General features: G+C 64.8%; 41 protein-coding genes and 2 pseudogenes. 16 read left to right on the forward strand and 27 right to left on the reverse strand.

The window, feature by feature from the left end; translation table 11 throughout:
- A pseudogene (locus CSZ94_RS28815) lies at positions 1-131 on the forward strand (IS481 family transposase); the annotation flags it as partial.
- Between the two features lie 67 nt (positions 132-198).
- Here CSZ94_RS28815 and CSZ94_RS19215 read toward each other — a convergent pair.
- Positions 199-681: a MepB family protein gene (locus tag CSZ94_RS19215; RefSeq protein WP_102122990.1), complete on the reverse strand. Its 483-nt coding sequence runs from the start codon at positions 679-681 to the stop codon at positions 199-201.
- Positions 678-911, reverse strand: a complete 234-nt coding sequence (locus CSZ94_RS19220) for a hypothetical protein (RefSeq protein ID WP_102122991.1) — start codon at positions 909-911, stop codon at positions 678-680. Before CSZ94_RS19220 ends, CSZ94_RS19215 begins: the two co-directional genes overlap by 4 nt.
- Positions 912-1,086: 175 nt before the next feature.
- Here CSZ94_RS19220 and CSZ94_RS19225 point away from each other — a divergent pair, with 175 nt between their 5' ends.
- On the forward strand, positions 1,087-1,275 hold the full coding sequence (locus CSZ94_RS19225; protein WP_258001089.1) for a TfoX/Sxy family protein: 189 nt from the start codon (positions 1,087-1,089) through the stop codon (positions 1,273-1,275).
- On the opposite strand, the gene CSZ94_RS19230 is transcribed toward CSZ94_RS19225, so the two are convergent.
- From CSZ94_RS19230 to CSZ94_RS19255, 6 genes are all read right to left on the reverse strand, one after another.
- Entirely contained in the window at positions 1,264-2,268 is a 1,005-nt protein-coding gene (locus tag CSZ94_RS19230) for a 2-hydroxyacid dehydrogenase (protein WP_102122992.1), read from the reverse strand. The two genes, CSZ94_RS19225 and CSZ94_RS19230, sit on opposite strands and share 12 nt — an antisense overlap.
- A gap of 86 nt (positions 2,269-2,354) precedes the next feature.
- Positions 2,355-3,548, reverse strand: coding sequence for a hypothetical protein (locus CSZ94_RS19235; protein ID WP_102122993.1), 1,194 nt, complete (start codon positions 3,546-3,548; stop codon positions 2,355-2,357).
- A gap of 2 nt (positions 3,549-3,550) precedes the next feature.
- A complete protein-coding gene (locus CSZ94_RS19240; RefSeq protein WP_102122994.1) occupies positions 3,551-5,104 on the reverse strand; it encodes an MBOAT family O-acyltransferase in 1,554 nt (517 codons plus the stop codon).
- Positions 5,094-6,167 carry a glycosyltransferase family 4 protein gene (locus tag CSZ94_RS19245; protein ID WP_258001091.1) on the reverse strand — a complete coding sequence of 358 codons (1,074 nt, stop codon included), beginning with the start codon at positions 6,165-6,167 and terminating at the stop codon, positions 5,094-5,096. Before CSZ94_RS19245 ends, CSZ94_RS19240 begins: the two co-directional genes overlap by 11 nt.
- Before the next feature lie 2 nt (positions 6,168-6,169).
- Positions 6,170-7,651 carry a lipopolysaccharide biosynthesis protein gene (locus CSZ94_RS19250; protein ID WP_102122996.1) on the reverse strand — a complete coding sequence of 494 codons (1,482 nt, stop codon included), beginning with the start codon at positions 7,649-7,651 and terminating at the stop codon, positions 6,170-6,172.
- A 15-nt stretch (positions 7,652-7,666) separates the two neighbouring features.
- Positions 7,667-9,751: a glycosyltransferase gene (locus CSZ94_RS19255; RefSeq protein WP_258001092.1), complete on the reverse strand. Its 2,085-nt coding sequence runs from the start codon at positions 9,749-9,751 to the stop codon at positions 7,667-7,669.
- 136 nt (positions 9,752-9,887) lie between these two features.
- On the opposite strand from CSZ94_RS19255, the gene CSZ94_RS19260 reads away from it, so the two are divergent.
- A complete protein-coding gene (locus CSZ94_RS19260; protein WP_102122998.1) occupies positions 9,888-11,168 on the forward strand; it encodes a putative O-glycosylation ligase, exosortase A system-associated in 1,281 nt (426 codons plus the stop codon).
- A complete protein-coding gene (locus tag CSZ94_RS19265) occupies positions 11,165-12,100 on the forward strand; it encodes a polysaccharide deacetylase family protein (protein WP_102122999.1) in 936 nt (311 codons plus the stop codon). Before CSZ94_RS19260 ends, CSZ94_RS19265 begins: the two co-directional genes overlap by 4 nt.
- Here the strand turns inward: CSZ94_RS19265 and CSZ94_RS19270 are convergent.
- From CSZ94_RS19270 to CSZ94_RS19280, 3 genes are all read right to left on the reverse strand, one after another.
- A complete protein-coding gene (locus CSZ94_RS19270) occupies positions 12,009-13,934 on the reverse strand; it encodes an asparagine synthetase B family protein (protein ID WP_102123000.1) in 1,926 nt (641 codons plus the stop codon). The two genes, CSZ94_RS19265 and CSZ94_RS19270, sit on opposite strands and share 92 nt — an antisense overlap.
- Positions 13,931-15,109, reverse strand: a complete 1,179-nt coding sequence (locus CSZ94_RS19275; protein ID WP_102123024.1) for a pyridoxal-dependent decarboxylase, exosortase A system-associated — start codon at positions 15,107-15,109, stop codon at positions 13,931-13,933. Before CSZ94_RS19275 ends, CSZ94_RS19270 begins: the two co-directional genes overlap by 4 nt.
- Before the next feature lie 122 nt (positions 15,110-15,231).
- Positions 15,232-16,842, reverse strand: coding sequence for an acyl-CoA ligase (AMP-forming), exosortase A system-associated (locus CSZ94_RS19280; RefSeq protein ID WP_102123001.1), 1,611 nt, complete (start codon positions 16,840-16,842; stop codon positions 15,232-15,234).
- Between the two features lie 186 nt (positions 16,843-17,028).
- Between CSZ94_RS19280 and CSZ94_RS19285 the strand changes: the two genes are divergently transcribed.
- The 6 genes from CSZ94_RS19285 to CSZ94_RS19310 are packed head-to-tail and all read left to right on the forward strand — an operon-like array spanning position 17,029 to position 21,760.
- The gene (locus CSZ94_RS19285; protein WP_258001093.1) at positions 17,029-17,808 is read left to right on the forward strand and encodes a hypothetical protein; all 780 of its coding nucleotides are present in this window, start codon (positions 17,029-17,031) and stop codon (positions 17,806-17,808) included.
- Positions 17,787-18,032, forward strand: coding sequence for an acyl carrier protein (locus CSZ94_RS19290; RefSeq protein ID WP_102123002.1), 246 nt, complete (start codon positions 17,787-17,789; stop codon positions 18,030-18,032). The genes CSZ94_RS19285 and CSZ94_RS19290 overlap by 22 nt, the downstream gene beginning before the upstream one ends.
- The gene (locus CSZ94_RS19295; protein ID WP_102123003.1) at positions 18,029-18,871 is read left to right on the forward strand and encodes a hydrolase 2, exosortase A system-associated; all 843 of its coding nucleotides are present in this window, start codon (positions 18,029-18,031) and stop codon (positions 18,869-18,871) included. The genes CSZ94_RS19290 and CSZ94_RS19295 overlap by 4 nt, the downstream gene beginning before the upstream one ends.
- An 11-nt stretch (positions 18,872-18,882) precedes the next feature.
- Positions 18,883-19,782 (forward strand): hydrolase 1, exosortase A system-associated, encoded by a 900-nt coding sequence (locus CSZ94_RS19300; RefSeq protein WP_102123004.1) that lies wholly within the window; start codon positions 18,883-18,885, stop codon positions 19,780-19,782.
- Positions 19,776-21,059 carry a glycosyltransferase gene (locus CSZ94_RS19305; protein ID WP_258001094.1) on the forward strand — a complete coding sequence of 428 codons (1,284 nt, stop codon included), beginning with the start codon at positions 19,776-19,778 and terminating at the stop codon, positions 21,057-21,059. The genes CSZ94_RS19300 and CSZ94_RS19305 overlap by 7 nt, the downstream gene beginning before the upstream one ends.
- Complete coding sequence (locus CSZ94_RS19310) at positions 21,056-21,760, forward strand: ABC transporter permease (RefSeq protein ID WP_180977539.1); 705 nt, start codon at positions 21,056-21,058, stop codon at positions 21,758-21,760. Before CSZ94_RS19305 ends, CSZ94_RS19310 begins: the two co-directional genes overlap by 4 nt.
- Here CSZ94_RS19310 and CSZ94_RS19315 read toward each other — a convergent pair.
- From CSZ94_RS19315 to CSZ94_RS28095, 5 genes are all read right to left on the reverse strand, one after another.
- Positions 21,747-22,484, reverse strand: a complete 738-nt coding sequence (locus tag CSZ94_RS19315) for a hypothetical protein (protein ID WP_102123005.1) — start codon at positions 22,482-22,484, stop codon at positions 21,747-21,749. The two genes, CSZ94_RS19310 and CSZ94_RS19315, sit on opposite strands and share 14 nt — an antisense overlap.
- Before the next feature lie 4 nt (positions 22,485-22,488).
- A complete protein-coding gene (locus tag CSZ94_RS19320; RefSeq protein ID WP_102123027.1) occupies positions 22,489-22,938 on the reverse strand; it encodes a DUF6678 family protein in 450 nt (149 codons plus the stop codon).
- An 8-nt stretch (positions 22,939-22,946) separates the two neighbouring features.
- Positions 22,947-24,176 (reverse strand): formate-dependent phosphoribosylglycinamide formyltransferase, encoded by a 1,230-nt coding sequence (gene purT, locus CSZ94_RS19325; RefSeq protein WP_102123006.1) that lies wholly within the window; start codon positions 24,174-24,176, stop codon positions 22,947-22,949.
- Positions 24,177-24,311: 135 nt separating this feature from the next.
- Entirely contained in the window at positions 24,312-24,953 is a 642-nt protein-coding gene (locus CSZ94_RS19330) for a DUF6000 family protein (protein ID WP_102123007.1), read from the reverse strand.
- Positions 24,950-25,126, reverse strand: a complete 177-nt coding sequence (locus tag CSZ94_RS28095) for a hypothetical protein (protein ID WP_180977540.1) — start codon at positions 25,124-25,126, stop codon at positions 24,950-24,952. The genes CSZ94_RS19330 and CSZ94_RS28095 overlap by 4 nt, the downstream gene beginning before the upstream one ends.
- Positions 25,127-25,223: 97 nt before the next feature.
- Between CSZ94_RS28095 and CSZ94_RS19335 the strand changes: the two genes are divergently transcribed.
- Positions 25,224-25,550, forward strand: coding sequence for a hypothetical protein (locus CSZ94_RS19335; RefSeq protein ID WP_102123008.1), 327 nt, complete (start codon positions 25,224-25,226; stop codon positions 25,548-25,550).
- Here the strand turns inward: CSZ94_RS19335 and CSZ94_RS19340 are convergent.
- The 3 genes from CSZ94_RS19340 to CSZ94_RS19350 all read right to left on the reverse strand — a co-directional run bounded on the left by CSZ94_RS19340 (position 25,532) and on the right by CSZ94_RS19350 (position 28,457).
- Positions 25,532-26,068: a CPBP family glutamic-type intramembrane protease gene (locus CSZ94_RS19340; RefSeq protein ID WP_102123009.1), complete on the reverse strand. Its 537-nt coding sequence runs from the start codon at positions 26,066-26,068 to the stop codon at positions 25,532-25,534. The two genes, CSZ94_RS19335 and CSZ94_RS19340, sit on opposite strands and share 19 nt — an antisense overlap.
- 122 nt (positions 26,069-26,190) lie before the next feature.
- Positions 26,191-27,771 carry a methyl-accepting chemotaxis protein gene (locus tag CSZ94_RS19345; protein WP_102123010.1) on the reverse strand — a complete coding sequence of 527 codons (1,581 nt, stop codon included), beginning with the start codon at positions 27,769-27,771 and terminating at the stop codon, positions 26,191-26,193.
- A gap of 260 nt (positions 27,772-28,031) precedes the next feature.
- The gene (locus CSZ94_RS19350) at positions 28,032-28,457 is read right to left on the reverse strand and encodes a hotdog fold thioesterase (protein WP_102123011.1); all 426 of its coding nucleotides are present in this window, start codon (positions 28,455-28,457) and stop codon (positions 28,032-28,034) included.
- A gap of 143 nt (positions 28,458-28,600) precedes the next feature.
- Here CSZ94_RS19350 and lpxO point away from each other — a divergent pair, with 143 nt between their 5' ends.
- The 3 genes from lpxO (at position 28,601) to fdx (ending at position 30,378) form a co-directional block, all read left to right on the forward strand.
- A complete protein-coding gene (gene lpxO, locus CSZ94_RS19355; RefSeq protein ID WP_102123012.1) occupies positions 28,601-29,500 on the forward strand; it encodes a lipid A hydroxylase LpxO in 900 nt (299 codons plus the stop codon).
- Between the two features lie 85 nt (positions 29,501-29,585).
- Positions 29,586-29,984: a DUF6331 family protein gene (locus CSZ94_RS19360; protein ID WP_102123013.1), complete on the forward strand. Its 399-nt coding sequence runs from the start codon at positions 29,586-29,588 to the stop codon at positions 29,982-29,984.
- A gap of 61 nt (positions 29,985-30,045) precedes the next feature.
- A complete protein-coding gene (gene fdx / locus CSZ94_RS19365) occupies positions 30,046-30,378 on the forward strand; it encodes an ISC system 2Fe-2S type ferredoxin (protein ID WP_102123014.1) in 333 nt (110 codons plus the stop codon).
- Between the two features lie 34 nt (positions 30,379-30,412).
- Here the strand turns inward: fdx and CSZ94_RS19370 are convergent, their stop codons facing one another.
- The 7 genes from CSZ94_RS19370 to CSZ94_RS19400 all read right to left on the reverse strand — a co-directional run bounded on the left by CSZ94_RS19370 (position 30,413) and on the right by CSZ94_RS19400 (position 39,686).
- Positions 30,413-32,446, reverse strand: coding sequence for a M13 family metallopeptidase (locus CSZ94_RS19370; RefSeq protein WP_102123015.1), 2,034 nt, complete (start codon positions 32,444-32,446; stop codon positions 30,413-30,415).
- A gap of 175 nt (positions 32,447-32,621) precedes the next feature.
- Positions 32,622-33,191 (reverse strand): DUF1439 domain-containing protein, encoded by a 570-nt coding sequence (locus CSZ94_RS19375; RefSeq protein WP_102123016.1) that lies wholly within the window; start codon positions 33,189-33,191, stop codon positions 32,622-32,624.
- Positions 33,192-33,395: 204 nt separating this feature from the next.
- Positions 33,396-34,298 carry a hypothetical protein gene (locus CSZ94_RS19380; RefSeq protein ID WP_102123017.1) on the reverse strand — a complete coding sequence of 301 codons (903 nt, stop codon included), beginning with the start codon at positions 34,296-34,298 and terminating at the stop codon, positions 33,396-33,398.
- A 34-nt stretch (positions 34,299-34,332) separates the two neighbouring features.
- The gene (locus tag CSZ94_RS19385; protein ID WP_102123018.1) at positions 34,333-34,776 is read right to left on the reverse strand and encodes a hemerythrin domain-containing protein; all 444 of its coding nucleotides are present in this window, start codon (positions 34,774-34,776) and stop codon (positions 34,333-34,335) included.
- Between the two features lie 105 nt (positions 34,777-34,881).
- Positions 34,882-36,237 carry a PEP-CTERM-box response regulator transcription factor gene (gene prsR / locus CSZ94_RS19390; protein WP_102123019.1) on the reverse strand — a complete coding sequence of 452 codons (1,356 nt, stop codon included), beginning with the start codon at positions 36,235-36,237 and terminating at the stop codon, positions 34,882-34,884.
- A 12-nt stretch (positions 36,238-36,249) separates the two neighbouring features.
- Entirely contained in the window at positions 36,250-38,301 is a 2,052-nt protein-coding gene (gene prsK, locus CSZ94_RS19395; RefSeq protein WP_102123020.1) for an XrtA/PEP-CTERM system histidine kinase PrsK, read from the reverse strand.
- Positions 38,298-39,686, reverse strand: coding sequence for a TIGR03013 family XrtA/PEP-CTERM system glycosyltransferase (locus CSZ94_RS19400; RefSeq protein ID WP_102123021.1), 1,389 nt, complete (start codon positions 39,684-39,686; stop codon positions 38,298-38,300). Before CSZ94_RS19400 ends, prsK begins: the two co-directional genes overlap by 4 nt.
- A 203-nt stretch (positions 39,687-39,889) precedes the next feature.
- Here CSZ94_RS19400 and nadB point away from each other — a divergent pair, with 203 nt between their 5' ends.
- Positions 39,890-41,503, forward strand: coding sequence for an L-aspartate oxidase (gene nadB, locus CSZ94_RS19405; RefSeq protein WP_102123022.1), 1,614 nt, complete (start codon positions 39,890-39,892; stop codon positions 41,501-41,503).
- Positions 41,504-41,614: 111 nt separating this feature from the next.
- Entirely contained in the window at positions 41,615-42,472 is an 858-nt protein-coding gene (locus tag CSZ94_RS19410; RefSeq protein ID WP_102123023.1) for a hypothetical protein, read from the forward strand.
- On the opposite strand, the pseudogene CSZ94_RS28820 reads toward CSZ94_RS19410, so the two are convergent.
- A pseudogene (locus tag CSZ94_RS28820) lies at positions 42,428-42,558 on the reverse strand (IS481 family transposase); the annotation flags it as partial. The gene CSZ94_RS19410 and the pseudogene CSZ94_RS28820 overlap by 45 nt on opposite strands.

Genomic DNA, 42,558 nt, shown 5'->3' on the forward strand with positions numbered 1-42,558 from the left:
TCTACAACCACAACATTCCCCAGCGCGCCTTGGATAACGCAACACCGATTCAGGCGATGAAGAAATGGCAGGAGAAAAAGCCGGAATTATTCGTTAAACGCGTATATAACCAGGCCGGTCTTGACAGATAAGTTTATTACTAAACCGACGTGCAGTAGTGCTCTTAATATATTTCCTCTGTGCCAAAAATCGAAAAATTCAAGATTCCCCCCGAAACTGTTCGCTCCTGCATAGTTGCTCCAGCCCTTGCTGATCCCCAGCCGCCACAAAACACCGCGCCTGCCAGCGCTGCGTGCGCAGTGCCTGGGCAGATTCAGGCACACACCACGGCGGATACACGCGCAGCGCGCGCTTTCCGCCGACGCCGGCGCGCGACATCACGCCGCGTTCGATCAGTACGGCGCGGGAAAAGACAAAGAAGCCGTGCCGCGCGCCGTCGCCCACGGCGATGATGACGATATCGACGGGGTCCGCTTCGTCCAGTGGGGCGATCTCGGCATCGGGATGGGGGCGCTTCCAGACGGTAACGAACTGGCCGGTTTTCGTCGGCGTGGTTTTCGCCATGCGCAAGACCAGCCGCTTGCCGTCCAGTTCGGCACGGCAGGCGCCGTAGTCCGCGCTTTCCGCTTCCGGCACGGGCGCTTGCGGCAATCCCAGGAAGGCCCACGGACTGGCCTTCATTGCGCGCTGAACTCGGCTGCGGCCTTGGCCGCCCACAACGCCTCGGCGTGGCTGGCGAACGGGCTGTCATAGCCTTCGATCTTGCCATCTTCGTCGACAAAATATAACCACCAGCCATCGGCCTGCTCGCGGATAGCTATCTGACCCGGCGCGCAGTGGGCTACCACGTCCTGGGTCGATGCGAGGGTGGTGATGGTGATGCCGCGGTGAATAATATGCTCAGGTGTCATGGCAAAATCGCTAATGCAAAATAAATAATGGCGATAGTGTAGCCGCGCCGGCCCATCCTGGCCAGTGCGCTACCCGGTTCTTTCAAACGGAGGACAACATGGCATCGCAGCAAAGCACCGTGGATTTTTTGCTCGATCAACTGGCGGGCGCAGGCAGCGTCAATGCAAAGAAAAATTGGTTGGCGAGTACGGTTTGTATTGCGACGGCAAGATGTTTGCCATCGTCGCCGACGACCAGCTGTTCATCAAGCCGACGGACGCGGGCCGCGCCTGGATCAGCGCGCAAGGCACGCTGCAGGAAGCGCCGCCCTACCCGCAAGCCAAGCCGCCGCCCAAGCCAAAGAAACCGGCGTCAGCCAGCTAATACGCTGTTTTCACACGCCTTGTCCTGCAGGAAACATTGTAGGTTGTGATACGTGATGGCGGCGATCTCGCGCAGCGCTTCGATGGTGAAGAAGCCCTGGTGGCCCGTCACCAGCACGTTCGGGAACGTCATCAAACGCTGGAAGATGTCGTCGTCGATGATGTCGGACGAGCGGTCCTGGAAGAACAGATTGCTTTCTTGTTCGTACACATCGATGGCAAGCGAACCCAGCTGGCGCGATTTCAGCGCCTCGATGACGGCGCCCGTGTCGATCAGGCCGCCACGCGAGGTGTTCACCAGCATGGCGCCCTGCTTCATCAGCGGCAGCGTAGCTTCGCTGATCATGTGGCGCGTGCTCTCCATCAGGGGACAATGCAGGGAGACGATGTCGGATTCGGCCAGCAGCTGCGGCAGCGCCACCAGCGTGCCCAGTTCTGCGAACGCAGGCGCCGGATACCGGTCGTGGCCCAGCACCGTGCAGCCGAACCCCTTGAAAATGCGCGCCGTGGCCAGGCCGATCTTGCCCGTGCCGACGATGCCCACCGTCTTGCCATGCAAGGTGGCGCCCAGCAAGCCATCGAGAGAGAAATTGCCTTCGCGCACGCGGGCGTAGGCGCGGTGCGTGTGGCGGTTCAGGGTCTGCACCAGGGCCAAGGTGTATTCGGCCACGGCTTGCGGCGAATATGCGGGCACGCGGGCGACAAACAGGCCCAGGCGCCTGGCCGCTTCCAGGTCGAGGTTGTTGTAGCCGGCGCAGCGCAGCAGGATGGCGCGCACGCCGTAGCCGTGCAGCGATTCCAGCACTGGCGCGTCGAGCACGTCGTTGACGAAGACGCAAACGGCTTCGGCGCCTTGTGCCAGGACCACGGTTTCCTGGCTCAGCAAGGCGCTGTGGTAAACCAGTTCGATGCCGGCGGCGTCAGGCTGGGACGGCAAGCCTTCATCGAAGAAGCGGCGGTCGTAGGGCTGGCTGGCAAAGAAGGCGATTTTCATGGAAAGTCCTGGAACGTGCTGGATGACAAAACAACATCATAACGCAAGCGCCCTGCCCCACGGCGTACGCCTGCGCCCTTGGCAGCCTACTTGGGTTCGCGGGGCAAGGTCAAGACATGGCGCAGGTACGCCGTCTCGTCCGCGTGCTGCGCATGGTAGCGCTCGCGCGCGGCGCGCATCGCCGCCTGGTGGGCGACGATGCCGGTTTCCGTCAGCTCGACGCCGAAGTCCGCCGGCGGCCGTGGCGCGCCGCCGAACAGGCGCGCCAGGATGAAGTGGCCCACATTGTCGCGGTAGTGCGACGCTTCCCAGTAATAGCGCATGTCGCGCGCGCCCGACACTTGCGGGATAACCTCGCTGGTGATGCTATTGAAGCCTGAAAAGTCAATCACGCGCACGTCGCAGCCCTGGCGCCGGTAACGCCCGGCCATCTGCGCCAGGTCGCGCTGCCACTGTTGCATGGCGTCCCACTTGCCGCGCCAGTACAGGGCGGCTAGCGTCAGCGCATGCGTGGGATTGATGTACAGGCGCAAGCGCGTGCCACCCCGGCACAGGGTGCCGACGCTCGCATCGAAGGCGCGCAGCGCGGGTGCTGTCGGCCCCAGGCCGTCGCCGAATTCCTGCAGCCGCGGCGTGAACGCGCGCGCCGTGCCGGCCCAGCCATGGTTGCGGCTGGTGATACAGGACTGGTCGCGCTGGCCGTGCAGGGCCAGGCTGGACAGACAGGCGCCGTCATAGCTGCCGCTGAGGATGCGCCATGTGTCGCGCGTCATGTCCACCGTCAGGCCGCGCTTGATATTGAGCAAGGCGCGCCGCGCGAAAAACGCGGGGCCGCCGTCCGTCAGGCCAGGCTCCACGCCAGCCGAGCCCAGCTCCATGGAAAACGAGGGCGCGTGGATGCCCCACACCATGGTGTCGACATGGCTGACCCTGGCCGCGTGCTCGGCCAGCAAGATGGCGTCGCCGATCGAAGCGCCCGAGACGGCGCTGTTGAAGACGCTCTTGCCCTCGAACAAGGTGCGCATGCTGCTCGCCGGCAAGCCCATTTCCGTGCGCGAATTGCCGATGTAGACGACGGCGGGCCGGTAGCGCGCCACCGCATACGTCTTGCCCCAGACGGCCAGCTTTTCATACGTGGGACGCAGGCGCTGCACCAAGGGGCTGTCCCACTGGTGCAGCAAGTAGGGATCGACCTGGTAGTTCATGAACGAGACGGAGCCGAGCACCAGGCAGACGCAGGCGCAGAAGCAGATGAGGTAGCGGCGGGCCGGAGTGTCCATGTTCAGAATTGGAAGTAGAGAAATTCGGTGACCCGGTTCATGCCGAAGATGCAGGCGACGAACAGCGCGGCAAAGCTCACGCTCCAGCGCCGCGTGGGCCGCCAGCTGAGGGCCCAGCGTCCTATCGGTTGAAATATTCTTTCAATCGCGGGCGCGTAAAGAAAGAAAATTTCTTGCGTGTTCGGTGCCCTGAAGGCCAGCAGCATGGCGCCCAGCAGCACCGGCAAGCCCGGTCCCGCCAGTTCGATCCAGCGAATGCCGTCGAAGGCGGGATGCAGGCCCCACTGCGCCAGGCTGGCCGCATGGCTGGCCAGGCCGCGCGGCAGGCTCACGCCGTTCGCCCCCACCAGCGCGCCCGCGATATCCCAGGCCGTGGCCACGTCGGGCGCGCGGAAGAAGATCCAGGCCAGCATCACGGCAAGAAAGGTCAGGAAGGTTGACCACCAACCAGGCCACCAACGCGCCCGCGCCGCGCCAAAGAACCGCTGCCACGCCTGCTGCAGCACCAGGTACAAGCCATGCAAGCCGCCCCAGATGACAAAGGTCCAGCCGGCGCCATGCCACAGGCCGCCCAGCAGCATGGTCAGCATCAGGTTGCGGTAGCGCATGGCCTCGCCGTGGCGGCTGCCGCCCAGGGGAATATACAGATAGTCGCGCAGGAAACGCGACAAGGTCATGTGCCAGCGGCGCCAGAAGTCGGCGATATTGGCCGCCTTGTACGGCGAGTTGAAGTTCAGCGGCAATTTCACGCCAAACAAGCGCGACAGGCCGATGGCCAGGTCCGAATAACCGGAAAAGTCGAAATACAGCTGGAAAGTGTAGGCCAGCACGCCGATCCACGCTTCGATCAAAGTCGGTGTGGCGCCAGCGGCGAAGACGGGCATGGCCAGCGGCGACAGATTGTCGGCGATCAGCACCTTTTTCGCCAGGCCGATGGTGAAAATCGACAGGCCGATGGCGAAATTGGCTGCGCGCGGATGGGCGTTGGCCGGGTCGGCGAACTGCGGCATCATGTCGCGGTGGTGCAACACGGGGCCGGCGATCAGGTGCGGGAAATAGCTGACGAACAGCAGGTAATGGATGAAGCGGTATTCGCGCACCTCGCCCCGGTAGCAATCGACGAGGAAGGCGATCTGCGTGAAGGTAAAAAACGAGATGCCGATCGGCAGGATGATGGCGAGGCCAGACAGGGGCAGGCTGGCAGCGCCAGCACCGGAGGCGATGGCGTTCACGCTATCGATGAAGAAATTCGCATATTTGTAGTAGGCGAGCAGCCCCAGGTTCAGCGCCAGCGCCGCCAGCAGTGTGCGCTTGCGGGCCGCGCCCGCGCTGGCGCCAATCAGGCGCCCGGCGCCGTAATTGAGGCAAATGGATGCCAGCAACAGCGGCAAATAGCGCACATCCCACCAGGCATAGAAAAACAGCGAGGCGAGCGCCAGCCACACGGCCGGCGCCTGGCGCCAGTTGGCACTGGATCCCCAGCGGTCCAGCAGAAAATAGCCGGCCAGCACGATGGGCAGATAGCCGAACAGGAAGGCGAAGGAATTAAACAGCATGCTGCCTCCTGGCAGGCAAGGACTGGACCTGGTAGTAACAATCGGCAATCTGCGCGGCCACCCTTTCCCACGTAAAACGTTCCACCAGGGCTTGCACGCGGGAACGCTCGGGCGGCAGCGCCAGCAAGTCGAGGATGGCCTGGCGCTGCGCGGGGCCATCGTCCCAGGCCACCTTGCGCAGCGCAAACGCGGAATCGGGCAAGTCCAGCGCGCTTTGCGCCGTCATGACGACGGGCGTGCCGGCCGCCAGCGCTTCGAGCACGCTCAAGGGAAACACTTCGCCCTGGCTGGGCAAGGCCGCCACGGCCGCCGCATGGTAGGCGCTGGCCAGCAGCGGGTCGGCGTGGTCGAGCGCGCCCAGCCAGCTGACGTGCGGCAAGTCCAGCAACTGCTGCAAATACGTTTGCTGTTCGCGCGGCGCGGCGCCGATCAGCACCAGAGGCAAGCCGGCGCCCCCCAGCGCCTGCGCCAGTCCCAGCTGGTTTTTATACGCTGAAATACTGCCCGTCATCAGCACGAACGGCTCGGCGATACCCGTTTCGCGCAGGAACAGATCGCCATTGGCCGTGAAGAAATGCGGGTTGATCCCATTCGGCAAGACGCGGATGGCCTCGGCCCCCATGCCGAAACCTTGCACGATGGCATCGCGCTCGGCCTCGCCCAGGGCGATTACCATGTCGGCCAGCTGCAAGGCACGCCGCGTCTGCGCATAACTGGTTTGCACCATCCATTGCGTCAAGCATCCCGCCAGCCGGTCGGCCAGCCGCGCGCGCCAGGCGCCGGCCCGGCCCCAACCAGGCGACAGCAGCGGCGACAGCACCACGGGCACGCCTTGCTCGCTGGCCATTTCCATGATGCGATAAGTGCCATTGCTGGCCGAAAACACGGGCAGCACGTCGAAATCGGCCAGCCGCTGGTGGTTGGCGTCGACCAGTTGCACCTCCAGCGGGCGCGCCGGTAACTGGGGCAAGCGGTTCAGCGCGGCAATGGTTTCGCGTACCTGGATCTGCAAGCCGCCGTCGCGCTGGAACAGCATCGGGTAAGACAAGATACCGACACGCATGGTCATCCTTTCGTGCATTTGACTGCCAGCCAGCGGCCAGCCAGCTTGCGTTGCAACAACAAGAACTCACCGGCAAGTTCATGCTTCAACAGGAACAGACCGGCCAGCCAGCACAGCAAGGTGGCCAGCGCCGTACCCGTCAACGCCAGCAGCGCCGGTGTATCAAGCGGCAGCCACAGCAGCGCAGCGACGGGCGCCACGGCGCTGACGCCGCAGAGCAGCAGGCTTTTGCGCAAGGCCCGCGCCAGGATGCGCCAGTCGAGTGCGCTCAAGCGCCGCAGACAGCCGTAGTTCAGCCAGCTGCGCAGCACGTTGCTGAGCACCACGGCCCAGGCCACGGCCACCAGGCCGAACGGCGCCGCAGCCAGCAGCAGCGCCACTTTTATCAGGCCAGCGCAGGCATCGAGCCGCACCTGCGCATGCAGCTGGCCCGTCGCCACGAACAGGTAGCGGGCCATGCTGAACATGCTATACACGGCCGAGGACAGGCACATGATGCGTATCAAGGGCACACAGCCGATCCATTGCGCGCCGTACAACACCTTGACCAGGGGCAAGGCCATGCAGGCTAGGAAGAGGAAGAAGGGCCAGGCCAGCGCCGTCATGTAGCTGATCGTGCGCAGATACACGAGCTCAGCCCCGCCCTGCCCACCCTGTCCCCCTCCTTCGCGGGCGCGCACCGCGAACAGGGGAAACACCACGGGCGAAATGGCGCTGGTGATGGCTTGATTAAAAATATTCAGCATGCTTTGCGCCTTGCCGAACAGGGCCAGGCTTTCAATGCCGATCAGCTTGCCGATGATGAGGTCCGGCGCCGCCACGCCCGCCTCGTCGACCAGGCCGCCGCCCGTCGCATACGCGCCAAAGCGGGCGATATCGCCCATGCCGCGCCGTCCCGGCAGCCACGGCAGCGCGTCCGGCCGCACCAGCAAGCTCACCAGCAGCGAAGCGCAGGAACCGGCCAGCGCCGCCCACACCATGCTCATGTAACTGTAGCCCTGCAGCGCCAGCAGCACGGCCACCAGCAGGTTGACCACGCTATTGGCCGCGTTGATGGCGTAGATGGCACGAAAGCGCAGTTGGCGGCGCAGCATGGGTAAGGTCAATGCGCTGAATGGGATCAAGAGGAAATTGACCGACAGCAAACGCAGCACCAGGGTCAGCCGGGGCTCGCCATAGAACTGCGCCAGCGGCGCGCTGGCCAGCAGCACCATGCCTGCCAGCAGCCAGGCGACGAGCAGGCTGGTGGCCAGCGCGGCCCGCAGTTTCACGGCATCGAGCTGCTTTTCCTGGATCAGGTATTGGCCCACGCCAAAATCGCGCACCACTTGCGCCAGCGCCACCAGCACGGCGCCCAGCGAATACACGCCCACCTCGGCCGGCGTCAACAGGCGCGACAGCACCATGCTGGCGATGATGCCCAGCAGCAGCACCGTGTATTTTTCGGCGAAGGAAAAGAAAAACGAATGGCGGGTGGCGCTCATGCGGACCGCCCGCGCCTAGACCAGGCCCGCATAGAACTGCCGCAACTGGCGTTCCAGGCGCGGCATCGAATAGCGCTGCACGGTTTCCTCGCGCGCCAGCCGCCCCATGCGGGCGCGCCGGGGTTCATCGACCAGCAACTTAGCGACGGCCGCGCAGGCAGCGTGCTCGTCATCGAGCGGCAGCAGCAGTCCCCCGGCGCTATCGTGCAGGATATCGCGGGTGCCCGGCACATCCGTGCCCACGGCCGGCACGCCGCACGCCATGGCTTCGATGGTGGCGATGCCAAAGCCTTCATTTTTACTCAGCAGCACATGCAGGTCGAAGGCGGGCATCAACAGCTCGACGCGCTGCTGGAAGCCGGCAAACACCACGCGTTGCGCCAGTCCCGCCTGTTGAACCTGCAGCCGCAGCATGGCTTCCAGCGGTCCCGTGCCCACCAGCACCAAATATAGGTGGGGGAACTGCGGCGCCAGCCTGGCAAACAGGGCCAGCAGCGCCTGCGGGCGCTTTTGCGCGGACAGTCGCGCCACAGCCCCCAGCACCAGCGCGTCCGGCGGCAGCCCGAGTTGCTGCCGCGCCAGCACTTTCCGTGCGGGCGAGACAATAAAAGTATCCGTATCGACGCCATTGGGAATGACGGCCAGCCGCGTTTCTGGCGCCAGCATGTCGCGGTACAGGTCGAGGAAATGCCGCATGGCAGACGGCGACACGGCATACACGCCTTTGACGCTGCGAAACGCTTCCTGCAAGCGGGGCCGTTGCCATTCGCTGAAGGTTTCCAGGGGAAACGCATTGTGCACGCTGATCACGGCCGGCAAGCGGCACTGCCGCGCCAGCCACAGGATGGAAGCGCCATATGCCGTCCAGCAAAACGCCACATGGACCAGGTCGGGCCGCAGCCGCCGCAGCCGCCAGGCGCCCGTGACCCTGGCGCGCAGCCAATTCCAGCGCCGCCAGGCCCAGTGTTCGAGAAACAGCGGCGGTTCATACACGCGCACTTGCATCTGCCTTGCGCGCAAGTCTTGCGCCCAGGCAGTAAAACCGGGAAAGCGCCGCAGCGCCAGCACGCTGTCATAGCCGCTCGCGCCCAGCATTTTGGCCTCTTGCGCCATGCGCAGTTCCATGCCGCCCAGCTCGCCCGAATAACTGCTGATGACGATGCGCGGCAGGCGTTTGCGCCGTCCCCGCCACGCTTCATGGAAAAAACCGCGCAGCCAGGCCCGTTCCCACTGGCGCAGGAACAGCTCGGCCTGGTCGCGCCGCAACCAGGCCCGCAAGGCGCCCAGGGTATCGCGCACGTATCTGCCCAGCATCCAGCGAGGCACGCCCAGCAGCTCCACGCTGGGCGCGAGCGTGGCCAGCCGACATTGGCCCCGGCCGAACAGCATGGCGCGGCGCAGTATCCAGGCGCGCTGCACTTGCTGTGGGCGGATGATGTGCGCCACCCTCGCTTGCGGACAGAACCAGGAAGGATTGCCTGCCGCATGCATCTCCAGGTTGAGCCGGGTTTCGCTGCCCATGGCGTAATTGCTCCCTTGCGGGCCGATGCTTTCGTCATAGCGGGCGCCCGCCTCGAAGATGCGGCGGCGTATCGCCATATTGGCGCCCCACACCAGGCCCGGATAGATGGGCGCGTCGCGCAGCTCGGGGCTGGTAATGCCCCACGTCAAGCCAACGGGGGTCAGGCGCAGCAGCCAGTGCGCCGCTTGTTCCCGCCAGGCGGGCACGATGGCGCCGCCGAACAGGGCGTAGCCGGGGTGGCTGCGCGCGCTGCCCTGCAGACGGCACAACCAGTCGGGCGCGGGCATGGCGTCATCGTCGCCAAACACGAACAGCTCGTTGCCATCGCCGCCCTGGCGCAAAGCGTACTCGACGGCCCCGTTCAGGGCGGGACTGCGGCCGCGCCGCGCCACGTAGACGGAACTCAAGGGCAGTCGGCCGCGAAAGGAGGCGATCACCGTGGCCGTGGCGTCCGTGCTGCCATTGTCGGCGATGACCAGGCGCCAACCGCCCACGGGCGGGCGCAGCGCCATGTAGGCGCGCAATACCTGGGGCAAGGTGCCGGCGCCATTGTAGGTCGCCATGAGAACGGTCAACAAGGACATGCCGCCTTGGTCTTACCATGACAAAACTATGCATCCAGCAGTATTGATCCAGTGTACTGAGCCTGCCCGCCAGCCCGTTGACAGGCATCAATACCTTGCCAACCCGGCAAAAACCAGGAGCGTCCCCTTCATGCGCGACATCGTGATCAGCATCATCATCCTCGGTTCGCTGCCCTACATCCTGAAGGCGCCAGCCATTGGCGGCCTGATGTGGGTCTGGGTCAGCGTGATGAACCCGCATACGCAAGCCTGGGGCTTTGCCACCCAGATGCCGTTCGCCTTCATCATCGCCATCGTCACCATGCTCAGCCTAGCGATGACGCGCGAACCGAAAAATCTGCCACTCACGCCCGTCAGCGTACTGCTGCTGCTGTTCGTCGGCTGGATGAATGTCACGGCCCCGTTCGCGCTGCTGCCCGAAGCGTCGTGGGTGCAGTGGAACAAGGTCATGAAGATCATGCTGATGAGCTTTGTCATCATGATGGTGATACGCACGCGGCGCGACATCGTGCGCCTCGTGTGGGTGCTGGTGGGCTCGATCGGCTTTTACGGCGTGAAAGGCGGCATCTTCACCCTCCGCAGCGGCGGCACGGAGCGGGTCTGGGGGCCGGAGGAAACCTTTATCGGGGATAACAACTCGCTGGCCCTGGCGCTGATCATCACCATCCCCCTCATGTATTATTTGCAGCAAAACACGGACAAACGCTGGCTGAGCCACGGCCTGACGCTGGCAATGCTGCTGTCGGCGCTGGCCGCGCTGGGCTCGTATTCGCGCGGCGGGCTGCTGGCCATCGCCGCCATGGGCTTGTTCATGTGGCTGAAAAGCGAGCGCAAGCTGGTGCTGGGCGCGCTGCTCGGAGCGGTCGCACCGCTGCTGCTGGCCTTCATGCCCGAGCGCTGGGCAGAACGCATGGATACCATCAACACCTATCAGGACGATGTCTCTGCCATGGGCCGCCTGAATGCCTGGCGCATGGCCTGGAACCTGGCACGCGAGCGCTTTCTTGGCGGCGGCTTCGATGTGTCCGACGCCAGCATCTTCGCCCGCTACGCGCCCAACCCCATGGATGTACACGCGGCGCACAGCATCTATTTCCAGGCGCTGGGCGAACACGGCTTTGTCGGCTTGTTGATTTACCTGGCGCTGGGCATCGCCACCTGGCGCACGGCCGCCGCCATCATCCGCCGCACGCGGGGCAAGCCGGAGCTGCGCTGGGCGCACGGCCTGGCCACCATGAGCCAGGCCAGCCTGATCGGCTTTGCCGTGGGCGGCGCCTTCCTCAGCCTGCTGTATTTCGACATGCCCTACTACCTGATGGCCGCCCTGATCGCCACGCGCATCATCGTCGAGCAGCAGGCGCCCAGCCTCACCTCCCGCCAGGCCAGGGCCGCCATCGGGGAGCAGCCATGACGGCCACCTTGTCCATTTTGATTTACCACCGCGTGCTGGCGCGGCCCGACCCCTTGTTTCCCGGCGAAGTGGACGCCCGGCTGTTCGAGCGCCAGCTGCGCCTGCTGAAGCGCTTTTATGCACCGCTGTCCCTGTACGACGCCGTGCAGCGCTTGCAAGATGGCAGCTTGCCGCCGCGCGCCGCCTGCATCACCTTTGACGATGGCTATGCGGACAATGCACAAGTCGCCCTGCCGTTGCTGCAGCGCCATGGCTTGCACGCCACGTTTTTTATCGCCACGGCCTACCTGGACGGCGGACAGATGTGGAATGACACGCTGATCGAGGCCGTGCGCCAGGCATCCGGTCCCCAGCTGGACTTGCAGGAACATGGCCTGGGCTGCCTGCCCGTCGCCAGCCTGGCGCAGCGGCAAGCGGCCATCGCCACCTTGCTGGGCCAGCTCAAATACCTGCCGTTCGGCCGGCGCCAGCAGCTGGCCATGCAGATCCGCCGCCAAACGGGCGCCACGGCGGGCCAGGCGGCCATGCTGAGCACCGCGCAGCTGCGCCAGTTGCAATCGGCGGGCATGGGCCTGGGCGCGCACACGGCCAGCCACCCGATTCTGTCCACCTTGTCAGAGCGGGAGGCGCAGCTGGACATCGCCAACGGCAAGCGCCAGCTGGAAGACTTGATCCAGGCGCCCGTTTCCCTGTTTGCGTATCCGAACGGCAAGGCCGGGCGCGATTATGGCGCGCCGCATGTGGCAATGGTCCACAGCCTGGGTTTCAAGGCGGCCGTGGCCACGGACTGGGGCGTGGCGCGCCCCGGCGCGGGGCTGGACCTGTTGCAACTGCCCCGCTTTACGCCGTGGGATCGAGGACGGCTGGCATTTCTGTGGCGTTTGCGGCAAAACCGCCGGCAAGCGCACCCAGCGCGCCCGGATGCTGGCTGAGCCACTGTTCCAGCATCAGCAGCAGCCACACCATGGTGCCGTGATAGGCCGGATGTTCCACCAGCAAGCGCCCTTGCAAATCGTCGATGAAGGCGGGCCGCACGATGCCGCGCCCGCGCAACTGCGTCAGGTTGTCAAAAGCAAATTCGCGCAGCGGCGCGTGGCTGTGCAACCACTGGCCGAATGGCAAGCCGAAGCCGTGCTTTTTCTTGCGCACGATGGCCGGCGGCAGGATGTCCGCCAGCGCCCGCTTGAAGAAGGGCCGCAACTGCCTGCCATCGAGCTTGTCCCGCGGCGCCAGGCGCGCGGCAAACGCCACCATCGCATCGTGCAGCAAGGGAAAGGCCGCTTCCACGCCAGCCAGCTCGCACGCCTTGCGCACCTTGAACAGATCGTTGTCGGCCAAAGTAAAACGCATGTCCAGCGCCAGCAGTTCATTGATCTGGCTCAAACCCTGGCCTTGCCGCTCCCAATACGCGCCATTCACGCAGCCGGGCGCCATGCCCGGGGCTATGGTATCGATGAAGCCCGTTTCCAGCACCGTGCGGTAGCCATGGCGCAGCAGCAGGTTGTAGCTGTCGAGCCTAGCCGGTAGCGGCAAGCTCGCTTGCTCGATGTAGCGGCGCGCCTTGTCGCCCAGCCGCCACGACTTGCCCGTGCGTACACGGAACAGCAGCGGCTCGATGATGGCCTGGCGCAATATGCCAGGCAAGCGCGCGTACTGCGACAGCAAGGCCTGGTGCGCATAGCGCTCATTGCCGCCAAACAATTCATCGCCGCCATCGCCGCCCAGCAAACGCGTCACGCCATCCTCGCGCGCCATCTGCGCGCAGTAAAAGGCGGGAATGGCCGAGGCATTGCCGAAAGGCTGGTCGAAAATGGCCGCCATGGCGGGAATCGCGGCCAGCACGTCGTCAGGCGTCACGTAGCGTTCGTGGTGGATGCTGCCCGCGTGGCTGGCGGCCAGGCGCGCATACGCCATTTCGTCATAGCCGGGCGCATCAAAACCGATGGAATACGTGCGCGCGGGCCGGCCCGTCACCTGGCCCATGATGGCGGCCAGGGTGGAACTGTCCGTACCGCCGCTGAGAAACGCCCCCGTATCCGCCCCATCCGCCCCCAGGCTGCTTTCCACGACCTGGCGCAGCAGGCGCAGGAATTCCTGCTTGTTGCCGGCAAAGCTGGCCCGCTTGCGCGCCCCTGGCTCCTGGAAAGCCAGCTGCCAGTAACTGCCCTTGCATAGCTTGCCACCGCGCACCTCCAGGTATTCGCCAGGCAGCAAGCGCTGCTGGCCCAGGTACGCCGTGGCCGGGCCAGGCACCATGTGGAAGTACAGGTAGTGATACAGTGCTTGCGGATCGAGCGCACCCCGCACGGATGGATGGGCCAGCAAGGCGTCGTGCGAAGAGGCAAAGAACAGGCCCTGCGCATTGTTCGCATAGCTGAGCGGGTGCATGCCGGCGCGGTCCACGGCCAGCAGGGCCGAGCCGGAAAAAGCGTCGAGGATGGCCAGCGAGAATGGCCCGGACAGGCAGGCGCAGGCGGCCACGCCCCGGCTCAGCCACAGGGACGCGAGGCGGCTCGCCACGTCGTCCGCCGAATCGTCGAGCACGGGCCGGCCCCAGATGGCCACTTGCAAGCCATCTTGCTGGTGCACATGGCGACTGCCATCGAGGGCGGCCACGGCCACGCCGCCCACGTCGCTCACGCTGGCGGCCAGGAGCGCGCCATCGAAACGCGACAAGGGCGCGGCCATGCTGACCAGCGCGGCCTGCGCTGCGGTGCCAGTATCGGCCCCGTTCGCCGCCGCCAGCCAACCGCACAGGCCGCTCATACGAGCACCTCGACCGGCAAGGGGTGGCCGAGAAAGGCCGTCGGGCTGGCCGTCAAGCCATACGCGCCCGACTGGAACACCACCACCAGGTCGCCCTCCTCGGCACGCGCCATTTCCATCCGGTCGGCCAGTAAATCCAGCGGCGTACACAGCGGTCCCACGACGGACGCCACTTCGCGCGCCCCGCCCTGCAGGCGGTTGCCGATGGCGACCGGATAATTCTTGCGGATCAGCTGGCCGAAATTGCCGGAGGCCGCCAGATGGTGGTGCAAGCCGCCATCCGTGACGAGAAAGACCTGTCCATGCGACACCTTGCGTTCGAGCACCTTGCACACATAAATACCGGCCTCGGCCACCAGGTAGCGGCCCAATTCCAGGTTCAGGCGGGCGGCGGGCGCCGCCTGGGCCAGGATGTCGAGCTGCCGCTGCAAGCCGTCCGCCACGGGGGCCAGGTCGAGGGCCTGGTCGCCGGGGAAATACGGCACGCCGAAGCCGCCGCCGATATTCAGGGTGCGCAAGGGCGACGGCGCGCTGTCGGCCAGTTGCAGGGCCAGTTGCACGCTCAGCGCCTGCGCTTCGGCCAGGGCCGATGCCGACAGGTTTTGCGAGCCCGCATACAGGTGAAAGCCGTGGAAATCCAGCCCCAGCTGACCGACGCGGCTCAGCAGCGCCGGCACCTGGGCCGCATCGACGCCAAACGGCTGCGCGCCGCCGCCCATGCGCATGCCCGTGCGGCGCAAGGCGAAATCGGGATTCACGCGCACGGCCACCCTGGCCGTCACGCCCAGCCGTTCACTGGCCAGCGCCACCCTTTCCAGCTGGGCACCCGATTCCACATTGATCAGCACGCCTGCCGCCACGGCCCGCGCCAGTTCGCCATCGCTCTTGCCTGGTCCCGCAAAACTGATACGCGACGGCGCCATGGGCGTATCGAGCGCCGTCGCCAGTTCACCGCCCGAGGCCACATCGATGCCATCGACCAGGCCCGCCAGCCACTGCACCACGGCCGGCATGGGATTGGCCTTCATGGCGTAATGCACGAGCACCCCGGTGGGCAAGGCGGCGCGCAGTTCGGCCACGCGGCGCGTGATGTGCGCGCGTTCATACGCGTAGAACGGCGTGCTGCCCACCCTCTGGGCCAGCCGGCGCAAGGACATGCCGCCGATCTGCAGCATGTCGCCAGCCACGGCGAACTGGCGCAGGGGCGCGTGCGACGGCAGTTCCGGCCTATTCGGGCTTTCCGGTCCTTCCGGGCTTTCCGGGCTGTTCAAATGGCCGTCTTTGATGCCGGGACCGTTCATGCCGCATCTCCTGATTGGACCGCATACGCGCGCGCCAGTTCCCTGGCCAGCAATGGGCGGTCGATCTTGCCGTTCGGATTGCGCGGCAGCACGCCGTCGCGGATTTCCACCCACAGCGGCACCATATAGCTGGGCAGGCGCGCGCGGCAGGCGGCCAACACGCTGTCGCGCAACAATTCGGCACCTGGCGCGGGCGTGACGAGCAAGGCGATGGCCTGGCCCAACACGGCATGGGGCAGGCCCAGCGCGGCCGCCTCGCCCACCAGCCCGCTCGCATACGCGATTTCCTCGATCTCGGCCGGGCTGACCCGGTAGCCGGACGTCTTGATCATCTCGTCGCTGCGGCCCACGAAATACAGATAGCCATCCGCATCGCGGCGCACGGTGTCGCCCGACCAGACGGCCAATTCCGGCAGCACCAGGCCGCTCGCCTGCGGCGGCAGCGGCTTGAAGCGCTCGGCCGTGCGCGCTGCATCGTTCCAGTAGCCAAGCGCCACCAGCGCGCCACGGTGCACGAGCTCGCCCGGCTCGTCGGTGTCACACACGCTGCCGTCGGGGCGCAGCACCAGCACTTCCGCGTTGGGGATCGCTTGCCCGATGGAATCGGGACGCCGCTCCAGCTGTTCCGGTGCCAGATAGGTGGAACGGAACGCTTCCGTCAAGCCATACATCAGGTAGACCTGCGTGCGCGGCAGCGACTGGCGCAGCCGGTCGAGCGTACTGCGCTGCATCACGCCACCCGAATTGGTGATGTAGCGCAAAGGCGTGGACAGGGGCCAGCTCAGCTGCGACAGTTGCACCCACAGGGGCGGCACGGCGGCCAGGCCCGTGATGGCTTCCTGCTCCACGAGCTCGACAATGTCGCGCAGCAGCAGATAATTCATCAGCACGGCGCAGGCGCCGCTGGCAAAGGCCGTCGTCAGCTGGCTCAGGCCATAATCAAAACTGAGCGGCAGCACGCACAGAATACGGTCCTGCGGCGTGTTGCGCAGGTAGGACGACACGCTGAGCGCACCGGCCAGCATGTTCCGGTGCGACAACACCACGCCTTTCGGCCGCCCCGTGCTACCCGAGGTATACAAGATGGCGGCCATGTCCGTGTCGATCACCGCATGCCACAGGAGTGGGAGTGCGGGCGCGGGCGCGGGCGCGGCGGGTATGCCACTCCACGGCAGCAGTCGTACCTTGCCCAGGTGCGATGCCGTCTCCCTTTCGCCCGTCAGCAGCACCGTCTGCAAGTCCGGGCAGGCGGCCAGCGCGGGCGCCAGCTGCGCCAGGCGTTCGCGCGAGGTGACGAGGATGGTCACGTTGCAATCGGCCAGGATGTAGGCCACCTGGTCCGGCTTGAGCAGCGGATTGACGGGCACGAACACGCCGCCGGCCGCCGCCGCGCCAAACATGGCGCCGACGTTTTCCGGGCGTTTTTCCAGGTACACGGCCACGCGCGCGCCACGCCGCAAGTCCAGCGTCAGCAGGGTCGCGGCCGCCTCGCGCACGGACTGCGCCAGCGCGGCATAGCTGTGTTCCTCGCCCTGCCACGACAGGGCCGGCGCGTGCGGCGCGCGCTGCGCCGCGTCGAATATCAACTCGTGTATCAGTGTCGCCATCGTTTCGTCTCCGGGTTGCCATGATTGCCATGCATTCCCCTATGATTCAGACAAACGGCCACAGCGGTCTTGATTTTGATCAATTAACAGTTTCAGCAACACAGCTTGAGCCGGCGCAAGACCAGCGCCGGCCGCTGCGCTCTAATGGACAACATTGGCTGCATAGCCGCCCCATCCTTGACCGCCATGGCCAGCTTCGCCCGCTTCCTCCATTTGCCCCCCCTGCAACGGCTTGCCGCCAGCCTCCGCCAGCTGGGTTGGCGCGACAGCGCCTGGCTGGCCCTAGCGCGGCTGCTGGCAGCGATACCGGGCGGGCGCTGCGCGCTGCACCGCTACCAGTTCGTGGCGCAAGCCGTGGCGCCCGGTTCGCTGTGCCGCGGGCGCGGCCAGTCGATCACTGTCACGCCCTGCCTGGCGGAGGCGGACTTGCCGTCCGGCCCCGAACGCCGTCCCGGCGCGCTGCGCGAGCGTTACCGCCAGGGCGCGCAATGCCTGGTGGCGCGCAGCCGGCAAGACGCGGAAAAAGACGGCATGGCGGGCTGGATCTGGCTGCTGCGCCACGGTTGCCAGGAAGACGAGGTGCGCGCCAGCTATGCGCTGGCGTCGAAGCAGTCTTCGTGGGACCTGGACGTGTGGGTCCATCCGGCACAGCGGGGCGGCCTGGTCTTCGCCCGCCTGTGGGAAGAAGCCAACGCCGTGTTGTACGCGCAGGGCGTGCGCTGGTCGTGCAGCCGCATCTCGCGCTTCAACCGTGCCTCGCTGGGCGCCCATGCGCGCCTGGGCACGCAGGCGCTGGGCACGGCCACCTTCCTGCGCTGCGGGCGCTGGCAATGGATGGCCGCCAGCCTGCCGCCGTATCTGCACCTGTCGCGCCGCCCGGACGACATTGCCTGCCTGGCCTTCGATACCAGCCGCCTGCCACATTACCCTTCCCTGGAGCTGACATGCCGCATCTTGAAGCAGTAAAGCACATCCTCGACACCACCCTGGGCTTGAACGGGCGCGCGCTGGAAGCCCACACGCCGCTGCTGGGCAGCGTGCCGGAACTCGACTCGATGGCCGTGATCGGCGTGATCGCCGCGCTGGAAGACCATTTCGGCATCTTTGTCGCCGACGACGACATTCACGCGCGCCACTTCGCCACCGTGGGCAGCCTGCACGACTTCGTGTTTGCACAGCTGCGTCGATGAGCCATACCGCCACCGCGGCGCTGCCGCTGCTGCCCTTCTTCCTGCCCGCCAGCGGCGGCCAGCGCTACTGCCTGCTGCACCTGCCGCCGCCGGGCCGCAGCGTGCGCGGCGGCATCCTCTACGTGCATCCGTTCGCGGAAGAACTGAATAAAAGCCGCCACGTGGCCGCCGCGCAGGCGCGCGCCTTTGCCGCCGCCGGCTACAGCGTGCTGCAGATCGACCTGTTTGGCTGCGGCGACAGCAGCGGCGACTTCGGCGAGGCGCGCTGGGACATCTGGCACAACGACCTGCACCTGGCTTGCGCCTGGCTGGCGCAGCGCGTCGACGGCCCCTTGACCGTGTGGGGCGTGCGCCTGGGCGCCCTGCTGGCGCTCGATTTCGCCAGCCGCGCGCCGCTACCCCTGGCGCGTTTGCTGCTGTGGCAACCGGAAGCCGATGGACGGCGCAGCATCGACCGCTTCCTGCGCCTGCGCCTGGCCAGCAGCATGCTGGCCGGCGGCACGCAGGACGCACCCGGCCATGCGCGCGCCAGTCTGGCACAAGGCGAGCCCGTGGAAGTGGCCGGCTACCTGCTGGCGCCCGAGCTGGCGCACGCTATCGATGGCGTCAGCGCAGCGGCGCTGCTGCCTGCGGTGCCTGTCTACTGGCTCGATTACCAGGGTCCGGAGCAAACCGGCGCGCCCTTGCCGCCGCTGGCGCGCCACTGGCGTGAACGCGGCACCGCCGTGCACGTGGCCAGCTTCGGCGACGGCCCGTTCTGGCACAGCAGCGAGCTGCTGGCGTGTCCGCAACTGCTGGAGGCCACGCGGGCACTGTGCCGCGATTGGCTGGCCGAGTAAAGGACGCCGCCATGAAGCGCGACAGCAGTCAGCAGCACCTTGCTGCGCAAACCGTGCACCAGCTGGCGCTGCGCTTTCGCAGCGTGGCAAACGATCCAGGTGAAGACGGCGAGGCGCAGGCGCGCATGGTCGGCATCCTCAGCCTGCCCGCCGTGCCAGGGCCGCGCGGCGTCTTGATCGTCACGGGCGGCCCCCAGTACCGCGTCGGCAGCCACCGCCAGTTCGTCTTGCTGGCGCGCGCCCTGGCCGCGCAAGGCTGGCCCGTCCTGCGTTTCGACTTGCGTGGCATGGGCGACAGCGAAGGTAGCGCGCGCGATTACCGCGCCGCCGGCCCCGACATCGCCGGCGCGCTGGCGCAATTCTTCGACGCCGTGCCCTCGCTGCGCGAAGTGGTGCTGTGGGGCTTGTGCGACGGCGCCACGGCCGCCGCCTGCCATGCGCCGCTCGACGCGCGCGTGAATGCCCTGGTGCTGCTCAACCCGTGGGTGCGCAGCAGCGCCGGCCTGGCGCGCGCCACCCTGCGCCATTATTATCTGCCACGTTTGCTGCAAGGCGCGTTCTGGCGCAAGCTGGCTGGCGGCCGACTGCAGCTGGGCGCCAGCCTGGTTACGCTGCGGCAGGTGACGGCCGCCACGCAGGAACCACCAGCGCAGGAAGACGACGCGCCCGCGCCGGCCCTGCTGCGGGCGCTGACGCAATTCCAGGGCAAGGTCTTGCTGATCCTCAGCGGCGACGACCTGGGCGCGCGCGAGTGGCAAGCCCTGCTCGACGGCGATGCGGCGTGGCGCGCCGTCGCCGCGCGCGCACACTGGACGCAGGCGCAGGTCGATGGCGCCAACCACACGTTCGCCAGCGCCGCCTGGCGCGCCGAAGTCGAACAGCTGTGCGCACGGTGGCTGCAGTCATGCTAGGGCTTACACCAAAAAGGGTGCTGATGGTCGCCTACCATTTTCCGCCGCTGGCTGGCGGCAGCGGCATCCTGCGCACCCTGGGCTTCGCGCGCCATTTGCCCGACTGCGGCTGGCAGCCGCTGGTGCTCAGTCCCGCGCCGCTCGCGTATGCGCAGCGGGGCGATGCGCAGCTGGCGCAGATCGGCGCGCACGCCACCGTGCGGCGCACCCTGGCACTGGACGCGGCGCGCCACCTGGCCATCGCCGGACGCTACCCGCGCTGCCTGGCGCTGCCCGACCGCTGGAGTTCCTGGTGGCTGAGCGCCGTGCCGGCGGGCCTGCGCATGATCCGCCAGTACCGCCCCGACGCCATCTGGTCCACCTACCCGATCGCCACGGCGCACCTGATCGCGATGACCTTGCAAAAACTCAGCGGCCTGCCGTGGATCGCCGACCAGCGCGACCCGATGTTAGACGATAGCGATCCGCTGGCGCCGTATCCGCCCGAAGCGCGTTTGCACCGCATGCATGCGTGGATCGAACAGCGCATCGCGACGCGCAGCGCGGCCATCGTCTGCACCACCCCGGGCGCCATCGACGCGCACCAGCGGCGCCTGGCGCAGGTGGAGCGCGAGCGCTTCTGCCTGATCGAAAATGGCCATGATGATGACGATGATGGCGAGGGCGCCGCGCCGCGGGACGGACCGCAAGGCCACCGCAGCCGCTTCCAGCTGCTGCACAGCGGCGTGATCTACCCGTCCGAGCGCGATCCGCAAGCGCTGTTCGAGGCTCTGGCCAAGCTGCGCCACGACGGCGTGCTGCATGTGCGCAATTTCCAGCTGGTGCTGCGCGCCACGGGCCACGATGCATGGCTGGCCAGCCTGCTGGTGAAATACGGCATCCTGGACCTGGTGCGCCTGGAACCGTTGCAGCCGCACCATGCGGCGCTGCAGGAAATGCTGGCCGCCGACGGCTTGCTGCTGCTGCAGGCGGCCAATTGCAACGCGCAGATTCCCGCCAAGCTGTATGAATACCTGCGCTGCCGCCGGCCCATCCTGGCGCTGACCGACCTGGCCGGCGACAGCGCGGCCAAGCTGCGCCACTGCGGCATCGATACCCTCGGCCAACTGGCTTCCAGCGCCGACTGCGCGCGCGCCCTGCTGCGCTTCCTGGAACTGGCGCGCCAGGGCCGCGCGCCGCTGGCCAGCCCCGCAGCCATCGCCCTGCAATCGCGGCAAGCCCGCAGCAACGCCCTGGCCGACTTGCTGGACCAGGTCAGCCACAGGAGAACAGCATGAAACACCTGATACCTGCCTGCGCCCTGGCCGCCTGCTGCGCCCATGCCGCCGCCGAATGCCCGCCTTACGTGAAGCACACGCCGGGCGGCGACTATACGAGCGCGGAAGACCGCGACGGCCTGTCCGTGGTCGAGAAATTCCATTTTTCGCGCGCCGTGGAAACGCTCACGCAAGGCATGACGGGCAGCCTGGGCGGCGACATCAGCTACACGCTTGAACACTTTCCGAATCACCACCGGGCGCTGGCCTCGATGGCCAAGCTGGGCTTGCGCCTGAAAAGCGCGCAGCCCGTCGGCGCCCGCTATACGGTCGCCTGCTACTTCGAACGGGCCATCGCCTTCGCGCCGCACGACGTGACGGCGCGCATGGTGTATGGCAACTACCTGCTGGCCATGGGCCAGGATGCGATGGCGCTGGAACAGCTGGACTCTGCCAGCCGCCTGGCGCCCGAGCAGGCCACCATCCAGTACAACCTGGGCCTGATGTATGTCAAAAAAAAGGACTACGAGAAGGCCAGCGCGCATGCGCAAAAAGCCTATGCGCTGGGCTTTCCCTTACCGGGGCTGAAGAACAAGCTGAAGGCGGCGGGCAAGTGGCGCGAACCGGAGCCCGCCCCCGCCATCGTTGACACCAAGGAAGCGAAGACAGAAACGCCAGTACCCGCAGTGCCCGAGCCCGTGCAGCCGCCTAGCGGGGAGTGACGGCCGGCCGCTTGGCGACGCTCAGATGCCCCGTCGGCGAGGCGGCCAGCGCGGCGGCCAGGTCGCGCCGCGCTGGCGCCTTGTCTTCGGCCTCGCCGATGTGCGCCAGTTCGGCCGGCTGCAGCACGGTGGCGGTCAGCAGCATCACTTCGCCATATGGCGTGTCGAAAGACGGGGGAAGCGTGGCTGTACCCTGGGCCAGCAGCACGCCCACCTGTTCGTTTTCGTCTTCGAGGCCTGCTGGCGCATGCTGCACGTCCAGCGCCATCGAGACGCTGCCGTGGCGCTGCAGCAGCAAATCGATGGAGCCGTGGTCTGCCACGTTCTGGCTGACTTGATAAATCACGTCGAACAGCCACGATGCCTGCACGGGATGGCCGTCGAAGGCGGCCAGCGGCGCCTCGATGCACACTTCCAGCAAATGGCCGCGCGGGACAAAAACGTCGTCGTCATCTTCGAACGGATCGCTCAAGCCGTCGCTGGCAATGATGATCGAATCGGCACGGCGGATCACGCGCCAGGCCTGGCGCAACGATGGCCAGCGCGGACCGCCCATGAAGGCGGGATTGACGAGCGGCGCCAGCACGTCGGCGTCGACGGCGCCCAGGGTGGCATAGAAGGCGTCGCGCGCGGCGCAAGCCGTGGCCAGCATCTGCGCGCCCGCTTCCTTGCCGACGACGGCGTCGTCCGGTTGCGGTACTTGGGGGATAGCGTTTTCAGGCATGAGATTAGTCTTTGAATTCGTCGGCGGGCGGGAAATCGTGATAATTGCGTGGCAGATAGCCCCAGATGCGCGCTACCCGGTCACGCACCTCGAAATCGAAGCCGATGCGTTCCAGTTCCGGCACGATCCACACGCCATGGTCGATGATTTTCTTTGGCAGCAGCATGCCCACGTGTTCTTCCGAGGTCAGGCCGATGTCGAACCATTCCACGCCCATGAAGGGAAACGGCGGGTGGTAATCCCATTCCGTATCCCAGCGCGAGACGTAGCCGCTGACGGAGCCATAGCGGTATGACGGCAGCCATTCGGTCTGCCCGCGCATGAAGGCCAGCAGCTCGTTCCACTTGCAGTCGTTGGCGGCGCCGGCAAGGTTGCGCCGCGCGATGTGGCCGCGCAGCTTGCGCTTGATGTCGTCGCCGCCGGCGTCGGCCAGCGGCAGGCTGGGATCGACCATAATGCCCATCAACGCGCGACCGGTTTGACTTTCGAGGCGGCCAGCACGGCGCGCTGGCGGGCCGTGTCGATATCGTCGGCCGTGGCCAGCGCCACGCCCATGCGGCGGCGGGCGAACGATTCCGGCTTGCCGAACAGGCGCAAGTCCGCCCCCGGCACGCTCAAGGCGTCGGCCACGCCTTCGAAGGCGATGCCCTTCGCTTCCAGCTCGCCGTAGATGACGGCCGACGCGGCGGGCGAACGCAGGGCCACGTTGACGGGCAAGCCCAGGATGGCTTTCGCGTGCAATTCGAATTCGCTCTGCAGCTGGCTGGCCATGGTGACCATGCCCGTGTCGTGCGGACGGGGGCTCACTTCCGAAAACCACACCATGTCGCCCTTGACGAACAGCTCCACGCCGAACAGGCCCAGGCCGCCCAAGTTATCCGTCACCTTGCGGGCGATCTCGCGCGAACGCTCCAGGGCCAGGGGCGCCATGCGGGCCGGCTGCCACGATTCCACGTAGTCGCCCTGCACCTGCAAGTGGCCGATCGGCTCGCAAAACTGCGTTTCAATTTGTCCCGAAGCACCCACGGCACGCACCGTCAGCAGGGTGATTTCGTAATCGAAGTCGATGAAACCTTCAACGATGACCCGGCCCGTGTCGACCCGGCCGCTGCTGGCCGCATACGCCCACGCCGTTTCCACATCCTGCGGGCCATTGAGCTTGGACTGGCCCTTGCCCGACGACGACATCACGGGTTTCACGACGCAGGGAAAGCCGATTTCCTGGCACGCCAGTTGCAGCTCCTGCAGGCTGCTGGCGAAGCGGTATGGCGAGGTCGCCACGCCCAGCGTTTCGGCCGCCAGCGTACGGATGCCTTCGCGGTTCATCGTCAGCACGGCCGCGCGCGCGTTCGGGATGCAGGTAATCTGCCCCGCCGCTTCCAGCGCCGCCAGGGTATCGGTGGCGATGGCTTCGATTTCCGGCACGATCAGGTCCGGCTTTTCCAGATCGATCAGGGCTGCCAGGGCCACGCCGTCGTTCATGTCGATCACGTGCGAACGGTGCGCCACGGGGTGGCCCGGTGCATTCGGATAGCGATCGACGGCGATCACTTCCACGCCCAGGCGCTGCAGCGAGATGATCACTTCCTTGCCCAGTTCGCCCGAGCCCAGCAGCATGACTTTGATGGCAGTGGAAGACAGGGGCGTGCCGAAGGTGCGCGGCGCGATGGTGCTGCTGATGCTAGTGGTCATGGCAGGGTCTGTAGGCTTATGGAAAGATGGCTGGGACTATAACAAATGCCGGCCCTCTTGGACAGGGCGCGGCGCAGGCGTGCGGACTGCACGGCAGCGGGGGAGGCTGGCAATGCAGGACGAAGCGTATCAGGGCTATTTTCCAGCGGCGGCCTGCAAACGGCGCAAAGTGTCCATGCCGATGGTAAATGCGGCGCACACCTCGTCCTGGGCCAGGCCGGGCCGGACGGCCGCAAAAGCGGCCCAGGCAGGCGCGTGACGGGTCGCTTCGGCACTGCCGTTCCTGTTATCCAGATACAGGATCGCAGCCATGGCTTGCTCCTGATCAAAGTGCAGCTGCGGCTGGCGCAGGTAATGGTCAAGATAACGATGCAGATAATCGCGGCTGGCGGGCGTGTCGAAGGCGGCCAGCGCCAGGCAATAGGCGCTGCCCGCGAAACACACCTCGCTGGCCAGCAGCAAGCCGCCCAATGCGGCCGTAAAGTCATGACGCTGCGCCAATGCGGCCAGGTAAGCGCCCGCGGTGCGGCTGCGCCAGTCGAATTGCCCCAGCAGGCGCGCGATGACGGCATCGTCTGCCAGCGCCAACCGCTGCGCGCATTGCCGCGCCTGGGGCTGGTGCAGGCCCATGTACAGGGGCCGCACCCAGTCGTCGCGCAGTGCCGCCGTCAGCGCTTCCTGCGGTGGCAGGGGCACCCTGCTGAACGGGTGCACATGGCGCACGGTGGCCCCGGCCACGTGACGCTGCAGCGCGGCAAGGGGTTTGTCATCACTCACGGCAAGCCTCCAAAACGGCGCTCCTGGAAGTGTTCCACCAGGAAATCGATAAACACGTGCAGGCGCGGCGGCAAATGGCGGCTGGCCGGCCACAGCAGCCAGAATGCCGTGGTCGAAAAACTGCCGCTGTCGGCCACCTGCACGAATATGGCGATGCCGCCCAGGCTATCCATGTAATTCCCCCGTTGAAGACATTTGTGTCCGATATGTTAATCAGTTTATCCAATTTTTGTTCAATGGCGGGCGCGCCATACTCGCCGCTCTTTCCGCTTGCTGATACCCCTGTTGCTGGCAGCACTGCTGTCGCGCTGGGTCGCAGCAGGCATCCTGAGCGCGGCTGGGCTGCGACTGATCGCGGCGGGCCTGGCGCGGCAACTGCCCGCCGACCTGCCCCTGCTGGCCGCCGCCAACCGCGCCGCGCTCGGTGATCTGCAACAGGCAACACAACTGCTGAGTGGCCACGAAACACTGCTGCGCGCCAGCTATGACGCCGCCTTCCGCCAGTTGCTGAACGGCCTGGCAGTGCTGGCCGTGGCGCTGGCGGCGCTGCTGCCGTATTTGCTCAGGAAAGATAGCGCTCAGGCGTCGAGGCCGTAGAACACGGCCACGAGGAGGGCGATATTGTTGCAGGCGCGGGAAAATGTCGTTGTCGCAAAGGCAACGGCTACGCCGGGGCTGCGATAGCGCAGGTAGACAAAGCTGAACATGGCGCCCGAGCCCAGCGCGACGATGGCGTGCAGCAAACCGCCGCTGATGAAATGCACGATGGCCCACAGGATGGCGCCGATACCAATGCTCAGCTGTCGGCCGGCGCCCAGGCGCTTGAGGATTTCCAGCGGCAGCAGCTGGCCGAGGAAGGTTTCCAGGATGGGGGAATAGATGACGACCCAGAATACCAGCAGGGGCAGCGACATTTCGTGCTTGAACTTGGTCAAACCCGCGTGTGCGCCCCAGTATGCGGGCGGCAGCAGCCATTTGGTGAGGAACAGGATGGCAAAGCACAGCATGCAGGTGAGCAAGCCCCAGCCCAGGCCGGCGAGGGCCAGCTGCAGCACGGGCGGCGCCGGTTTGTCGTCGTCCGGGCTGGATAGATCATGGCTGCTGCGCACTTGCATGAGTAGTCCTGGCGGTGATCCTGCTCTCATTGTAGCGCGTAATATGACTATTGACGCATGACTATTGACGCATGGCTGTTGGCGCGCGGCGCATGGCGCGCCGCGCTGGTGCGCTATCTGCCTCAGGCCGCCAGGCGCAAAGGACCGTTGGCCGGCGCCGCCAGCTTGAAAATGCCCACTTCCTGCTCCAGCTGCGCCGCCTGCTGCTGCAACTCGTGCGCGGCGGCGGCCGCCTGCTCGACCAGGGCCGCGTTTTGCTGGGTGACGCGGTCCATGTCGACGATGGCGCGGTTGACTTGCTCGATGCCGGCGCCCTGCTCCTGCGTGGCGTGGCTGATCTCGGCCATGATGCCCGTCACCCTGCCGATGCCGGCCACTACCTCATGCATGGTGGCGCCCGCCTGCTCGACGAGCACCGTGCCCGTGCCCACCTTGCTGACGGAATCGTCGATCAAGGCCTTGATTTCGCGCGCGGCGGCGGCGGAGCGCTGCGCCAGGCTACGCACTTCGGTGGCGACCACGGCGAAACCGCGCCCCTGTTCACCGGCGCGCGCCGCTTCCACGGCCGCGTTCAAGGCCAGGATATTGGTCTGGAAGGCGATGCTGTCGATCACGCCGATGATGTCGACGATCTTGTTCGACGAGGCATTGATCAGGCCCATGGTGTGCACCACTTCGGCCACCGCCTTGCCGCCCTGCTCCGACACGGTCGACGCTTCGCGCGCCAAACGGTTCGCCTGCTGCGCGTTGTCCGCATTCTGGCGCACGGTGGAAATCAGTTCTTCCATCGACGAGGCCACTTCTTCCAGCGAGCCGGCCTGTTGCTCCGTGCGCTGCGACAGGTCGCGGTTGCCGGTAGCGATCTCGGTCGAGGCCGTGGCGATGCTTTCCGTACCGTGGCGCACCTTGCCGACGATGGCGGCCAGGTTGTCGCGCATGGTTTTGATGGCGAACAATAAACTGCTGTCGTCGCCGTGGCGCGTGTGCACGTCGATGGCCAGTTCGCCCAGCGCGATGCGCCCGGCAATCGTGGCCGCATACGCCGGTTCGCCGCCCAGCTGGCGCAGCAGGCCGCGCGTGATGACGGTGGCCACCGTAATGCAAATGAGCACGCTGAGCGCGGCCAGCACGCCGATCCAGCGCAGCGACTGGCCATAGATGGCGCGCGCGGCCACGCTGGCTTGCTCCGATTCGCGCTGCACGTTTTTCAGCACGGCATCGATATCGGCGACGATCTGGCGCCGCAACGGGCTGCACTCTTCGACGAGGAAGGTGCCATATTGCTCCATCTGTCCCGTGGCGCGGAACTGGCGCGGACGCTGCAGTTCCTGCGCCATGGCTTTCAGGCCCGTGCTGACTTTCTCGAATTGGGGATCACCGGCGAACTGTGGCGTCAGCCTGGCCAGCGCGTCCAGGTACAGCGCCTTCTGGCTATCGAGGATGGCCAGTTCTTTTTCGGCGGCGGCCTGGTCATGGAAGATATACGCGTTGCGGGCAGCCAGGCCCGTCTGGTCAAGCGCTTCGCGCGCCACGTACAGGGGGGCGAGTTTTTCCAGCTGTACCTTGTCCTGCGCGTCCATGGCGCCGGAGATGGCGGCTATGCGCAGCAGCGCGAAGGCGGCCAGCACCAGCATCAGCAAAACCAGCAGCCCGAAGCCTGCGCTCAGGCGCGCGCCTATCGTCAAACGATTGAATGACATCATTGTTGTTATTGCCCTGTAATAAAGTTGATTGTTTGCCGGCTCCGCTAGAGCCGGCGATCTGCTCGCCGTCACTTGCTGATATTGCGTTGGGAGCAATATCAGTATCTAACTGGCGTTTTTTGGGCAGTCAGCTTGTATTCCGGGCAATGTGTACGCGCGCGTAACGGAAAACTCCCGCGCGGGTACAACAACACACTGAATTATAAGCGAATAGCGCTCTGGATGATTCCACGCGTCCACTTTTGATGCTTTGATGCAAGTCAAGGAGCGTCGATGACGGCCATGGTGATGCGCGAGATGCAGCACAGTTTGCCGTCGTCGTCGACGATGCGGATTTCCCAGACCTGGCTGCTGCGACCCCGGTGTATCGGCGTGGCGCGCCCCGTCACATGGCCGCCGCGCACGCCGCGCACGTGGTTGGCGTTGATTTCCTGCCCCACGCTGATCTGGCGGGCCGCATCGAGGCAGGCATTCGCGGCCATGCTGCCCAGGGTTTCAGCCAGCAAGACGGAAGCGCCGCCATGCAGCAGCTTGAACGGCTGCATGGTGCGGTGGTCGACGGGCATGGTCGCTTCGATCCAGTCGGGACCGAAAGCCGTGAAGACGATGCCCAGGTGGCGCATGGCCGTGCCCTCGCTGGCGGCGTTGAGCGTGGCCAGGTCAAGCGGTGCGTGCCAGATTTCCATCGTTACCTCGTATCAGTGTGAAGGAAAGCCATTGTAGGACAGAGCGCCCGTCCGCGCCGCTTCATCTTTCCTTCACCGTGGCACGGGGTGGCGAGAGCAGTAACTGGTTATAATTGCCCCATTCTTTAAAAACGAGGTTGTGTATGAAGTGGGCCTTGCTGGGCATTTTTGTGTTTTCTGTTTTACATATTCATTTTCGTGGCAAGGTGCGCCTGCCGTTTCGCCGCCAGATCTTCGATCACTCCTCGTTCATGGCGCCGCTGAACCTGTTCATGCACACCTTTTCCAAGGTGCCGGCGACGCCCTATCTTTCCGTCGATCAATTTCCGGAACTGGCGCCGCTGCAGCAGAACTGGCAAATCATCCGCGATGAAGCGCTGCGCATGCAGGAAATGAAAAAGATCAAGGCGGCTGAAAAAAACAATGACGTGGGCTTCAATTCCTTCTTCAAGTATGGCTGGAAGCGTTTCTACCTGAAATGGTATGACGCGAATCATCCGTCGGCACAGCAAATGTGCCCGCAAACCTATGCGCTGCTGAAATCGATTCCTTCAATCAAGGCTGCCATGTTTGCGGAACTGCCGCAAGGCGGCAAACTCAACCCGCACCGCGATCCGTTCGCCGGCTCGCTGCGTTACCACCTGGGCTTGCAGACGCCGAACGACGACCGCTGCTTCATCGACGTCGATGGCGAACGCCACAGCTGGCGCGACGGCCAGGCCGTGATGTTCGATGAAACGTATATCCACTGGGCCCGCAACGATGCCGACAGCGACCGCATCATCCTGTTTTGCGACATCGAACGCCCGATGCGCTACCGCTGGGCGCAAGGCCTGAACCGCTGGTTGGGCCGCACCCTGATGACGGCCGCCGCCTCGCCCAACGAACTGGGCGACCAGGTGGGCGGCGTGAGCAAACTGTTCCAGATTTCCTGGACCATGGGCCAGTACCGCCGCCGCTTCAAGGCGTGGAACAAGACGGCCTACCAGCTCACCCGCGTGGCCCTGGTGGTGGGCGTGATCGCGCTGATCTACTTTATCTAGCAACGGTCCTTGCCTGTTTGGACAAAACCGCCTTCCGGGCGGTTTTTTTATAATGCGATGCCACTGAGCAGGAAAATGTTGAACAATGACTGAACGCGACCACCGATACGCTATCCAGATCGCCGATGATGCCTGGATCGAATGCATCGACATCGCAGGGCGCTACGAGCAGGCCATCGACATCGATGCCCTGCTCGATGGGCTGTGGCCGCTGATCTGCCGCCTGGAAACGCATTGCGACGCCGCCTGTTGCGGCATGGATGCCTACGATTTCACGCGCGACGGTGTCGCGACGGCGCTGCTGGAACTGAATCGCGCGCAACTACATGCCGCATGCTTGGCGGCCAAGGTGGCCGTGACGGCGGTGGCCAGCGATGTATTGACGAGCGCCACGATGAATCACTTTGCCGATAAACGCGTGTTTTTGCAATTGCTCGAGCATCTCGACGCCTGCATCGTCGGACAGGAGCGCGCAGGGGCTTGACCTTGCCAAGGCGGGAAGGTCCAAGGTGACGCTATTGAAGGATAACCGAGGAGAATCGCGCATGCCCAAGATCACCGTCCTGCCCCATCCCGAGCTGGCCCCCGATGGCGCCGTCTTCGACGCGCCGGAAACAATGAGCATTTGCGACGCCTTGCTGCTCAACAACATTGACATTGAACACGCCTGCGGCCAGGTGGGCGCCTGTTCCACCTGCCACGTGGTCGTGGTGCAGGGTTTCGATTCGCTCAACGAGTTGGGCGACAATGAAGAAGACATGCTCGACCAGGCCTGGGGCTTGCAGCCCCACTCGCGCCTGTCGTGCCAGGCGCGCGTAAGCCGCGAAGACCTGACCGTGGAGCTGCCCAGGTACACCCTCAACCACGCCAAGGAATAGTCCCGGGCGCGCTTGCCTGCTTACCTGACCATGCTTACCACATGATCACGCGCTGCCCGGGCGGCAGATACATCGGGTCGCCCGGCTTGATGCCGAACGCTTCGTAAAAGCCGGGCTGATTTTTGACCGTACCCTTGGCGCGGAATTCGCCCGGAGAATGCGGGTCGCTCTTGATCTGCGCGATCGCCGCCTCGGGACGCAATTTCGCGCGCCATTTCTGCGCGAAGCCGATGTACAGGCGCTGTTCGCCCGTCAAGCCATCGATGACTGGCGACGGCTTGCCACCGAGCGAACGCTGGTAAGCCTTGTAGGTGATCGACAGGCCGGAATTGTCGCCGATGTTTTCGCCCAGGGTCAGTTCGCCATTGATGTGATAGCCAGGCACGGGGCTGTAGGCGCCATATTGCTTGACGAGACCGGCGGCCAGGGCCTTGAAGGCCGTGCGGTCTTCCGCCGTCCACCAGTTGCGCAAGCGACCCTTGGCATCATATTGGCTACCCGAATCATCGAAGGCATGGCTGATTTCATGGCCGAAGGTGATGCCCAGCAAGCCGTAATTGACGGCATCTTCCGCTTTCACGTTGAAGAATGGCGGCTGCAAAATCGCGGCCGGAATGGTGATGGCATTCAGCGACGGGCTGTAGCTGGCGTTGACGGTTTGCGGCGTCATCGACCATTCGTCGCGGTCGACGGGTTTGCCCAGCTTGGCCAGGTTTTGCTGGCGGCTCCAGGCGCGCGCGGCGCGCACGTTGGCGATCAGGTCGTTCGGCTGCGTCTGCATGCTGCTGTAGTCGCGCCAGGTAGCGGGATACGCGATCTTCGGCTTCAAGGCGGCCAGCTTGAGCTGAGCTTCCTTCTTGGTTTCCGGGCCCATCCAGTCGAGCTGCTCGATGCCATCCTTGAACGAGGCGACGAAATTGTCGAACATGGCCATCACGCGGGGCCGGGTTTCCGGCGGCAAATACATGTCCACGTAACGCTTGCCGACGGCATCGCTGATGGCGTTATCCGTGAAGCGCAGCGCCAGTTGCCACTGCGGTTCGCTTTGCGGCGCGCCGCGCAGCACCGTGCCGTCGAAGGCGAAACGCTCCTTGAGCGTAGCGCTGTCCAGATAAGACGCATAGCTTTCGATGATGCGCCAGTTCAGATAGCTCTTCCACGATGCCAGCGGCACGGCGGCCACGGTCTCGGAAAAGCCTGTCATGAAGCTGGGCTGGCGTACCACGGCCGAGCTTTCCTTTTTCGCCAAGCCGGCGGCGGCAAAGTAGGCTTTCCAGTCGAAAGCGGGCGCCAGTGCCGCGAATTTATCGAAATCGACGCGGTTGTACGATTTGACGGGGTCGCGCATCTGCACGCGCGTCCACTGCACGGCCGCCAGACGCGTTTCGATGTCGAGGATTTGCGCCGCGTGCTCGGCGGCAGCCTGGTCGCCGCTCATGGCCAGCATGGTCTCGATATGCTTGAGGTATTTGGCGCGCACGGCTTGCAGCTTGGCGTCGTCGTCCTTCAGATAGTAATCGCGGTCGGGCAAGCCCAGGCCGGACTGGCTGATGTTGACCGTGTAGCGCTCCGGGTCTTGCGCATCGGGCGCCACATAGGCGGAAAACGGCGTGGCGATGCCATTGCCTTGCAGGTAAGCAAACAGCGCCGGCAAGTCTTTCTTGTCTTTCACGGCGGCGACGCGGGCCAGTTCGGCGCGCAGGGGCTTGAAGCCGGCCGCATCGCGCGCCTTGTCGTTCATGAAACTCGTGTACAGGTCGGCGATCTTGTGCGCCTCGCTGCCGGGCTTGCCGGGGTTCTTGACGGTGGCATCGATCAGGCCGCGCAGCTGGCCCTGCGCGATTTCACGCAATTCAATATATGTGCCCCAGACCGATTTGTCGGCCGGGATGTCCGTATTGCGGGTCCAGACGCCGTTGACGTAGCCGTAGAAATCATCGCGGGGGCTGACCGCCGGGTCCAGGGTTTTCAGGTCGATGCCCGATACGGGCGCTGGCTGGGCGTACAACGATGGCGAAGATAAGGCGAACAAGGCGCAGCAGGCGGCGCTGATGAGTGAACGTTTCACGAAGATTCCTTTAATTGTTTTCACTTCATGTTGGGGAACATGCTGTGTCCAGGCATGGGAGGCAGGATTATAGTCCGCCTGCCTGCGGGCAACAATGATGTTGGGACAATAGAAGAGGTGACGCCGCGCAATAACACGGCTACGTAAATCAGCTCTCCCGTGGTCGAGGCCTCGCCTATTTCACCGGCGCGAACGTCACCGTCAGCCCGTTGCCCGTGGTCCTGATTTGCGTCGGAACAAACTGCACGCCCGCATAGCGCAATTCGTCGGGCTTGAAGGTATAGATGGGCGTTTCATGCATGAGCTGGTCGGCCACCAGGCTGGCCACCTTGGCGAACTGGCGCTGCTGCGACTCGTCCATGCCCTCGATGCTGACCTTGTCCACGCTCGCTTCGCTCAGGTAGACGGCGTTGCGCTGGGCATCGAGCACCAAACGGCCCGACATGGCCAGGCTGCCGCGCCAGCTCTGGCGTATGAAGGGTGGCAAGACGCTGGCATCCACGCTCAGGGCGACTCTTTCGCGCTCGGGCTGCAAAGACAGTTGCGGGTGGGTCAGCTTGACGTCCAGCACGGACAACACGCGCTTGTCGATGGGAAAGCGGCGCTCCAGGCCTTGCTGCATCTTGCTCAGCGACACGTTCACGTCACGCGGGCCAATCAGGGTGGAACACGAGGCCAGCACAGTACAGGCAAAAGCGGCGATGGCGGCGGTTTTCAGCAAGGGGCGGATGGCGGTCACATTCATGGATAGTCTCGGTGGAAAGATGGCGCCATCTTACACATGCGCCAGCTTCAACACAAACGGCGCCCGGCTTGCGGCGGGCGCCGTTTGAGTACGTCAACGTCTTAATGCACGAACAGGGCGATCAGTATGACGATGGGCAATGGGATGCCCAGCAGCAGCAAGAGGATGGAACGCATGGCAGACTCCTAGATTGAAATGGATGAGTTAAATGGTCACATGGCGCAGCACGCGCTCGTGGTCGCGCTGGTGGCCGCCAAACGTTGCCGCCAGGCTGGCCACGAAGGCGCCCAGCAGCAAGGCGACGAACATCCACAGAGCCGTGTGGGCACCGGCCTTGCGGGCCGTTTCCGCCGCTTGCTGGGCGGCCGCTTTGGCATCGGCGGCGGCCTTGGCGGTGCGCGCGTAGACGGCGTCGACCCGCGCTTCCGCTTCAGCCTGCGTCAAGCCCGTGCGGCTGGCCACGACTTGGCCCAGGTAGGCGCGGTCATCGGCAGCCAGACTGCCCGTGGACAGGCTTGTTGCGAAGATCTTGCCGATTTCCACGCGCTGGTCGGCAAGCGTGCCACCCGCACCGGCCGCTGGTGCAGAGCGCAGCAGCATGTCCGAGAAATAATCGAGCGGATTGGCGCTACTGCCCTCGCCTTGCTTGGCGCCTGCAGCACCTGCGCCCGCTGCCGCTGCGGGTGCAACGGCAGCGGCCACGCCGCTGCCCGCTTCGATGGCGCCGCTGAGCACGGCGCGCGTACCGCCGGCCAGTACGGCCACGGTGATCAGGGTGGCCACGGCCCAGGCCAGCAAGCCGTGCGCCGTATCGCGGAAATGCACTTCATCCGTGTGGATGGAGCTCCATTTCACGCGCAGCCGACCCGCCAGGTAGCCGCCGATACCGGACGCGGCCAGTTGCATGAAGGCCAGCCAGGCGATGGTCGACACGCCGATGGCCGTGGCGTTGAACGACCACGGCGACACGGACGACAGGCCCAGCCCCACGCCGAGGATCAGCAGGATGAAGGACAAGGCGGCCGCAGCGGCAGCGCCCGCCAGCACGGCGCCCCAGGAAACACCCGGATTGTTCAGGTCCGACGCGGACAGTTGTGTAGCTTGCATGGAATACTCCCTTGGTTGATGATTTTTATGGTGCTCAGGCGGCGATGCCCGTCAGCTGCTTCTTGCGTGCGGCCATTTCCCGGCCCAGCGCGTCCAGGTCGACACCCGTATGGCGCACCTTGGGAAACATGTCGCCCTCTTCTTCCTTGACGTGGTGTTCGATCTGCTCGGACAGGACCTTGACCTTGGCGTCGTACAGGTCATCGGCGGGGTCCATCGATTCGATTTGCGCAATGAGTTCCTTGGCGCTCGCGTGCTCGACGATAGCTTCATCCATCAGGTCGCCATCGTGGATGGGGCGGCGCACGGCCGGATAGAAGATTTCTTCCTCCAGCTGCGTGTGCACGGTCAATTCCTGGCAAATCTGCTCGGCCAGCTTTTTCTTGGTGGCAAATGAGCGGTCGCTCAAGCCTTCATATTGGGCAAACAAGGCTTTGACTGCCTTGTGGTCCTGCATTAATAAACTGATCGCATTCATGGCGCCTCCTTGTTGTGGATGAGGCAAGGATGCGCCATAGCGGCGCCAGCGTATGTGCGGCGCCTTACACAATCTTGGTTTTTATACACTTGCTTGCTTCTGTGCTCACTTGATGCCGTGGTGGCCCATCAAGTCGTACAGGGTGGGCCGGCTCACGCCCAGCAGCTCGGCCGCGCGGGCGATATTGCCGTCGGCCCGCGCCAGCGCGCGCACCATGACCTTGTATTCGGCCGCTTCGCGCGCCTGGCGCAGGTTCAGCGGCGCATCCGGGGGCGCCGCCTGGGCGCTGGCGGGCAAGCCCAGGTCGTCGGCCGCGATCTGCGGTCCGTCGCACATGATGACGGCCCGCCTGATGCAGTTTTCCACCTCGCGCACATTGCCGGGCCAGCCGTAGTTTTCCACCAGCTGTAGCGCGCCTGCGCTGAAATGCAGGTTGCCGCGCCCTTCGCTGGCGCAGAACTTGTTCTTGAAATGGTGGGCCAGCAAGGCGCAATCGCCGGCCCGCTCGCGCAGGGGCGGAATGCGCAAGACGATTTCGCTGAGACGGTAAAACAGGTCTTCGCGGAAACGTCCCTGTTCCGCCAGCACCTTCAAGTCCTGGTGCGTGGCGCAGACGATGCGCACGTCGACGGCGATCTCGGCGCGCCCGCCCACGCGCTCGATGACCCGCTCCTGCAGGAAGCGCAGCAGTTTCGCCTGCAGCGCCATCGGCATGTCGCCGACCTCGTCGAGAAAGAAAGTACCGCCATGCGCCAGTTCGATCTTGCCCAGGGTTTGCCGCGCCGCGCCCGTAAAGGCCCCCCGCTCATAGCCGAAGAGCTCGCTTTCCAGCAGGTTTTCGGGTATCGCCGCGCAGTTGATGGCAATGAAGCGCTGCGCGTGGCGGCTGGACAGCGCATGCAAGCCCCGCGCAATCAGCTCCTTGCCGCTGCCCGAATCGCCCAGCAGCATCACGCTGGCCGACGAGGGCGCCACTTTTTCCACGTTGCGGCACAGTTTCAGCATGCCGGGGTCGCGGCTGACGATGCCGGCCAGGGGCGAGTCCGCCTGCGTCTGCAGCATGCGGCGGTTTTCCTGCTGCATGGCGTGCAGGTAGAACGCGCGGGCGATGACCAGGCCCAGCATGTCGGCCTCGAACGGTTTCTGGTGGAAATCGTAGGCCCCCAGGGCGATGGCCTTTAAGGCATGCGCGCGCTCCTGGTTGCCCGAGAGAATGATGACCTTGGTGTCCGGCGCCAGCGCCAGGATGTGCTGCAAGGTAGCCAGGCCTTCCGTGGCGCCGTCCGGATCGGGCGGCAAGCCCAGGTCCATCGTCACCACGGCCGGCTGGTGGCGCCGCACCAGCGCCAGCGCCGTTTCGCGCTCGCCCGCCAGCAAGACCTCATAGCCGTCAAAACTCCAGTGCAGCTGCTTTTGCAGGCCGGGATCGTCTTCGATGACCAGCAGTTTCTGTTTGCCCATGGCATTCCTTTGCTAGGCCGCGTGCAGCGGCAGGATCACGCGGAACGTGGTGCCCACTTGCGGCGCGCTGCGCACTTCCAGGCTGCCGCCCACTTCGCGCAGGTATTCGCGGCTTTCAAACACGCCGATGCCCATGCCCGCCGTCTTGGTCGTATCAAACGGTTTGAACAGGCGTTCGCGGATGAATTGCTCGCTCATGCCCTGCCCCGTATCGTCGAGTTCGACCACGGCCGTATGCTGCACCCGCCGCAACCGCACGGCCACCTTGCCATCGCTGGCCGTGGCCTCGATGGCGTTCTGGATCAAATGCCCGAGCACGCGCTCCAGCCGAGCGCGGTTAGCCAGCACCGTCAGCTCGCCATCGACGATTTCCAGCCGGGGCGCCGGCGCCAGGCTGGCCTTGGCGGCCACGGCCTGGCGCAGCAAGCCATCGAGCAGCAGCGGTGCCGGCGCTTCCGGCGCCTCGCCGCGCGCCAGCTTTTGCAGCAAGGTCTTCATTTTCTGCACGGAATGGTCGAGTGTGCCCAGCATGTCTTCCTGGAAGGCGGGATTGGCGCGGTGCTTTTCGGCATTGCTCAATAACAAGGACAGCTGGAACACCAGGTTTTTGAGGTCGTGCACGATAAAAGTGGACATGCGGTTGAAGGAATCGAACTGGCGCGCCACCGTCAGGGTGTCGAGCGATTCGCGGTGCGCCAGGTAGCTGGCGGCCTGGCTGCCGGCAATTTTCAGCACGTCGCGGATTTCCCAGTTCAAGCCGATACGCGTGCGGGGGCGCGCCAGCGCGACAAAGGCGAACAGCTGGCCATGCAGCATCAAGGGCACCAGCAGCCACACTTGCGGCAGCGCCAGCAGCGCCGGCGGCAGCAGCAAGCCGCCGTACTGGCGCGGGTTTTGCTCGCAGTCAGCCACATCGATCACCCAGTGGCGCGCTTCCAGAAACTGGCACAGGGGACCGGACGCCGGCTCGCTCCACGTGCCCGGCGGCCAGTTCCAGCTGGCGGCCGGGGCAAGCAGGCCAGGCTCGCGCAGTATCCACAGCGCGCCCGCGCGGCTTTCCACCAGCTGCGCCATGGCCTGTATCGTGCGTTCACCCAAGGCAGGGCCATCTTCGGACAGCGCCCGCGTAAACCGCAGCCATTCCTCGCGGTAATCAAAGATGGCCTTATAAAAATGCTTGTTGATCGTGACCTTGAGCTTGGCGCGCAGGCTGCCGGAAAACAGCACGCCCGCCAGCAGCAGAGCCGCGCCGCCCAGGTAAGCCATCTGCATCAAGGACCCCCAGGTGCCGCCGAAATAGCGCAAGTAATAAGCACTGGCCGCCATGGCCAGCAAATAGATGGCCGAGCCCAGCAAGGCGGCCGAGCGGTACAGCATCTGGCGCGAGACGGACAGGCCCAGCGCCCAGCCGGGATTGCGCGCGGCCGAGACGGCCAGCAGCGGCGCGCACAGGGCGTCGACGATGCCGCCCGCGGCCCAGATGTCGTCGTTGATCGCGCGAAACAGCAAGGCGTCGCTGTACAGATAAAAATCGTAGGCGAACAGCCCGCCCACGCCCAGGCAGGCGAACTTGATGCCCCAGCGTTTCAGGGGCGGCGTGTTGCGATACCACTGTTCCACCAGCAACATACCCAGCACGGCAAGCAGCAAACGGCTGAGGCTGGCGATGATGCGCGCCGGCAAAGGCAGTGCCAGCCAGGAAGAGGCCATCGAGAACAGCCAGGGCGCCAGCGCCGTGAGGACGATGCCCACCAGCACCAGGCGCAAGCGGGGACGCGACGGCTCGATCAGCAGTAGCAGGAAGACCAGCCAGGCCAGGGTGCGCAGCAGTTCCAGCGCATCGCCGGCCAGCGCGAGGCGCTGTCCCAGCAGCACGAGCACCACCGTGCCCGTGGCCCAGCCGCCCGTCGCCAGGCAAGCCACCAGCAAGGCGCGCACATTTTGCCGTGCGCGCCAGTTGCTGATGAGCAGCAGCGCCAGCACGAAGAATGCCAGCGACGCCAGGCCATGGCTGAGTGCCCCAGCGTCGGCCGCCGCCAGCCAGTCCGACCGCGCCCCCATCATCGGCTGCCCTTGCCAAACAGCACCACCTGCACCGTGTCGAGTAGGATCAGCAAGTCGAGGAACAGGCTATTGTTTTTCACATAATACAAATCGTATTGCAGCTTCTTCACGGCATCGTCGACAGAGGCGCCATACTGGTAGCGCACCTGCGCCAGGCCCGTGATGCCCGGCTTGATGTTGTGACGAATGTTGTAGTAAGGCACCTGCTGCTTCAGTTGCTCGACAAAGTGGGCGCGCTCGGGGCGTGGCCCGACAAAACTCATTTCGCCGCGAAACACATTGAGCACCTGCGGCAACTCGTCGATGCGCAGCTTGCGAATGACATTACCCACGCGCGTGATGCGCGCATCGTTGGCCAGCGCCCAGATGGGTTTGCCGTCGCGCTCGGCATCGCAGCGCATGCTGCGAAATTTCAACACCTTAAAAGGCAAGCCGTCGCGCCCCACCCGTTCCTGCTGGTAAAACACGGGGCCGCCGTCTTCCAGGCGGATGCAGATCGCCGTCACCAGCATCACGGGCAGCGCCGCCAGGCAGATGATGCTGCTGGCCGCCAGGTCGAACAAACGCTTCGAGGCGGCGCGAAAAAAACTCTGGTCGAAACCGCCGCCATAGATCAGATAGCTCGGTTGCAATGAATCGATGCGGATCTGGCACGCTTCGCGCTCGAAAAACGTGGCCGCATCGATCACCTTGACGCCGCCCAGCGCGCATTCCAGTAGTTGCTTGGCAGGAAACGCGCCATTGCGCCGGTCGCTGACGGAGACGACGATCTCATGCGCGGCATGGCGCTGGGCCATGGCCAGCAGCGACGGTTCGGCCGGCAGCAAGGCCGAGGCCGGCACGCAGCATTGCTCGCCAGCCACATCGATGCAGCCGACCACCGTAAACTGGTGGAAACCGATCTTGCTGGCCGCCAAGTCCATGCATTCGCGCGCCAGCGCACCGCCGCCCACCAGGATCAGCCGGCCTTCCATCAGCGCCGATTGCGAGGATTTGAACACCACCAGGCGCGCCAGCAGCACGCCGATGGCGCCCAGGCCGAAGATCAGCACGCTGCCGCGCCCGAAATGCAAGGACGGGACAAAACGGATCAACACGCTCAGCACGGCAAAACCCAGCGCGAACGAGGGCAGGATGCGCAATAAAGTGTTGCGGATGTCTTCGCGCGAGCGGTGCTGATACATGCCCAGCGCACTCATGCTGAACACGATGACCAGTGCAAAGATCACGGACGACAGATAGACCTCGCCCACCCGCAGGACGCGGCTGCCGTCCGCCAGCCACAGCATCGATGTCAGGGTGGCCGACAGCAGCAGGATCAGGATTTCCAGCAACAGCAGGATAAACGCTGTTTTCGAGACGTAATGGCTGAAGATGCGGATCATGGTTACTCCTGCGGCAAAAAGCATCCGGCCGCGCACAGGGCGGCTTGCTGCTGTCTTGCCATGATGGCGAACTGTTCCACGAAGACATTGATGCGCCACAAGCTACGGCCCCAGCGATCTTTCGCTGGCAGAATTTATCTCAACACATTACCGAATGAAGGGAAATGGCATATAGTATGCTTCCCCTAAAAGAGATAAATGTCATGAAATTTGATGTAGCGATTGTCGGCAGTGGCCTGGCGGGTTTATCGGTTGCACTGCATTTAGCTGAGACGCGCACTGTCGCGATCATTTCCAAACGCGCGCTGCTCGATGGCGCCAGCAACTGGGCGCAGGGCGGGATCGCGGCCGTGCTGGACTCGGGCGACAGCCACCAGCAGCATATCGAAGACACCCTGATCGCCGGCGGCGGCCTGTGCGACGAGAGCGCCACGCGCTATATCGTCGAGCACGGCCGCGAAGCCATTGAATGGCTGATCGAGCAAGGCGTGCCATTTACGCGCGACGCCACGGCCGAGCTGGGCTTCCACCTGACCCGCGAAGGCGGACACAGCCAGCGTCGCATCATCCACGCGGCCGACGCCACCGGGCACGCCGTGCAAGTGACCCTGGAAGAAAAGGTGCGCGCCCATCCGAACATCAGCCTGTTCGAACACCATTGCGCCATCGACCTGATCACCTCCGACAAGCTGGGCATGAAGCCCACCCAGCGCAATGCGCAACCGCATTGCCACGGCCTGTACGTACAGGATGAGCAAACGGGCAAGGTGCATACTTTTGCCGCCGAGCACACCGTGCTGGCCACGGGCGGCGCGGGAAAAGTATACTTATATACAACGAATCCCGACACGGCCAGCGGCGACGGCATCGCCATGGCCTGGCGCGCCGGCTGCCGCGTGTCGAACATGGAATTCATCCAGTTCCACCCCACGTGTTTGTACCACCCGTACGCGAAATCCTTCCTGATCACCGAAGCCATCCGTGGCGAAGGCGGCTTGCTGAAACTGCCGCCTGAAGCGGGCGCGGCAGCCGGCCAGCGCTTCATGCTGGCCCACGACGAGCGGGCCGAACTGGCGCCGCGCGACGTGGTGGCGCGCGCCATCGACTTCGAAATCAAGAAGCGGGGCCTCGACTACGTGCACCTGGACATCAGCCACAAGCCGGCAGAGTTCCTCATCGAACACTTCCCCACCATTTACGCGCGCTGTTTGGAACTGGGCATCGACATCACCAAGCAGCCGATCCCCATCGTGCCGGCCGCCCACTACACGTGCGGCGGCGTGGTGACGGACTTGGCGGGCCGCGCCGACTTGCCGGGCCTGTACGCGGTCGGCGAAACGGCGTGCACCGGCTTGCATGGCGCGAACCGCCTGGCGAGCAATTCCTTGCTGGAATGCATCGTCATCGGCCGCGCCTGCGCGCAAGATATCGAAAGCAAGGAAAAGCTGGGCACGCCGTACCTGCCCGACTGGGATGAAAGCCGCGTTACGGATGCGGATGAGGAAGTGGTGATTGCCCACAATTGGGACGAGCTGCGCCGCTTCATGTGGAATTACGTGGGCATTGTGCGCACCACCAAACGGCTGGAGCGGGCCCAGCACCGCATTGCCCTCTTGAAGGAAGAAATCGACGAGTACTACCGCAACTTCCGCATCACGCACGACTTATTGGAATTGCGCAATCTGGTCGACGTGGCCTCGATGATCGTCAACAGCGCCCTGTCGCGCCGCGAAAGCCGCGGCTTGCACTTCAGCCGCGATTATCCGGAAACATTGCCGAAGGCGATCGCCAGCGTGCTGACGCCGCCGCACAGGTAGACGACACACAAACCCGCCTTCCATCACTGAAAGCAGGCACATCGTGCGATGATACATGACGGTGTGCTGCTATCGGCCAGAAGCCGACGTTGCTAGCGACAATTTAAACTGTTGACCCACTCACTGACCGCCCTGATCGGCCCACACACCATGTTCTTCCGTCTCGCCTTCCTTGCCGCCACCCTGACGCTCGGCTTCGCCGATTCGGCCGTCGCCGATACCGCCGTCCTTGAAAAACTTACAGCTAGCCGGCTCGCTATCACCGTTGACAAAGGCACCCTATCGGGACCCGGTGCGGCCCTGCTGTTGCAGGCTTCGCGCCAGGCGCAGTACGTCCTCCTCGGCGAGGATCACGGTGTCGCCGAGATCGCCCAGTTCTCTTCCGCCTACTTCAATGCCTTGCCCCCGGCCGGCTTCACGACCCTGGTAACTGAAAACGGTCCAGCCGTGACAAGCGCGCTCGAAGCGATACTCAAGGGCCCCGACGCGGTTGCTGCTATCGCCAGATTCGACGCCACCTATCCGGACTCCATTGCTTTCTACACCATGCGCCAGGAAGCAGAGATGCTCGCCGGCTTTGCCCTGGCCGCAGGACCGCGCTTCGAGCACTGGGGCATCGATCAGGAATTCGTCGGTGCGGCCAAATACCTGATCACCCTGATGCTGGCCCAGCCGGTTAATCCGGCCGCCCGCGCGAAGCTCGAAGCCTTGCGTCAAATGGAAGCTGTCGCGTCTCAAAAGGCGGCAGCCACCGGCAATCCCTTCGAGTACTTTATGCTGTCGGCCTCAACCGAGGAAATGACCTCGTTGCGCCCGCTACTTGCCGGCCCCAAAGAACAAACCGCACTAGGCTTGCTCGATGCATTGCTGGCCACCCGCGCCATCTATCAGAAAAGCGCCTCGAAAGTGCCCGGCGATCGCGACCTATCTGTCAAGACCGGCCTGGTTATATACGCGTTTAACGAATAATTCCGGCTTTTTCTCCTGCCATTTCTTCATCGCCTGAATCGGTGTTGCGTTATCCAAGGCGCGCTGGGGAATGTTGTGGTTGTAGA

This window comes from Janthinobacterium sp. ROICE36 (genome assembly GCF_002869965.1).
Classification (GTDB): domain Bacteria; phylum Pseudomonadota; class Gammaproteobacteria; order Burkholderiales; family Burkholderiaceae_D; genus Janthinobacterium.

Bases quoted from the DNA above. Each gene is read 5' to 3' on its own strand.
- CSZ94_RS19215 (WP_102122990.1), bottom strand. From the start codon at position 681: ATGAAGGCCAGTCCGTGGGCCTTCCTGGGATTGCCGCAAGCGCCCGTG.
- CSZ94_RS19220 (WP_102122991.1), bottom strand. From the start codon at position 911: ATGACACCTGAGCATATTATTCACCGCGGCATCACCATCACCACCCTC.
- CSZ94_RS19230 (WP_102122992.1), bottom strand. From the start codon at position 2,268: ATGAAAATCGCCTTCTTTGCCAGCCAGCCCTACGACCGCCGCTTCTTC.
- CSZ94_RS19235 (WP_102122993.1), bottom strand. From the start codon at position 3,548: ATGGACACTCCGGCCCGCCGCTACCTCATCTGCTTCTGCGCCTGCGTC.
- CSZ94_RS19240 (WP_102122994.1), bottom strand. From the start codon at position 5,104: ATGCTGTTTAATTCCTTCGCCTTCCTGTTCGGCTATCTGCCCATCGTG.
- CSZ94_RS19245 (WP_258001091.1), bottom strand. From the start codon at position 6,167: ATGCGTGTCGGTATCTTGTCTTACCCGATGCTGTTCCAGCGCGACGGC.
- CSZ94_RS19250 (WP_102122996.1), bottom strand. From the start codon at position 7,651: ATGAGCGCCACCCGCCATTCGTTTTTCTTTTCCTTCGCCGAAAAATAC.
- CSZ94_RS19260 (WP_102122998.1), top strand. From the start codon at position 9,888: ATGCGCGACATCGTGATCAGCATCATCATCCTCGGTTCGCTGCCCTAC.
- CSZ94_RS19265 (WP_102122999.1), top strand. From the start codon at position 11,165: ATGACGGCCACCTTGTCCATTTTGATTTACCACCGCGTGCTGGCGCGG.
- CSZ94_RS19270 (WP_102123000.1), bottom strand. From the start codon at position 13,934: ATGAGCGGCCTGTGCGGTTGGCTGGCGGCGGCGAACGGGGCCGATACT.
- CSZ94_RS19275 (WP_102123024.1), bottom strand. From the start codon at position 15,109: ATGCTGCAGATCGGCGGCATGTCCTTGCGCCGGCTGGCCCAGAGGGTG.
- CSZ94_RS19280 (WP_102123001.1), bottom strand. From the start codon at position 16,842: ATGGCGACACTGATACACGAGTTGATATTCGACGCGGCGCAGCGCGCG.
- CSZ94_RS19285 (WP_258001093.1), top strand. From the start codon at position 17,029: ATGGCCAGCTTCGCCCGCTTCCTCCATTTGCCCCCCCTGCAACGGCTT.
- CSZ94_RS19290 (WP_102123002.1), top strand. From the start codon at position 17,787: ATGCCGCATCTTGAAGCAGTAAAGCACATCCTCGACACCACCCTGGGC.
- CSZ94_RS19295 (WP_102123003.1), top strand. From the start codon at position 18,029: ATGAGCCATACCGCCACCGCGGCGCTGCCGCTGCTGCCCTTCTTCCTG.
- CSZ94_RS19300 (WP_102123004.1), top strand. From the start codon at position 18,883: ATGAAGCGCGACAGCAGTCAGCAGCACCTTGCTGCGCAAACCGTGCAC.
- CSZ94_RS19305 (WP_258001094.1), top strand. From the start codon at position 19,776: ATGCTAGGGCTTACACCAAAAAGGGTGCTGATGGTCGCCTACCATTTT.
- CSZ94_RS19310 (WP_180977539.1), top strand. From the start codon at position 21,056: ATGAAACACCTGATACCTGCCTGCGCCCTGGCCGCCTGCTGCGCCCAT.
- CSZ94_RS19315 (WP_102123005.1), bottom strand. From the start codon at position 22,484: ATGCCTGAAAACGCTATCCCCCAAGTACCGCAACCGGACGACGCCGTC.
- CSZ94_RS19320 (WP_102123027.1), bottom strand. From the start codon at position 22,938: ATGGTCGATCCCAGCCTGCCGCTGGCCGACGCCGGCGGCGACGACATC.
- purT (WP_102123006.1), bottom strand. From the start codon at position 24,176: ATGACCACTAGCATCAGCAGCACCATCGCGCCGCGCACCTTCGGCACG.
- CSZ94_RS28095 (WP_180977540.1), bottom strand. From the start codon at position 25,126: ATGGATAGCCTGGGCGGCATCGCCATATTCGTGCAGGTGGCCGACAGC.
- CSZ94_RS19340 (WP_102123009.1), bottom strand. From the start codon at position 26,068: ATGCAAGTGCGCAGCAGCCATGATCTATCCAGCCCGGACGACGACAAA.
- CSZ94_RS19345 (WP_102123010.1), bottom strand. From the start codon at position 27,771: ATGATGTCATTCAATCGTTTGACGATAGGCGCGCGCCTGAGCGCAGGC.
- CSZ94_RS19350 (WP_102123011.1), bottom strand. From the start codon at position 28,457: ATGGAAATCTGGCACGCACCGCTTGACCTGGCCACGCTCAACGCCGCC.
- lpxO (WP_102123012.1), top strand. From the start codon at position 28,601: ATGAAGTGGGCCTTGCTGGGCATTTTTGTGTTTTCTGTTTTACATATT.
- CSZ94_RS19360 (WP_102123013.1), top strand. From the start codon at position 29,586: ATGACTGAACGCGACCACCGATACGCTATCCAGATCGCCGATGATGCC.
- fdx (WP_102123014.1), top strand. From the start codon at position 30,046: ATGCCCAAGATCACCGTCCTGCCCCATCCCGAGCTGGCCCCCGATGGC.
- CSZ94_RS19375 (WP_102123016.1), bottom strand. From the start codon at position 33,191: ATGAATGTGACCGCCATCCGCCCCTTGCTGAAAACCGCCGCCATCGCC.
- CSZ94_RS19380 (WP_102123017.1), bottom strand. From the start codon at position 34,298: ATGCAAGCTACACAACTGTCCGCGTCGGACCTGAACAATCCGGGTGTT.
- CSZ94_RS19385 (WP_102123018.1), bottom strand. From the start codon at position 34,776: ATGAATGCGATCAGTTTATTAATGCAGGACCACAAGGCAGTCAAAGCC.
- prsR (WP_102123019.1), bottom strand. From the start codon at position 36,237: ATGGGCAAACAGAAACTGCTGGTCATCGAAGACGATCCCGGCCTGCAA.
- prsK (WP_102123020.1), bottom strand. From the start codon at position 38,301: ATGATGGGGGCGCGGTCGGACTGGCTGGCGGCGGCCGACGCTGGGGCA.
- CSZ94_RS19400 (WP_102123021.1), bottom strand. From the start codon at position 39,686: ATGATCCGCATCTTCAGCCATTACGTCTCGAAAACAGCGTTTATCCTG.
- nadB (WP_102123022.1), top strand. From the start codon at position 39,890: ATGAAATTTGATGTAGCGATTGTCGGCAGTGGCCTGGCGGGTTTATCG.